This is a genomic window from Photobacterium rosenbergii (assembly GCF_033022775.1).
Taxonomy (GTDB): Bacteria; Pseudomonadota; Gammaproteobacteria; order Enterobacterales; family Vibrionaceae; genus Photobacterium; species Photobacterium rosenbergii_A.
Window position 1 is genome coordinate 1 of the sequence record NZ_JAWJZI010000024.1, and the last position, 46,271, is coordinate 46,271.

A 46,271-nucleotide genomic window follows, 5' to 3' on the forward strand; every position below is an offset into this window, starting at 1 on the left:
ACAGCACCACAGCACCACAGCACCACAGCACCACAGCACCACAGCACCACAGCACCACAGCACCACAGCACCGCTTTTTCAACCAACAAAAAACCCGCCGAAGCGGGTTTTTTTAGAAGTGATTTTCAGCGTGCGGTTACGCGGTCAGGGCAAGGATAGCACCCGGGATAGCGATGAATACCAGGCCAATGTAACCAGCCACTGCGGCTTTGCTCTTGGTACCGATTTCACCTAGGTAGAAAGCACCTTTTAGCGGTAGTTCACGTAGGAACGGTACACCGTAGATAAGTACCGTTGCCATTAGGTTGAATGCTAGGTGAACTAGGGCAATCTGCAGGGCGTAGACTGCGAACTCACCACCAACAGCCGTTGCTGCAAGTAGAGCCGTGATACATGTACCGATGTTAGCGCCAAGAGTGAACGGGTATACATCGCGCACTTTCAGTACACCTGTACCTACTAGCGGAACCATCAGGCTGGTTGTGGTCGAAGAAGACTGAACCAGAACCGTTACCACTGTACCTGATGCGATACCGTGGATTGGACCGCGGCCGATAGCGCTCTTTAGGATTTCACGTGCACGGCCAACCATTAGGCTACGCATCAGTTTACCCATCGCTGTGATAGAGATGAAAATCAAGCCGATGCCGATGGCAATCATGAATAGGCCACCCATAGTGCCAAAGCTAGACAGTGGGCCTTTGATTAGGTTAACACCTGGGCCTGTCACCGCTTTCATGAAGTTAATTCCACCCATATCCATGTTGGCAGTCCCCATCATTGGTGATACCAACCACGTCGAGATCTTTTCCAGCAGACCGAACATCATTTCCAACGGCAGGAAGATAGCTACAGCCAATAGGTTGAAGAAGTCATGGATGGTTGCGCTGGCAAATGCACGACGGAACTCTTCGTTGCAACGAGCGTGGCCAAGGCTAACCAGGGTATTGGTTAGGGTTGTACCCATGTTGGCACCCATAACCATTGGGATCGCGGTTTCAACTGGCAGGCCGCCAGCAACCAGACCTACAATGATAGAGGTCACTGTACTTGATGACTGGATTAGCGATGTCGCTACCAGACCGATCATCAGGCCAGCAATCGGATGCGAGGCAAACTCGAAGAGCGTTTTAGCTTGTTCACCAACAGACAGTTTAAAGCCGCTGCTCACAACCGACACAGCAACAAGTAGAACGTAAAGCATGAACGCTAGGTTAGCCCAGCGGACCCAGCGCATAGAGCTGTTCATTGGCTGTTCAGCAGTAGAGGCTTGGGTAGTCATAATCATTTCTCCATGACAGGAATATGTCGTTTTGGTTTCATGTTTTTGAAATCTGGGAGCGATGGTAGAGATCGAATATTTCAGAAATATGACAGTTATTGTCACAGAGTAAGTTTGTGCTCTTTTTGCGAGGTGATGCAGTGCTTTTCAGCGTAATGAAAAATTTACTTTGATTATATATTTATGAATTTAAATACTATTTTTTAATGACAAAGATTGATGCTGTTGTGAAAATTTTTTCTATTGTATTTGTGTCATTTTTAGAATTAATTAGTGATTGATGGCTTTTTGAATAGCTATAAATGGCGAATATGACAGTGTCAATTAGACAGTACGGTTATTGCTTGTGTTGAGGGTGTATTATTCGGTTTTACCGATGTTTATATTCTGAACAAACGATTTAACAGTTTAGTGCTGTGACGTCTAAACTAAATTTACATTTTTATTGTGACATTTGTTTCACGAAAAGGAGTTCCGGTCGATGACCGATGCGATTCGTAAATTCTTAAAACTAGAGTCTGCTGGTGGGATTATCCTGATCATCGCGGCGGCGTTGGCCATGATGATAGCGAACTCCCCACTGCAGGATCTGTATAACGGCACACTGCACACTTATGTTGCAGGCTTGTCTATTTCACACTGGATCAACGACGGCCTGATGGCTGTGTTTTTCTTGCTGATTGGTTTGGAAGTCAAGCGAGAGCTGATAGAAGGGGCGCTCAACACGAAAGAAAAAGCGATCTTCCCTGCTATTGCTGCCGTGGGGGGCATGATTGCTCCTGCGCTGGTTTATGTCCTGTTTAATTTTGCTGATCCAATGGCAGTGAAGGGGTGGGCGATCCCCGCAGCGACTGATATTGCTTTTGCATTGGGTATTATGGCGCTACTAGGCAGCCGTGTACCTGTTACCTTGAAAGTTTTTCTGTTGGCTCTGGCGATAATCGATGACCTGGGCGTGATCGTGATCATTGCCCTGTTCTACAGCAGCGATCTATCGACACTTGCGTTAGCGGTGGCATTTGCGGCAACTACAGCCTTGTTTGTCATGAACGCTAAAAACGTCACCAAAATTTCCTGGTACGTGGTTGTTGGTCTGATCCTTTGGGTCAGTGTATTGAAGTCGGGCGTCCATGCAACCTTGGCGGGCGTGGTACTGGGCTTTGCGATTCCGCTTTCCGGCGAAAACGGATTGTCAGACGAGCATTCACCGCTCAAGAAAATGGAACATGCCCTACATCCGTATGTGGCTTTCTTTATCTTGCCAGTGTTTGCCTTTGCCAATGCCGGGATCTCGCTAGAGGGGGTGTCATTAGGTGGCCTGACGTCTATGTTGCCATTGGGTATTGCCCTCGGTCTGATGATCGGTAAGCCTCTTGGCATTTTCACCGCGAGTTATCTGGCGATTAAAACCGGCTTGGCAAGCATGCCGGAAGGCATAGGGTTTAGACAGATTTTTGCGGTCTCAGTACTGTGTGGCATTGGTTTTACCATGTCTATCTTCATCTCGTCGCTGGCTTTTGTCGGCGCACCGGAGGAATTCAGTACTTACTCTCGATTGGGCATCCTGCTGGGATCGACGATTTCAGCGGTTATTGGCTATATGATGCTTAGCCGCTCGTTGCCAAGGAGCATTGCCAAGGAAAGTGGAGGTGTAATATGAAACGCGCAATGATGATTGTTGGGTTGATGGTGTCTGCGACGGCAATGGCAGTGCCAGATTACCAAAACTGTAATCAAGACAGCAGCTCAGATGTCTGTCAGGCTTACCTGGCAGGTTTGAACCACGCAAAATCGGCGGCAGAGACCACCGCGATGGTGGAAAATGACAGCCCGTTCCGTTCTCGAGCGCTTGAGCAGCGTGTCGGCGAGCGCTACCGGAAAATGTCTGCGATGGATCAAAAAACAGCTTCAACATCAGAGTGATAAACATTTAATCGATGTATGAAAACTGAATAAGTGTAATATTTCATTGGTGAATGAATGATTACGGTTGAAGCGCCCAGAAGCTCAGCGTAAGCTGGCTTCTGGGATTTTTATTTTTAGGCCCGTGTGATTTCCAATCAGCTGCACCGCAGTCTAAGTTGCTGGTTCAGAAGACCGATTACGTCATCAGCATTTTGTAACCCTGTTACTGTATACTCTTCTTGTACTCGGTAGTTCAACATCTATGTTGGCCCTTGCCCGCCCCGATTGGAATGACACTGCTTATGGAAAATGGTTGCTTAACATGTCTCACCTAAACTACAACCACCTTTATTACTTCTGGATGGTCTGCAAACAAGGCTCTGTTACCAAGGCTGCCGATGCGCTGTTTTTGGCTCCGCAGACGGTCACCGGGCAGATCCGGGCGCTGGAAGAGCGTTTAAAGGGTAAGCTGACTAAACGTGTTGGTCGCAATATTGAGCCCACAGAGTTGGGCCAGCTGGTTTTCAAGTATGCCGATAAGATGTTCGACCTCAGCTACGAGATGCTGGATATTGTCAATTACACCCAGCGCGAGAACCTGTTGCTGGAAGTTGGCGTGGCAGATGCGTTGTCAAAACGCCTGGTCAGCAAAGTGCTGATGGAGGGCCTGCCGGAAGACGAGCGCATTCACCTGCGCTGTTACGAGTCGACCCACGAAATGCTGCTCGAGCAGCTATCGCAGCATAAGCTGGATATGATCCTGTCTGATTGTCCGGTGGACTCCACTCAAAGCCCTGGCCTCTACAGCAAGAAGCTGGGCGAGTCGACCATGAGCTTTTTCTGCAACGAACCGGGCAAGCCACTGAACTTCCCTGCCTGCATTGAAGATTACAAGCTGCTGATACCGGGCCGGCGTACAGCGATGGGGCGTAAGCTTATCCATTGGTTCGATCAGATGGGTATTACACCGAATATCCTCGGTGAGTTTGATGATGCCGCCCTGATGAAAGCCTTTGGCTTGTATCAGCCGTCGATGTTTGTCGCGCCTTCTATCTATGCTGCCGAGCTGGAAGACACGACCCATAACATCCGAGAGGTGAAGCGGGTGAAAGAGATCAAGGAAGAGTACTATGTCATTTTCGCTGAGCGAATGATCATGCACCCGGCGGTAAAACGCATATGTGAGGCAGACTTTAGAAAACTGTTTAAATAGAGTTGCTGATTTTTGTTCGTTTGATTCAAATATCCATACTGTGTGCTAGAAAACCATGTTTAAATTAAGTACATTAGCGTTAACTTAATTGACAGGTGGTAGCAGTATGGAACTACAGCAAATGGAGCAGAATGCCCCTAAAGCCGTAGCTCTGCTAAAAGCAATGGCCAACGAACGGCGTCTATTCATCCTTTGTTACTTACTGGAGGAAGAAATGTCGGTTGGGATGATGAGTGAGCGGCTGGGGCTTAGCCAGTCGGCATTATCGCAGCATCTGGCATGGTTGCGGCGTGATGGCCTGGTAGAAACAAGGAAAGAGGCTCAGACGGTCTATTATCGCCTCAAGAGCGATGAGGTCAAAGCGATGATCCAGTTGTTACACAAGATGTATTGTGGGGCCTAGCAGCACAGAGATTGTTGAAAAGCAGATATAAAAAAACCGGCGAAAGCCGGTTTTTTTATCGAAATCAGAAACTCAGATTAAAGAGCTTTGATTTTAGCAGCTAGACGAGCTTTGTGACGTGCAGCTTTGTTTTTGTGGATCAGGCCTTTAGTAGCCATGCGATCCATAACAGGTTGCATTTCAGCGAAAGCTTGAGTAGCAGCTTCTTTGTTGCCCGCTTCGATAGCAGCAATAACTTTCTTGAAGAAAGTACGCATCATAGAACGACGGCTAGCGTTGTGCTGGCGACGTTTTTCTGAAGTGATCGCACGTTTCTTAGCAGATTTGATGTTAGCCAAGGGTATAACTCCAAAACTTGGTACGGTGACATTTTAAGGCCGAGGACTATGCCTGTTTAGCCAGAGATTGTCAAATGATTTGTGCAAATAACCGCCTAACCAATTGAATTGGCACTTGCGGATTAACACGGTTAATATGGCGGCAGATTTTACCAGCATTTGGCTACGGAAGTCACCTTTTGGGGCCATCTTTATGAGGTTTTTTTTGTGAGCAAGCGTCTTTTGCGCTCAGGACTGGTTGTCAGCACCATGACATTGGTCTCTCGAGTGCTTGGTTTGGTGCGCGATGTGGTGGTCGCCAACCTGATGGGGGCCGGGGCCGCGGCCGATGTTTTCTTTTTCGCCAACAAAATCCCTAATTTCCTGCGGCGGTTGTTTGCCGAAGGCGCATTCTCACAGGCTTTTGTCCCGGTACTGACGGAATATCATGCGTCCGGCGAGATGGACCGTACCCGCCAGTTGATTGCGAGGGCATCGGGTACCCTGGGTGTGATTGTGTCGATTGTTACCCTGCTGGGTATCCTCGGTTCGGGAGTGGTGACCGCCATGTTCGGCGCCGGCTGGTTTATCGACTGGCTGAATGACGGCCCGTCGGCGCCAAAATTCGAGCTGGCTAGCCTGCTGCTGAAAATCACGTTTCCTTACCTGTGGTTTATTACTTTTGTCGCCTTGTCGGGGGCGATCCTCAACACCTTGGGTAAGTTTGCGGTGTCTTCGTTTACGCCGGTATTCCTCAATGTGGCGATTATTGGCTGTGCATGGTTTGTCTCGCCGAACTTGAGCCAACCGGAAATAGGACTGGCACTCGGGGTCTTCCTTGGCGGTCTGATCCAGTTTTTGTTCCAGCTGCCGTTTCTGTATAAAGAAGGAATGCTGGTCAAACCCAAGTGGGGATGGAACGACCCGGGTGTGGTGAAGATCCGTACCTTGATGATCCCGGCGCTATTTGGCGTTTCGGTCAGTCAAATCAACCTGTTGTTTGATACCTTCATTGCCAGCTTCCTGGCCACCGGCTCTATCAGCTGGCTGTATTATTCAGACCGCTTGTTGGAGTTCCCGCTGGGCTTGTTCGGTATCGCCATTGCCACGGTGATCCTGCCTGCGCTGTCGCGCAAGCATGTGGATCAGAGCCCTGAGCAGTTTGCCCATACCATGGACTGGGGCGTGCGCATGGTACTGCTGCTGGGGATCCCTGCGATGCTGGGGTTGATGGTGCTGGCCAAGCCGATGCTGATGGTGCTGTTTATGCGTGGCGAGTTCAGCCCCAACGATGTACAGATGGCGTCCATGTCACTGCTGGCTTATGCCTCCGGCCTGCTTAACTTCATGTTGATCAAAGTACTGGCGCCGGGTTATTACGCAAGGCAGGATACCAAGACCCCGGTGAAGTTCGGTATCGTCGCGATGGTAACCAATATGTTCTTCAACGCCATCTTCGCTTATTTCTATGGCTATGTTGGTCTGGCAATGGCAACGGCGCTGTCGGCACTGGTTAACGCCGCCCTGCTTTACCGTGGCCTGCACATGACCGGTGTGTACAAGGTGACGGGGGAAACCTTGTGGTTTGTGATGCGCCTTGTTATCGCGGGTGGTGCTATGGTCGGCACTCTGTTGTGGCTTCTGCCGGAGATGGCGGTGTGGCTGGAGTGGACCTTGCTTGACCGTGTGCTATGGCTGGCTGGCCTGATCGGTGCTGGCGCTGGGGTATACTTGGTGGCTGTGATGCTGATGGGCGTTCGGCCTCGTCACTTGAAGGCCGCGAGTTAAACCGTATTGCGGGTGGTGATAAATTATCCGCAAAATCGCCTGAATATGATTCAGATTGGTATGATGGGTTCAGAGTAGTATATAATCCGTCAGTTTTTCACTCTGCGAAAATGAACTTGACGCATGGAATTGATCCGAGGAATACATAATATCCAGCCCGAGCACCATGGTTGTGTGCTGACGATTGGTAATTTTGATGGTGTTCACCTAGGTCACCAGGCAGTGCTTAGCAATGTCATGGCCAAGGCGAAGGCGCTTGGCTGTCCGGCGACAGTGATGAGCTTTGAACCCCAGCCTCAGGAGCTGTTTGCCGGCGATAAGGCACCTGCGCGATTAACTCGCTTCCGGGACAAATACTTACGCTTGAAAGAGCAAGGTTTGGAACGCTTCCTGTGCGTCAATTTCAATCGTCACTTTGCTAGCTTGTCGGCACAAGATTTTGTCCGCCGCTTGTTGGTTGAGCAATTGGGTGTTAAGTTTCTGGTAGTTGGCGACGATTTTCGCTTCGGTAAAGGTCGGAGCGGTGATTTCGCGATGCTAGAAGCTGCCGGTAAAGAATATGGCTTTACTGTGGTGAGTACCCAGAGCTTCTGTGTCTCCGAGCAGCGTGTCAGCAGCACGGCTATCCGTCAGGCATTGGCCGACGATCAGCTTGCGCTGGCAGCGTCCATGCTAGGGCGTCCGTTTAGTATTAGCGGGCGCGTCTCCCATGGTCGAAAATTAGGACGGACTATCGGTTTTCCGACAGCTAACGTCCCACTTAAACGCCGGGTCTCTCCGGTTTCTGGCGTTTATGCCGTCGAAGTCCACGGCGTGGCTGATACTCCGCTTGCCGGGGTGGCCAATGTTGGTCGTCGGCCGACGGTAAACGGTGTGCGCCGCCAATTGGAAGTACACTTATTTGATTTCCAGTCTGATCTCTACGGGGCCCAGATTGACGTCGTGCTCTGCCATAAGCTGCGCGACGAGATAAAATTTGAATCATTTGATGCGTTAAAAGCACAAATCGAGCGTGATGCGCAGTCAGCACGGGTGTGGCTGGCTGAGCGTAATAATGTCCAACTTCGCCCAAGTAACGGAATCGAGAATCAATGAGCGACTATAAAGATACCCTGAACCTGCCTGAAACAGGGTTTCCGATGCGAGGCAACCTAGCTCAGCGTGAGCCTGCAATGCTTAAGCGTTGGTACGATGAAGATCTTTACGGTGAAATTCGTAAAGCCAAGAAGGGTAAGAAATCCTTCGTACTACACGATGGCCCTCCATATGCCAACGGTGATATTCACATTGGTCACGCGCTAAACAAGATTCTTAAAGACATTATTATTAAGTCAAAGACTCTGTCAGGCTTTGATGCGCCATACATTCCTGGCTGGGACTGTCACGGTCTTCCTATCGAGCTAATGGTAGAAAAGAAAGTCGGCAAGCCGGGCCACAAGGTTACTGCTGCGGAATTCCGCGAGAAGTGCCGCACTTATGCCGCCGGTCAGGTTGAAGGCCAGAAAGAAAGCTTTATTCGCTTGGGTGTTCTGGGTCAGTGGGACAAGCCTTACCGCACCATGGATTTTGACACTGAAGCCAACATCATTCGCTCGCTGGGCAAGATTGCCGATCAGGGCCACCTGCTAAAAGGCTTCAAGCCTGTTCACTGGTGTACAGACTGTGGTTCTGCACTGGCAGAAGCGGAAGTGGAATACAAAGACAAAGTGTCTCCTTCTATCGATGTTCGCTTTAAAGCGGCTGACGAAGCAGCAACCGTTGCGAAGTTCCAGTGTGCTGACGGCCACACCGGCGAAGGCGATATCTCTATCGTGATCTGGACGACAACGCCTTGGACACTGCCTGCCAACCGCGCGGTTGCAGTACGTGATGACTTGGAATACGTGCTTATCCAGATTGAGGGCGAGAAGAAAGAACGTCTGATCGTTGCGTCTGAGCTAGCGAAAGATGTGCTGGACCGTGCTGGTATCGAGCACTTCCACAATCTTGGTTTCTGTAAAGGTGCCGATCTGGAATTGGTGCGTTTCAACCACCCATTCTACAGCTTCGACGTACCAGTGATCCTGGGCGATCACGTAACGACTGAATCAGGTACGGGTTGTGTACACACAGCACCGGGCCACGGTCAGGAAGACTTCGCGGTCGGCCAGAAGTACGGCCTAGAAGTGGCTAACCCAGTAGGCAGCAATGGTGTTTACCTGCCGGATACCGAGCTATTTGCCGGCCAGCACGTATTCAAGGCCAACGATGCGGTTGTTGAAACGTTGAAAGAGCACGGTGCGCTACTTCACCACCATGCATACGAGCACAGCTACCCACACTGCTGGCGCCACAAGACGCCAATCATCTTCCGTGCCACCCCTCAGTGGTTCATCTCGATGGATCAGGCGGGTCTTCGTGCCAAAGCGCTGGAAGAAATCAAAGCGGTTGAGTGGATGCCGGAGTGGGGCCAGAGCCGTATCGAAGGTATGGTTGAAGGCCGCCCTGAGTGGTGTATCTCTCGTCAGCGTACCTGGGGTGTGCCAATTGCCTTGTTTGTTCACAAAGAGACGCAGGAACTTCACCCGAACAGCGCAGAGCTGATCGAGAAGGTGGCGCAGCTTGTTGAGCAAAAAGGCATCCAGGCATGGTGGGATCTTGACCCGGCAGAAATCATGGGTGAAGAAGATGCTGCCAAATACGAAAAAGTGCTGGATACCCTGGACGTATGGTTCGACTCGGGTGTGACTCACTTTTCTGTGGTGGATAGCCGCGAAGAGTACAACGGCAACAGTGCGGATCTATACCTAGAAGGTTCTGATCAGCACCGTGGTTGGTTCCAGTCTTCATTGATTTCTTCTGTGGCGATGAAAGCCGAAGCACCTTACAAGCAAGTGCTGACTCACGGCTTCGTGGTTGACGGCCAGGGCCGTAAGATGTCGAAGTCTATCGGTAACGTTGTGGCACCGAAAGATGTGACCAACAAACTGGGTGCTGATATCCTGCGTCTATGGGTTGCGTCGACTGACTACACCGGTGAAGTGGCAGTATCTGATGAGATCCTTAAGCGTTCTGCTGATGCTTACCGTCGTATCCGTAATACCTCGCGCTTCTTCCTGGCTAACCTAAGCGGTTTCAACCCTGAAACTGACCTAGTTGCACCAGAAGAGATGGTGGCACTGGATCGCTGGGCTGTTGGCCGTGCAATGGCTGCGCAGGAAGAAATCATCAAAGCGTACGATGAGTACAACCTACACGCGGTGACTCAGCGTTTGATGCAGTTCTGCTCGGTTGAAATGGGGTCATTCTATCTGGATGTGATCAAAGACCGTCAGTACACCGCGAAGCGTGGTGGTCACGCCCAGCGTAGCTGCCAGACCGCACTATACTACATCGTAGAGGCACTGGTTCGCTGGATGGCACCTATCATGTCGTTCACTGCTGATGAGATCTGGAACGAGATGCCAGGCCAGCGCGACAAGTTCGTGTTCACCGGTGAGTGGTTCGAAGGTCTGTTTGGTCTAGCGGAAGGCGAAGAGCTGAACAACGAGTTCTGGGCTGAGATCCAAACTGTACGTGGCGCGGTGAACAAGCTGCTTGAAGGTGCACGTAAGGACAAAGTCATCGGTGGTGCGCTACAGGCTGAAGTAACGCTACACGCATCTGAAGCACTGGCTGCCAAGCTGAACAAGCTGGAAGATGAACTGCGCTTTGTTCTGCTAACCTCTAAGGCAGAAGTGGTTGTTACAGACAGCAAGCCAGAAGGCGCGCAGGATACCGACGTTGAAGGTTTGTTTGTAACAGTGAAAGCATCAGAAGCGGCGAAGTGTGACCGTTGTTGGCACCACGTTGCCGATGTAGGCACAATCGAAGGCCACGAAGAAGTGTGTGGCCGTTGTGTCAGCAATGTCGAAGGTGAAGGTGAAGAGCGTAAGTTTGCCTAATGAGTAAGTTATCGTCTGAAAACGGACTATCGCTGAAGCAATCTGGGGTTCGCTGGCTATGGCTAGCGGCTCTGGTGTTCATTGTTGATATCGGCAGCAAGCTGCTGGTGATGAACACCATGGAGTACGGTTGGCCAAACCGTATTGAACTGCTGCCATTCTTTAATTTGCTTTACGTCCACAATACCGGGGCGGCCTTTAGCTTTTTGAGTGATGCTGGCGGTTGGCAGCGTTGGCTGTTTGCGGCGATAGCCCTCGGGGTTTGTGCCATGCTGGTATTCTGGATGCGCAAGCTTCCGGCCAAGCAGAAACTGGCCAATGTCTCCTATGCCCTGATCATTGGTGGAGCACTGGGTAATTTGTTTGACCGCCTGTACCACGGCTTTGTGGTCGATTTCCTCGATTTTTATGTCGGGAGTTACCACTGGCCGGCCTTTAATATTGCCGACATGGGCATATGTATCGGTGCCGGCTTGATCATCCTCGACGGTTTCTTGTCTGATAAAGATAAGAAAAAGCAAGTCGTTAAGCACTAACCTCGATCTTGGCTTATATCCCTAAGCGCCGTCCGTTGATACGGGCGGCGCTTTGTTGTTAAATGGGCGGGGTATAACTATAGAGAAAGGATCCCTACATGTCGGTCATTACGGAAAGCAGTGAAGTTCTCATGCACTTTGCCATCAAGTTAGAAGATGGCTCGGTGGCAGATTCAACCCAGGCAATGGGCAAACCGGCAAAATTCAAAATGGGGGATGGCAGCCTGACAGACAATTTCGAAAAATGTCTGCTGGGCTTGGAACAAGGACAGAAGAGCAGCTTCGATCTTGAACCGGAAGATGCGTTTGGCTTGCCAAACCCTGATAACATCCACCATGTTGACCGTACCAAATTTGGTACTGATGCCCCGGCTGAGGTCGGCAATATTATCGCTTTTGCCGGTCCTGACGGCAGCGATATCCCGGGCATCATTACAGAAGTTCTCGGTGACTCTGTGACCGTTGATTTCAATCACCCGCTTGCAGGGCAGCGTGTGACTTTCGAAGTTGAAGTCGTTGCCATTGAAAACTAAGAGCAGTTAGCAATGAAAATCTTACTCGCGAACCCTCGGGGTTTCTGTGCCGGTGTAGACCGAGCCATCAGTATTGTTGAGCGTGCGCTGGAAATGTACCAGCCGCCGATTTATGTTCGCCATGAAGTGGTGCACAACCGCTTTGTGGTTGAGGGGCTGAAGCAGCGCGGTGCCATTTTTGTCGAAGAGCTGCACGAAGTGCCGGACGACAATATTGTGATTTTCTCCGCCCATGGGGTGTCGCAGGCAGTTCGCAACGAAGCCAAAGCCCGTCAGCTGACGGTGTTCGATGCCACCTGTCCGTTGGTGACCAAGGTCCATATGGAAGTGGCGCGTGCCAGTCGCCGCAATATGGAAGTGGTGTTGATCGGCCATGCCGGCCATCCTGAAGTCGAAGGCACCATGGGGCAGTATGCGAGTGAGGCCGGCGGCATGTATCTGGTCGAGAAACCAGAAGATGTTGAGACGCTAACTGTCAAAGACCCAAGTAATTTGCACTACGTCAGCCAGACGACGCTGTCAGTTGATGAGACGGCGGATGTAATCGACAAACTGCGTGAAGTGTTCCCTGAGATCCAGGGCCCACGTAAAGATGATATTTGCTACGCGACCCAAAACCGCCAGGATGCCGTGCGCGAAATGTCGACCGATGTCGATGTGATGATTGTCGTTGGCTCGAAGAACTCCTCAAACTCCAACCGCCTGCGCGAACTGGCCGAGAAGCTGGGTACGCCGGGCTACCTGACCGATTGCCCTGAAGATGTTGATCAGGTGTGGTTCGACGGGAAAACGAAAATCGGTGTTACCGCAGGTGCATCGGCACCGGAAGAGCTGGTGAACCAGATCATTGCGCGCATCCAGTCGCTGACGGATGCCAGTGTCGATGAGCTGACCGGCCGCGAAGAGAATATGTTCTTCGAAGTACCGCGTGAATTGCAAGTCAAGAACATCTAGTAACAAGCTACTTAAGGTTTGTTTGCTGTATTTATCAGCCCCAGCACCTGCTGGGGCTTTTTTTATCTTTCTCAACAGGCTACATTGGGGAGCATAGAGAACATAGAACCAGGGAGATGAAGCGCAATGGTAAGAATTGCGATTGCTGGCGCGGCAGGACGTATGGGCCGTCAGCTACTAAAAGCGACACATTTGTCCGAGCAGGCAGTATTGGGTGCAGCAACCGAGCGTCCTGAGTCGACATTGATTGGTGCCGATGCCGGTGAGTTGGCAGGTATTGGTCCGGTGTCGGTGATTATTGTCGAGGATTTGGTCAAGGCCGCTGATGACTTTGACGTGCTTATCGACTTTACAGCACCCGTTGCAACACTGGCGAATCTGGCATTCTGCCAGCAGCATGGCAAGAAAATCGTTATCGGCACCACGGGGTTCAGCGATGAAGAGCGTGCCCAGATCGATAAGGCTGCCGGATCAGTGCCTGTTGTGATGGCGCCAAACTACAGTGTCGGTGTCAACCTGGTGTTCAAATTATTGGAGAAAGCCGCCAAGGTGATGGGTGATTACTGCGATATCGAAGTGATCGAAGCCCACCACCGCCATAAAGTCGATGCTCCGTCTGGTACCGCGATCGGTATGGGTGAAGCAATTGCCGGGGCGATGGGTAACAAATTGAGCGATGTGGCAGTGTATGCCCGTGAAGGGATCACTGGCGAACGTAGCCGTGATGAGATCGGCTTTGCGACTATCCGTGCTGGCGACATTGTGGGTGAGCATACCGCAATGTTTGCCGATATCGGCGAGCGGGTGGAAATCACCCATAAAGCAACGGATCGAATGACCTTTGCTAATGGTGCTGTCCGCGCGGCAGCATGGCTCAATAGTAAGCCGGCGGGCTTCTATACCATGCATGATGTGCTAGGGCTCGATGAGCTGTAACGGATGTTAATCAACCGGCCAACTGGCCGGTTTTTTTATACCTATCCACGAGGCTGACCAGATAGTAATGACCCAAAATTGCAGGAAGCTAAGTGGGTAATGATATTCCAAAGGGGAATCTCCACCGGTGATTGTTGTGACCGTTATGCTTAGTGAGTGCATAATCAGCCACTTTGTTGCTGGTCACTGTTCGTTTTGTTAGCTAGTTCTAAAATTGACTGTGTTTTCCCGCTTTTAGTGTTTGTTTTATTGGCTTTGTTATTATTCCTGGGCCACCCGTCCAAAATAAACGGTAAAGTTGGCGTGTTTTCGAAGCAGGCGGATAGTTTTTTGTTTTTGTTTTTGGTTGAATTTAGGCAAACGATAAACTGGATCGCAGTAGAAAAAATAACCGTAAAAAGGTGGGGTTTTCTTTTGTTTTTGCCCGTCTTTGCTGGTTTTGATGGTGGGGAGGCTAAAAAATAAATTTATTTTTCGTGATCTGTTGACAGATTTCGATACCGTCTCTAGAATGCGCGCAATTTGTCAAAATTCGGCTTGACTCGCGTTTTGACTTTGTATGGAATGGGTAATTGCAACTTTATCTGTTTTAACTGCATTTTTATATTTTTGGAGGTTGTCTTGAGCAAATCAGCGCTGTTAGTCCTGGAAGATGGGACAGTGTTCCGCGGCGTGTCCATTGGGGCAGATGGTTCGGCCGTTGGTGAAGTTGTTTTTAATACCTCGATGACGGGGTATCAGGAAATTCTCACCGACCCTTCTTATTCTCAGCAGATTGTTACTCTTACTTATCCTCATATTGGCAATACCGGAACTAATTCCGAAGACGAAGAATCCTCCTCAATCCATGCGCAAGGCTTGGTAATTCGCGACCTCCCTCTTATCGCTTCTAACTTCCGTAATCAGCAGTCCCTTTCTGATTACCTGAAATCCCAGAACATCGTTGGCATCGCCGACATCGATACCCGTAAGTTAACTCGCCTACTGCGCGAGAAAGGTGCACAAAACGGTTGCATCGTAGCGGGTAACAACCTGGATGAAGCGCTAGCATTGGCGAAGGCGAAAGAGTTCCCTGGTCTGAAAGGTATGGATCTGGCTAAAGAGGTGACTACCTCTGAAGCTTACCAGTGGAAACAAGGTTCATGGACGCTGGAAGGCGGCCTGCCAGAAGCGAAAGATGACAGCGAGCTGCCATACCACGTAGTGGCTTACGATTTCGGTGCCAAGCGCAATATCCTGCGCATGCTGGTTGACCGTGGTTGCCGCCTGACTGTTGTTCCTGCCCAGACTTCAGCTGAAGAAGTACTGGCGCTGAACCCTGACGGTGTGTTCCTGTCAAACGGCCCTGGCGACCCAGAGCCATGTACTTATGCGATTGAAGCAACAAAAGTGTTCCTTGAAAAAGGCCTACCGATTTTCGGTATCTGCCTAGGCCACCAGATCCTTGCGCTGGCCTCAGGTGCACAAACGGTGAAAATGAAATTTGGTCACCATGGTGCTAACCACCCGGTTAAAGATCTTGACCGTGATGTGGTGATGATCACCTCACAGAACCACGGCTTTGCCGCTGATGAAGCAACGCTGCCTGAAAACCTTCGTGCGACCCACAAGTCACTGTTTGACGGTTCGCTACAGGGTATCCATCGTACTGACAAGCCAGCCTTCAGCTTCCAGGGTCACCCTGAAGCAAGCCCAGGCCCGCACGATGCCGCGCCACTATTTGATCACTTCATCGAACTAATTAAGCAGCACAGCGCCTAAGCCGGAGTAATTAAGCAATGCCAAAACGTACTGATATTCAAAGTGTTTTAATCCTAGGTGCTGGCCCGATTGTTATCGGCCAGGCATGTGAGTTTGACTACTCGGGTGCCCAGGCGTGTAAAGCCCTACGTGAAGAAGGCTACCGAGTTATCCTGGTGAACTCGAACCCAGCTACTATCATGACTGACCCAGAGATGGCCGATGCCACTTACATCGAGCCTATCCATTGGGAAGTCGTGCGCAAGATCATCGAAAAAGAGCGTCCGGATGCGGTACTACCGACCATGGGCGGCCAGACAGCACTGAACTGTGCGCTGGATCTTGAAAAGCACGGCGTACTGGAAGAGTTCGGCGTAGAGATGATCGGTGCGACAGCTGACGCTATCGACAAAGCGGAAGACCGCTCTCGCTTCGATGCGGCGATGAAATCAATCGGCCTTGAGTGTCCGCGTGCTGATACCGCGAAAACCATGGAAGAGGCTTACAAAGTCCTCGATATGGTTGGCTTCCCATGTATCATCCGTCCTTCATTTACTATGGGTGGTACCGGCGGTGGTATCGCTTATAACAAAGAAGAGTTCGAAGAAATCTGTCGCCGTGGTCTGGACTTGTCTCCTACCAACGAACTGCTTATCGACGAATCTCTGATTGGTTGGAAAGAGTACGAGATGGAAGTGGTTCGTGATAAGAACGACAACTGCATCATCGTATGTTCAATCGAAAACTTCGATGCCATGGGTATCCACACCGGTGACTCAATCACGGTTGCACCGGCTCAGACGCTAACGGATAAAGAATACCAGCTGATGCGTAACGCATCGCTAGCAGTACTGCGTGAAATCGGTGTTGAAACTGGTGGTTCAAACGTACAGTTTGGTATCAACCCGAAAGATGGCCGTATGGTTATCATCGAGATGAACCCACGTGTATCTCGCTCTTCGGCGCTGGCATCTAAAGCAACAGGTTTCCCAATCGCGAAAGTGGCGGCGAAACTGGCAATCGGCTTTACTCTTGACGAGCTGATGAACGACATTACAGGTGGCGCAACACCTGCCTCGTTCGAACCAACTATCGACTACGTTGTTACCAAGATCCCTCGCTTTAACTTCGAGAAATTCGCTGGTGCAAACGACCGTCTGACAACTCAGATGAAGTCGGTGGGTGAGGTCATGGCTATCGGCCGTAACCAGCAGGAATCTTTGCAAAAAGCACTTCGCGGCCTAGAAGTTGGCGCGAACGGCTTCGACGAAATGGTTGACCTAGATGCACCTGACGCACTGACGACTATCCGTCACGAGCTGAAAGATGCAGGTGCCGAGCGTATCTGGTACATCGCGGACGCATTCCGTGCCGGTCTGTCGGTAGACGGCGTGTTCAACCTAACGAACATCGACCGCTGGTTCCTGGTTCAAATCGAAGAGCTAGTGAAGCTTGAGAACGACGTGAAAGAAGGCGGTTTTGCTGGCCTGAACGCTGATGTTCTTCGTAAGCTGAAGCGAAAAGGTTTTGCCGATGCGCGTCTAGCCAAGCTACTAGGTGTGGCTGAGACTGAAATCCGTAAGCTGCGTGACCAGTACGATATCCACCCGGTATACAAGCGTGTGGATACCTGTGCGGCTGAGTTCTCTTCTGACACCGCTTACATGTACTCATCATACGATGAAGAATGTGAAGCACAGCCGACAGACAAAGACAAGATCATGGTATTGGGCGGTGGCCCGAACCGTATCGGTCAGGGTATCGAATTCGACTACTGCTGTGTTCACGCATCTCTGGCTCTACGCGAAGACGGTTACGAGACCATCATGGTTAACTGTAACCCAGAGACCGTATCGACCGACTACGATACGTCAGACCGCCTATACTTCGAGCCAGTTACACTGGAAGATGTACTGTCTATCGTACGCGTCGAGAAGCCAAAAGGCGTTATCGTTCAGTACGGTGGCCAGACGCCACTTAAACTAGCCCGAGCACTGGAAGCTGCAGGCGTGCCTATCATCGGTACTAGCCCAGATGCTATCGACCGCGCCGAAGACCGCGAGCGCTTCCAGGCTGCTGTTGAGCGCCTAGGCTTGCTACAGCCGGAAAACGCAACCGTAACGACAATGGAGCAAGCGGTTGAGAAGTCAAAAGAAATCGGCTTCCCACTGGTTGTTCGTCCATCTTACGTACTGGGTGGCCGAGCGATGGAAATCGTCTACGACGAAGCTGACCTGCGTCGTTACTTCAACGAAGCGGTTAGCGTGTCTAACGAGTCGCCGGTTCTGCTTGACCGTTTCCTCGACGATGCCACAGAAGTTGATATCGATGCTATCTGTGACGGCGAGCGTGTGGTTATCGGCGGTATCATGGAGCATATCGAGCAAGCCGGTGTTCACTCCGGTGACTCAGCATGTTCACTACCTGCTTACACCCTAAGCCAGGAAATCCAGGATGTGATGCGCCAGCAGGTTGAGAAGCTAGCCTTCGAACTTGGCGTACGCGGTCTGATGAACACCCAGTTCGCGGTGAAGGACAACGAAGTTTACCTTATCGAGGTGAACCCACGTGCTGCACGTACGGTACCGTTCGTATCGAAAGCCACGGGCGCACCACTGGCGAAAATCGCTGCACGAGTGATGGCCGGTCAGTCTCTTGAGTCGCAAGGCTTTACCAAAGAGATCATCCCACCTTACTACTCCGTGAAAGAAGTGGTACTGCCATTCAACAAGTTCCCAGGTGTTGACCCACTATTGGGCCCAGAAATGCGCTCTACCGGTGAGGTAATGGGTGTCGGTGATACGTTCGCTGAAGCGTTTGCCAAAGCTGAACTTGGTTGTGGCAAAGAGAAGCAAGCGAAAGGCCGCGCATTGTTGTCTGTTCGCGGTAACGACAAGCAGCGTGTGGTTGACCTGGCTTCCAAGCTGGTCAAGCAAGGCTACGAGTTGGATGCTACCCACGGAACTGCAGTTGTACTAGGTGAAGCGGGTATCAACCCTCGCCTAGTAAACAAGGTACACGAAGGTCGTCCTCACATTCTTGACCGTATCAAGAACAATGAGTACTCGTACATTGTGAACACGGCTGAAGGTCGTCAGGCTATCGAAGACTCGAAAGTTCTACGTCGCGGCGCATTGGCGGAGAAGGTGAACTACACCACGACGCTAAACGCAGCGTTCGCAACCTGCATGGCTTGGGCTGCTGATGACCGTAACAAGGTGACCTCAGTACAAGAGCTGCACGCTCGCATTAAAGACGCGTAATTACTGACGCATAATCACTGCTTTTACTAGCAGAAGAGAGTGCAAAAACGGCCTGTGGAAGCAGGCCGTTTTTTTATGTCTGTCCAAGGGCTGCAGGACTTTTGAACAAGCAGTTTTCACCATAATGTCATGGTGTTGAAGAACTGTGATGCCATTAATAATTTGTGCCAATTGCGGATGAAAATCTCCTTGAAACTGCAACTGAAGCGCGTACAATTAGCCGCGTCGCATATGCGATACTTATTTTTTGGAGACTTAGATGAACGATACCGACCATCCCCCGAGTATGAAGGTGGAAAATCAAACCTGCTAACGGTGTCGGTCTCCTATGATTCCGAACTGCCCCAGGTTCGGAATAGTCTGTTCTCTCTCATCTTTCGATGACCCTTTTCAAACATACTTTTCCTCGGTTTTCCCAAGCCATTATCTCAATATTGAATCTCGCCAATGTGTGGTGAATGACAGGCTTTTTGCTGTCTGCAGTTCAGCTTTATGTTAAGCGCTTGCAGATAGGGACTGGCACATTCATACCGTGTTATGGCGTGTTCTGGTGGTCGTTACCAAATGCCGAGTTTTTGCTCGGCACCGCTAATCGGGAGATTCGCCATGACGGTAATGAACTATGCAGCAGATGCTGCACTGGTAAATGAAGAACTGGCTCAGAACGATGTTCTGGCTGTACGCAACGCGTTTTTGAAATATGCCATTGATGAGCAGGCTAAACTGTTGGTCAAGATGCCTATTTCAGAAGCGATTGCGATTTTGAGTGAAATGCCATTGCGCCATGTGCAGACCCTGTTGGATCTGCTGGATGAAATGGACGAAGAAGTATGCATGCGCCATTTGGCGAACGGCCTTGGTCTGATCTGCTCGGAAGCAGAGCCTGCCGGCCACTACCTGCAAAACAGTGTGTTTAGCCATGTGCGCGAGCGTATTGGCTGGATTGTTGGCCTGGCATTACTGGGTATTGTTTCGGGTCTGATCATCTCGCACTACGAAGATACCCTGAGCCAGTTGGTTTTGCTGGCGGTATACATGCCGGTAATTGCGGCGGCAGGTGGTAACACCGGTTCGCAGGCCGCTACGCTGGTGGTCCGTGCGCTGGCCATGGAAGAAATACGGTGCCGGGACTGGGCCAAGGTGCTGTGGAAGGAATTCCGAGTTGCACTGATGATTGCCGGTGTCCTTGCCGTTGTGATCATGGGCCGGGTGATGATGTTCAGCGATGGCTCGTCGCTGCCAATCGGTATGGAGCTGATGGACATTGCCATGGCCATTGGTGTGGCTATCTCGCTGCAGGTCGTCCTGTCGACGACTGTTGGTGGCGTGTTGCCGATGATCGCCCGTGCGGCCAAGCTTGATCCGGCCGTTCTGGTCAGCCCGGTACTGGCCTCGGTGGTGGATATCACCGGTATGATCATCTATTTCAAGACGGTCAATGCCTTCCTTGGTCTTGCCTAGCAAACTAAAGATATCAACATGAAAAAAGCGAGTGGTGATGAGCCACTCGCTTTTTTGTCTACCTCATTTCGTTTATCAGTACTGCTGATACAAACCCTGGTAAAGCGCTCGCTCGAAGGTTTCGATCGGCGGGGAAATGACAGGCAGGCTCTCATCGCGCTCCGGCGGGAAGTAGTTACTTACCATCTGCACAAACAACAAGGTTTGGCCGGATTGGGTCTTGATTAGGCCTGCCAGGTTGTAGGTGCCATAGAGCGACCCGCTCTTGGCATGGATCTTACCTTGAAGCGGCTTGTGGCGAATACTCTGGCGGTAGCGCAGGGTACCGCTCTGGCCACTGACTGGCAGGGTCGCTAGCAGGTTGAGCGTGTCGTCATGGTTATAGAGGTAAGTGATCACTGTCATCATTTGGCTTGCGGTCATGCGGTTATTGCGAGAAAGACCCGAGCCATCAACAATTACCGCCTGATCCAAATCGATATTGGCCTTGTCTTTTAAAATAGCCTTGATGGCCTTGCTGCCATTGGCAAAGCTGCCCGGCTGTTTGAAGTATTTGGCACCAATGGTCTTGGCGATGTTGTCCGCATACAGATTGTCGGAGTCCTTGACCATGGTGTCGAGCAGCTCATGCAGCGGGGCAGAGCGATGGCTCGCAATGACCTTACCCTTGGCACTGTCGTCACGTGTGATACTTCCTTCCAGTTTGATACCGAGACGCTTCAGTTCGGCTTTTATCACTTGGCTGATGTAGGCTTTGGTATCCTGCACGGCAAAATTGAGTGGCAACGGTTTGTCACGTTTTACCAGACAGCCGCTGAGGTGGTAGTGGTTGCTGCCCTTGTCTGTCAGTTCAAGATCGCAATGGCTGGTTTTCTGCCGCTCTTTGGTCGTTACCCGTGCGTCAGTGGTGACTTTTAGTGGCTGGTGGCTTGGGATATTGACCCGGGTTGTATCACCGACATTACGGTTACTGTACAGCGCCCCCTGCACGCAGTTGTGCTCGAGGCTCAGGCTGCTCGAGGGCGCGCTGTAACATACGCCTAAAATATCCCACGGCCAGCCCGGCGCTTGCTCGTAGCCGCTGAACTGGCTGCCATTGAGCAGCAAATCCCCTTTAATGGTGGAGCCTGAGTGTGCCTTTAGCTTGCCAAGGAGCGAAGCGAGTTGTGTGCGAGATAAAGCCGGATCGCCGCTGAAGCGTAGGATGACATTGTTGCCCTGCTGCTCAAGCTGGGTGGTAAAGCGGTAATCCTTACCAAGATAAAGCTGTGCCGCTAGAGCGGTCACCATTTTCTGGGTGCTGGCTGGTGGTTGGAACTGTTCTTCCCGTTGTGAAAAGAGGATAGCCCCGCTTTGGGCATCCGCGATTAAGAGGGCGGTGTCGTGGCCGTAGGGCAGCGACTTGAAGCTGGGGTGATAAGTTGCAGGCTTAGTAGTGGCTGACGGTGGCTCTGCACTGTCTTGGCTTGAAAATGCCAAGTGGGGAAATACGGTTAGGCTTGCTGATACCAGCAAAAGACGAAATGGCAGACGCATCCTGAGAGCCTTCTATATAGTGAGAATATCTAAGTGTCATGATAACGAATATCAGACAGATAAAAAGTCAGAGATCGGCAAGCTTGCTGGAAGCGGGGATAGCGGTGCCAGAAAGCGAAAGGGTATGCGGGAGGAGAATAGGGATCAGAGATAAAAAAACACCGGCCAGAAGGCCGGTGTTTAGAAAAGGCGGTGTTAGAACTCTATATCCAAACAGGATTAGAAGTCGTAACGTGCACCAAGAACGAACTCGTCAGAAGCGCCTGCTTTACCAACATCCTTAGAGTCTAGGTTGTTGAACTTGTAAGACGCGTAAGTGCGGAAGTTCTTGTTGAAGTAGTGAGTAGCATCAACAGCGATTGAGTCTGCTACGTCTACGTTGTCAGTCTTGTCTTCAAGGTAGTTGTAAGTCGCTACGAATACAGTCTTGCCGTATGTGTAAGCGGCAGCGAATTCGTAACCACGTACTTTATCAGCAACTGTGTTGCGAGAGTCCTGGTATAGACCTGCAACGTAGAAGTCGCCGATGGTGTAAGAGATACCACCGAATGCGTTTTTCTGAGTTTCGTCAGTCGCGCCGTTGCCATCAAGAACGTCTTGCTCGCCGTAACCAGCACCGAACGCTAGGCCCATGTCTAGGGTAAAGATAGCACCCGCAGAGTAACCGTCGCCGTATTCAACGTTTGCGTCTTTAGCACCTTCGAACGCGTAGTTAGCTTTAACAACCAGGTTGTTACCGCCTAGGTCGAAATCACCTACGTAGGCAAGGTTGTTAGATGTACGGTCTGCAGCAGCAATTTTGCCACCCGCTTCGTTGCCGTGGTAAGACATGATATCTGTCATATCAGTGATCATGCCTAGAGAGCCGTCAGTCTTACCGTAAACTACTTGACCGAATTCGCCGCCGATACCTGCATTGATGTGACGGTTGTTAACGTTGCCGCTGTCAGCAGAAGTACCAGAGCTTGTGTACTCGCCTTCGTAGAAACCGATACCGTAGATAGTATCAGTGATATCAGTTTTACCCGCGATGTTCATACGAACACGAGACTTGTCTGAAACTTGGTTGTCGCCAGATGCATCTTCAGCCATTACTGCACGAGCTTCAAGACGGCCGCCTACTGCTAGGCTAGATGTTTCGTCAGAGTAAACTTCTGCTGCGTTTGCTACAGAAGAGATAGATGCTGCTGCTACTGCTAGAGCAATCAGTTTCTTGTTCATTGTCGAATCCTTTTGGAATTTTTTGTTGTATGCATATCTGTGCTAAATGCATGCTGTTCTTTTTACTGGTCTCTAGCCCGATCTGTTAGTAAAAAAAACTGAAAAATACTTTATTTCAATGATTTCCAAGTGAGCTGAGATGGTTAATGCATGAAATATCAGGTGGTTACTGGTGATCAAAAAAGTTCGCCGTTATGGGCGTTTTTTAGCTATTTTTAGGGTTCTCCTGTTGTACTTTTAGGTGGGATAAATTGTTTTATTGCGTGTTTTTGTGATCGTTGGCGCATAAATTTCAAACTGCATGCGCTAGGGCTATGGTTTGTGAAATTTTTATGATTTTCCGCTACTGTGATGGCGCTTGTAACCGAAAGTATGCCGTTGAATGAACAAGGGTGATCTCTTTGGCATCTTTGTTTAGAATGAAGTGTTCCCATTAGTAATCGCCTCGTCCGGCCAATCTGCCGGGCAGGCTTTGTTTTGCCTTTTATAGCAGTGGCTATACGGGCGTTGAGGTAATAAGAGTTATGGATAAGATTCCAATGACGGTACGCGGCGAGAAGCTGCTACGCGAAGAACTGGATGTATTGATGAAGCGTCGCCCGATCATTTCACAGGCCATTGGTGAAGCACGTGAGCTGGGTGACTTGAAAGAGAATGCGGAATACCACGCTGCCCGTGAAGAGCAGGGTATCTGTGAAGCGCAGATCCGTGATATCGAATACAAGCTGTCTGTCGCGCAGGTTATCGATGTGACTAAGATGCAAAATACTGGCAAGGTGATTTTCGGTACTACAGTGACGTTGATCGACGTGGATACTGATGATGAAGTGACCTACCAGATTGTTGGTGATGACGAAGCGGACATCAAAGCGGGCCGCATTTCAGTGAATTCACCGATTGCCCGTGGCCTTATTGGCAAAATGCAGGATGACGAAGTGACAATCACGACACCTGGTGGTGCTCGCGAGTTCGAAATTGCCGAAGTGGCTTACATTTAATCACACGAAATTGTTATTAAATGTATCAGTAAGGAATGGATCATGGCATTCCGTGCCATGATACAGACATAAAAAAGGCCGCAGCGGCGGCCTTTTTTATTTGCGCGGAAGCTCGATCTTGCGTTCTTCGCTCTGGCGGTACAGTACCAGTGTCTTACCGATAACCTGGACTTTCTCTGCCTTGGTTTCGCGAACAATTGCGTCAACGATCAAAACCTTGGTCTCGCGCTCTTCAGCAGCCACTTTAACCTTGATAAGCTCGTGGTGGTTAAGTGCCAGTTCAATCTCGGCAATCACGGCTTCAGTTAGGCCATTTGCGCCCATTAGGACAACTGGCTTTAGGTTGTGGGCAAGACCTTTAAGGTATTGCTTCTGCTTGGTGCTTAGATTCATGTCGGCTCTATTATTAAATTAGGGTTGAAAACCGCGTATTCTAACGCCATATAGTCTAGAAGACTAATTTGTTTAGTATACGCCATTTGTGGTGTTGCTGAGTATACTTGATAAGTACCCAAACTCATTAGGTAAATCATGAGTAAGAAAAAACATTCGGGCAGCTCTGGCCGATGGCTGAAAGAACATTTTGATGACAAGTATGTTCTAGAAGCGCAAAAAAAGGGCTACCGTTCCCGCGCGATTTTCAAAATCGAAGAAATCCAAAACAAAGACAAACTCCTGAAACCCGGTATGACGGTGGTTGACTTGGGAGCGGCTCCTGGAGGATGGTCTCAGTATGCTGCAGAGGTTGTTGGTGATGAGGGACAGGTGATTGCCTGTGACATCCTGCCAATGGACTCGCTGCCTGGTGTGAGCTTCCTGCAGGGAGATTTCCGTGAAGAAGCGGTGTTGGATGCACTGCTTGAGCGCATTCAGCCAGACATGGTTGATGTTGTTTTGTCGGACATGGCACCGAACATGAGTGGCAACTTGGCGTCAGATCAGCCTAGAGCTATGTATCTTGTTGAACTAGCATTAGATATGTGTAGGCAGGTACTTGCGCCCAATGGCAGCTTTGCGGTAAAAGTTTTCCAAGGTGAAGGCTTTGACCAATATCTGGCAGAAGTGCGTAGTATGTTTAAAGTGGTCAAAATTCGTAAGCCAGATTCGTCACGAGATCGTTCTCGTGAGGTATATATTGTAGCTACAGGTTACAAACTGTAGTACCCTAAATTCATCTATTAGTTATCGCGGGGTTAACACCTTGAGTGACATGGCAAAAAACTTGATTTTGTGGTTGGTCATCGCTGTGGTTCTGATGTCTGTATTCCAGAGCTTCGGTCCCGGTGATAGTGCTGGCCGTCAAGTCGACTATACAACCTTTGTCCGTGAAATCGGTCAGGATCAGATAAGGGAAGTGCGATTCAATGATCGTGAAATTACCGTATTCAAACGTGATAACACGCGATACGTCACTTATCTGCCTGTCGTTAACGACCAAAAGCTGTTAGACGATCTAATTAACGCTAACGTAAAGGTCATGGGTACTCCGCCTGAGGAGCCAAGCCTACTGGCCTCAATCTTTATCTCCTGGTTCCCGATGCTATTGCTCATCGGTGTCTGGATCTTCTTCATGCGCCAGATGCAGGGCGGCGGTGGCAAGGGTGCCATGTCGTTCGGTAAATCCAAGGCTCGCATGATGAGCGAAGACCAGATCAAAACAACCTTCGCTGATGTGGCCGGTTGTGATGAAGCCAAAGAAGACGTGAAAGAGCTGGTGGACTACCTGCGTGATCCAAGCCGCTTCCAGAAACTGGGCGGTAAGATCCCAACTGGTGTTCTAATGGTTGGTCCTCCTGGTACGGGTAAAACCCTATTGGCGAAAGCCATTGCTGGTGAAGCGAAAGTACCGTTCTTTACTATCTCAGGTTCTGATTTCGTCGAAATGTTCGTCGGTGTGGGTGCATCCCGTGTCCGTGACATGTTCGAGCAGGCAAAGAAAGCCGCGCCCTGTATCATCTTTATCGATGAGATCGATGCGGTAGGCCGTCAGCGTGGTGCTGGTGTCGGCGGTGGTCACGATGAGCGTGAGCAAACCTTGAACCAGATGCTGGTTGAGATGGATGGTTTCGAAGGCAACGAAGGTATTATCGTTATCGCCGCGACTAACCGTCCTGACGTACTGGATCCTGCGCTATTGCGCCCTGGTCGTTTCGACCGCCAGGTCGTGGTTGGCCTGCCAGACGTGCGTGGCCGTGAGCAAATCCTGAAAGTTCACATGCGCAAAGTGCCGCTAGACGGTGATGTGAGACCTGAGCTGATCGCTCGTGGTACGCCGGGCTTCTCTGGTGCTGATCTGGCGAACCTTGTTAACGAAGCGGCATTGTTTGCTGCCCGTGGCAACAAGCGCACTGTCTCTATGGTTGAGTTCGAACTGGCGAAAGACAAAATCATGATGGGCGCAGAGCGCAAATCGATGGTCATGACTGATGAGCAGAAAGAGTCAACCGCTTACCACGAAGCGGGACATGCGATTATCGGTCGCCTGGTACCGGATCACGATCCGGTGTACAAGGTATCGATTATTCCACGTGGCCGTGCGCTGGGTGTGACCATGTACCTGCCTGAGCAAGACCGTGTTAGCCACTCTCGTGAGTTCTTGGAGTCAATGATTTCAAGCCTGTACGGTGGTCGCTTGGCGGAAGAGCTGATCTACGGTATTAACAAAGTCTCTACCGGCGCATCCAACGATATCGAACGTGCGACAGATATCGCTCGTAAGATGGTGACCCAGTGGGGTTTCTCTGAGAAATTGGGCCCATTGCTGTACGCGGAAGATGAAGGCGAGGTTTTCCTTGGCCGTTCAGTAACGCAGAGCAAGCATATGTCTGACGATACGGCGAAGCTTATCGATAACGAAGTGCGTGCTATCATCGACCGCAACTACGAGCGTGCGCGTGAAATCCTTGAGCAAAACATGGATATCATGCATGCAATGAAAGATGCGCTAATGAAGTACGAAACGATCGACGCTGGCCAGATTGATGACTTGATGGAGCGCAAGACAGAGATCCGTGCACCGAAAGGCTGGGGTGACGAGAACGACACCCTGAAAGCGAGCGAAGCTGCAGCAGAGCAGCAGAGCGAGCAACAGGAAGCACCTGCTGAGCCAAAAGCAGAAACGCAACCTGAACAAGCGCCTGAAGCACAGCCTGTGCGGAACAAAGAAGACGACAAGCCGCAAGCTTAATCGTTAGAAGCTAATTAAAAACCCCGACCTTGTTCGGGGTTTTTTGCATCTATAACATCAATGGCAAACCACCAAACGTAAATTACCAAGCGCTATAACCTCCACAGATAGCCTAGGAGCAGGAAGTTGATCCTCAAGAGCAAATCAAAAACGCTAAATCTTTCCCGTCCCCACACCATGGGGATTTTGAACGTTACCCCGGACTCCTTTTCTGATGGTGGCCGCTTTAACCAAATGGATGCCGCCTTGCGCCATGCCGAGGAGATGCTGGCAGCTGGGACATCGATTCTGGATATCGGTGGCGAATCCACCCGCCCGGGAGCCGATGAAGTCTCACTCGAGCAAGAGCTTGACCGCGTGGTACCGGTTATCGAAGCCTTGCGCCAGCGTTTTGATTGCTGGATTTCGATTGATACCAGCAAAGCCAAAGTGATGACCGAGGCTGTCAGTGCTGGTGCTGATCTCATCAATGATATCCGTGCCCTGCAGGAGCCGGGCGCATTGCAGGCGGCAGCCGACGCCGGCGTGCCAATTTGTGTAATGCATATGCAAGGGCAACCGCGTACAATGCAGCATCAACCGTCATATCAAGATGTCATTGCCGATGTCGGTGACTTCTTGGCGGAACGAATTACTGCCTGTGAGCTAGTTGGGATCCCGCGTGAGCAGTTATTGCTCGATCCCGGCTATGGGTTTGGTAAGACCCTGGAGCACAATTACCAGTTGCTTGCTCACCTTGATGATTTCCATCGCTTCGGACTACCGCTGTTGGTTGGCATGTCGCGAAAGTCGATGGTATTCAAATTATTAAACAAACAACCAGCCGATTGCCTGGCTGGTAGCCTTGCCTGTGCCGCTATCGCAGCGATGAAAGGTGCCCAGATCATCCGGGTTCATGATGCGAAAGAGACGGTAGACGTCCTTAAGGTGTGCGAGATGACGCTGTCCCAGTCCCGGGATAAGTAACAGTTTCAGGCTAGGTCGAAATTAGAAAAGTTGCTAGGAGCAGAAAATGGCTGAGCGTAAGTACTTTGGTACCGACGGTATTCGTGGTTTGGTAGGTAAAGGCCCAATTACCCCGGATTTTGTATTGAAACTAGGTTGGGCTGCTGGTCGCGTGTTGTCCCAGCAGGGCACCAAAAAAGTGATCATTGGTAAAGATACCCGTATTTCCGGCTACATGCTGGAGTCGGCGTTGGAAGCAGGTTTGGCCGCTGCCGGCTTGCAGGCCGCATTCACTGGCCCGATGCCAACACCGGCAGTCGCGTACCTTACCCGTACTTTCCGCGCTGAAGCCGGTATCGTGATTTCGGCATCGCACAACCCGTATTATGACAATGGCATCAAGTTCTTCTCGTCGGAAGGGACCAAGCTGCCGGATGAGGTTGAACTGGCGATTGAAGCTGAACTGGACAAGCCGTTGACATGTGTCGAGTCGGCCATGCTGGGTAAGGCCTACCGTATCAATGATGCCGCCGGTCGTTACATTGAGTTCTGTAAGGGGACATTCCCGAGCAAGTATGACTTGGCGGGTTATAAGATCGTTGTCGACTGTGCCCACGGTGCGACCTACCACATTGCGCCTAGTGTGTTTAAAGAGCTCGGTGCTGAGGTGATCACTATCGGTTGTGAGCCGAATGGTACCAACATTAACGATAAAGTTGGTGCAACGGATGTGGCTGCCCTGCAGGCCAAAGTCCTGGAAGAGAAAGCAGACTTCGGTATTGCACTGGATGGTGATGGCGACCGCGTGATCATGGTCGATGAGGAAGGCAACAAAGTTGACGGCGACCAGATTGCCTATATTATTGCCCGCGATGCCTTGCGCCGTGGTGAGCTCAAAGGCGGTGTGGTTGGTACGCTGATGACCAACCTGGGCATGGAGAATGCCCTGAAAAACCTGGGTATCCCGTTTGTCCGCGCTAAAGTGGGTGACCGCTATGTGATGGAAGAGCTGAAGCAGCACGATTGGCTGATCGGTGCCGAGAACTCGGGCCACGTGATCCTGCTGGATAAAGTGACTACCGGCGACGGTATTGTGGCAGGCTTGCAGGTGATGGCATCGATAGTCGGTAGCAAGATGTCACTGAAAGAGTTGGCCGATGGTGTCACCATGTACCCGCAGGTACTGGAAAACGTCCGTTTTGCTGGTGAGTCTAACCCATTGGAATCAGACGCAGTTTTATCAGCAACCGCTGCTGTTGAAGCTAAACTTGGGGATAAGGGCCGTGTTTTGCTGCGTAAATCCGGCACTGAGCCTTTGATCCGCGTGATGGTTGAAGGTGAAGATGCTGCACTGGTCAAGGAGTCAGCCCTGCTGATTGCTGAAGCGGTGAAGGAAAGCTGCTGATTTTGTCCTAATTTCGACTAACCGGTGTCGGTTTTGCCTAAATCTTCGACAAGTAATTCAAGAAACAGAGTTTTCGAGGAAATTTTACTTGTCAGTGAAGATGGCTTTCGCTAGTATTCATTCCGCTCCTAATGGAAGGGGTGCGCTGGCACTGCTAAAGCAAAGCCGGCACAACAATTTAACCATAGGTGGAACCCATGTACGAAATTCTACTTGTGATTTATCTGTTGGCTGCGCTTGGTGTTATTGGCCTAGTTTTGGTTCAACAAGGTAAAGGCGCAGATATGGGAGCCTCATTTGGGGCTGGCGCATCAGGAACCCTGTTTGGCGCGAGCGGCTCTGGAAACTTCTTGACCCGAATGACCGCAATTTTTGCGACCATCTTTTTCGTTATCAGCTTGGTGCTTGGCAATATGAGCGCTAAAAAAGCAGGCGAAACCAGTGGTTGGGAAAACCTAAGCGCTCCGGCGACTGAGCAAGTTGTTGAGCCAACTCAGAATGCACCCGTTAACAGTGACATTCCTGAGTAAATAAAGAATTTAGCCGAGATGGTGAAATTGGTAGACACGCTAGCATGAGGTGCTAGTGCCGCAAGGTGTAGGGGTTCAAGTCCCCTTCTCGGCACCATTATTACTCGCTTGAAAGAGTGAGGTCTGGGCGATATAATCGCCGTCAGATTACGGACGCGGGGTGGAGCAGCTTGGTAGCTCGTCGGGCTCATAACCCGAAGGTCGTCGGTTCAAATCCGGCCCCCGCAACCACTTTCCGAAAAAACAGCTATTCTTAGTAAGGTTGTTTTTTCTATCACAGCGATATGCTGTGGTATCAGGGTCCAGTGATATTAAACCCCGTAATTCGGGGTTTTTTATTATCTGAAACATGACCATTCAGGTATCTACTGGGCTTTATAGCCCTTTTTTTGTTTCCGGGGGGTTGTCTTGACAGCTTTAGAGATGCAATTGACCGAACTGCTTGAGGCGCCGGTAACGGCGACAGGCTATGAACTTGTCGGTCTGGAATTTATCCGTGCAGGCGAACACTCAACACTGCGTGTATTTATCGATCACGAAAACGGTATCACCGTTGAAGATTGTGCCGAAGTTAGCCGCCAGGTAAGCGCGGTGATGGACGTTGAAGATCCAATCACTGTGGCCTACAACCTGGAGGTCTCTTCCCCTGGTCTAGAAAGGCCGCTATTTAAAGCCGCGCATTACCAGCAGTTTATTGGCCACGAGGTCAGCCTGGTGTTGAAAATGGCGATGGGCAACCGTCGCAAGTGGAAAGGTGATATCGTTGCCGTAGAAGGCGAGCTTGTCACATTAAATGTTGATGGCAATGAAGAAACATTTGCACTGAGCAATATTTCCAAGGCCAACCTGGTTCCAAAATTCTAACCGCTAAAATTGGGGCATTAGAAATGAACAAAGAAATCTTGGCTGTCGTTGAAGCGGTATCCAACGAAAAAGCTGTACCTCGTGAGCGCATCTTTGAAGCTCTAGAGATCGCATTGGCAACAGCGACGAAGAAAAAATACGAAGCGGAAATCGATGTACGTGTAGCTATCGACCGTAAAACTGGTGAATTCGAAACGTTCCGTCGTTGGAAGGCAGTAGAAGAAGTGACTCAGCCTACGCTTGAAATCACTTTGGAAGCGGCCAAGTTTGATGATGAAACTATCGAGCTTGACGGCTTCGTTGAAGACCAAATCGAATCAGTGACGTTTGACCGTATCACTACACAAACTGCGAAGCAGGTTATCGTTCAGAAAGTTCGTGAAGCCGAGCGTGCGCAGATCGTTGAGCAATTTATTGACAACGAAGGCGAGCTAATCACTGGCGTAGTGAAGAAAGTTAACCGCGATGCTGTTATCATTGACCTTGGTAACAATGCAGAAGCTGTTATCCAGCGTGACGACCAGTTGCCACGTGAAAACTTCCGCCCGGGTGACCGTGTACGTGGCCTGCTGTACAAAGTAGCGCCTGAAGCACGTGGTTTCCAATTGTTCATGACTCGCTCTAAGCCTGAAATGCTGTCAGAGCTGTTCCGCATCGAAGTGCCGGAAATCGGCGAAGAGATGATTGAACTGATGGGTGCGGCTCGTGATCCAGGTTCTCGTGCCAAGATTGCCGTTAAGACTAACGATAAGCGCATCGACCCTGTGGGTGCATGTGTTGGTATGCGTGGTGCACGTGTACAGGCCGTATCTGGCGAGCTAGGCGGTGAGCGTATCGATATTGTGCTGTGGGACGAAAACCCAGCTCAGTACGTGATCAACGCGATGGCACCGGCAGAAGTTAGCTCTATCATCGTTGATGAAGACAACCACACTATGGACATTGCTGTTGAGAAGGACAACCTTGCTCAGGCAATCGGCCGTAGTGGTCAGAACGTACGTCTAGCGTCTCAGCTAACTGGCTGGGAACTGAACGTAATGACTGTTGAAGATCTTCAGAAGAAGCACCAGGAAGAAGCCCAAGAGTCTATCGAAGTGTTCACTAAGCACCTAGATATCGACGAAGACTTCGCCACTGTATTGGTTGAAGAAGGTTTCACAACACTAGAAGAAATCGCCTACGTACCAGTAGCCGAGCTGATGGCTGTTGAAGGTCTGGATGAAGACACTGTTGAAGAGCTGCGTAACCGTGCGAAAGAAGCGCTAACCACGCTTGCCCTTGCTCAGGAAGAGTCTTTTGAAGGTGTTGAGCCTGCAGAAGACCTACTGGGTCTGGAAGGCTTGGAGCGTGAGCTTGCATTCAAACTGGCCGCTAAAGGCGTTGCAACGCTAGAAGATCTTGCTGACCAAGGTACTGACGATCTAATCGATATCGAAGGTATCGACGAAGCAAGAGCGGGTGAGCTGATCATGGCTGCTCGTAACATTTGCTGGTTCAGTGACGAAGCATAATATTTAATCGCAAGGGAGGAGCAGCATGTCAGAGGTTACAGTTAAAGCACTTGCCGAGGAAATCGGCACGCAGATTGACCGTTTGCTTCAACAGTTTGCCGATGCTGGTATCAGCAAGAAAGCTGAAGATAGCGTAAGCCAACAAGAAAAACAGAGTCTATTGGCCCACCTGAAGAAAGAACATGGTGGCGATAGCACATCTGGCGAGGCTCCTACACGCCTTACTTTGCAACGTAAGACCCGAAGCACCCTGAGTGTTTCGGGCTCTGGTGGCAAAAATAAAAGTGTTCAGGTAGAAGTGCGCAAAAAGCGCACCTACGTAAAGCGTTCTGCGCTTGAAGAAGAACAGCGTGCCGCGGAAGAAGCGAAGCGCCAGGCTGAAGAAGCAGCCCAGCGCGAAGCGGAACAAGCCGCTCAGCGAGCAGCCGAAGAAGCTGCCAAGCGTGAAGCAGAAGAGCTGGCAAAACGCGAGGCGGAAGAAGCTGCTAAGCGTGCTGCTGAAGAAAAGCGTTTAGCTGAAGAACAAGCTAAGCAAAATGCAGAACAGAATGCGGATCGCAATGCAGAGGAAAAGCAGCAGCGTGAAGCAGAGGAAAAGCGTTTGGCCGAAGAAAAAGCTAAACGCGCCGCCGCTGATGAACAGGCTAAGAAAGAAGCTGAGGCGCTACAACGTCGCCGGGAAGAGGAAGCCAAGCGTAAAGCCGAAGAAGAGAGTCAGCGTCAGCTAGAAGAGGCACGCAAAATGGCAGAAATGAATGAAAAGAACTGGTCAAAACCTGACCAGGAAAAAGGTAATATGGATAAAGCAGACTACCATACTACGACGTCTAGCTACGCTCGCGCAGCGGAAGACGAACAAGACCGTAAAGAAGAAGGCGGTCGCCGTCGCAAGAAGAAAAAAGCGGGTGCTAAGCAAGACGACCGCAATGCCAATGCTCGCGGTGGTCGTAACCAGCGTGGCCGCGGCAAGCAGCAGATGGCTAAGCCAACTTCTATGCAGCACGGCTTCGACAAAACAGCGACTGTTGCCAAGCAAGATGTTGTGATCGGCGAGACTATCGTTGTTTCTGAACTTGCTAACAAGATGTCTGTGAAAGGCGTTGAAGTTATCAAGGTGATGATGAAGATGGGTGCAATGGCAACCATCAACCAGGTTATCGACCAGGAAACTGCTGCGCTAGTAGCAGAAGAAATGGGTCACAAGGTTATCCTGCGTAAAGAAAACGAGCTGGAAGAAGCGGTACTGTCTGACCGTGACGAAAACCTAGCCGTTGTTCCTCGTGCGCCGGTGGTAACTATCATGGGTCACGTTGACCACGGTAAGACCTCTACCCTTGACTACATCCGTAAAGCACACGTTGCTTCTGGTGAAGCGGGCGGTATTACCCAGCACATCGGTGCATACCACGTTGAAACTGACAACGGTATGATCACCTTCCTAGATACTCCTGGACACGCCGCGTTTACCGCAATGCGTGCCCGTGGTGCTCAAGCGACAGATATCGTTGTTCTTGTTGTTGCTGCAGACGATGGCGTGATGCCACAGACTGTTGAGGCAATCCAGCACGCGAAAGCGGCAGGAGTTCCTCTGATCGTTGCTGTGAACAAGATCGATAAAGAAGATGCTAACCCAGATAACGTTAAGAATGAGCTAGCTCAGTACGACGTTATCCCTGAAGAGTGGGGCGGCGAGAACATCTTCGTTCACATCTCTGCGAAACAGGGTACCAATATCGATGGCCTACTTGAGTCTATCCTTCTACAGGCAGAAGTTCTTGAGCTGACTGCTGTTGCTGAAGGCATGGCGAAAGGTGTGGTTGTTGAATCTCGCCTAGACAAGGGCCGCGGTCCTGTTGCGACTGTTCTTGTTCAGGAAGGTACGCTACGCAAGGGCGACATCGTTCTTTGTGGCCTTGAGCACGGCCGTGTTCGTGCAATGCGCGATGAGGTTGGTAAAGAAATCGAGTCTGCCGGTCCTTCTATCCCAGTAGAGATCCTAGGTCTTTCTGGTGTGCCTTCTTCAGGTGACGAAGCGACTGTTGTTCGTGACGAGCGTAAAGCCCGTGAAGTAGCGCTTTACCGCCAAGGCAAGTTCCGTGATGTTAAACTGGCTCGCCAGCAGAAAGCGAAACTGGAAAACATGTTCTCTAACATGGCTGCCGGTGAAGTTGCTGAGCTGAACGTTGTACTGAAAGCTGACGTACAGGGCTCTGTTGAAGCGATTGCTGACTCACTACGCAAGCTGTCAACTGAAGAAGTTAAAGTTAACATCGTTGGTTCTGGTGTTGGTGGTATTACTGAAACTGACGCCGTACTTGCAGCAGCATCTAACGCTATCATCCTTGGCTTCAACGTTCGTGCTGATGCATCAGCTCGCCGTACTGTTGAGACTGAGAACCTTGACCTGCGCTACTACTCAATCATCTACCAGCTGATTGACGAAGTGAAAGCGGCGATGGGCGGTATGCTATCTCCTGAATTCAAGCAGGAAATCATTGGTCTGGCTGAAGTACGTGACGTGTTCAAGTCGCCTAAGATCGGTGCTATCGCCGGTTGTATGGTTACTGAAGGTACCATCAAGCGTAACAACCCAATCCGCGTACTGCGCGATAACGTTGTTATCTACGAAGGTGAGCTTGAGTCACTACGCCGCTTCAAAGACGACGTTCAAGAAGTTAAGAACGGCTACGAGTGTGGTATCGGCGTTAAGAACTACAACGATGTTCGTGTCGGCGACCAGATCGAAGTTTACGAAATCATCGAAGTTCAGCGTACCCTTGACTAATCATCAAGGTCTAACCTGCTCTAAGATATACATATAATCCATGGGGAGCTTCGGCTCCCCATTGTTTCAAGAGAGCTTTCTCTAAGAGAGGCAATGAATGTCTAAAGAATTTAGCCGCACCCAGCGTGTTGCGCAACAGCTTCAGAAGGAGCTGGCCGTGATCCTGCAGCGTGAGATCAAAGACTCGCGTATTGGCATGACCACCATTTCAAGTGTCGACGTTTCCCGCGATATGGGTTACGCGAAAGTATACGTAACGTTCCTGACTGTGGGCGAGCAGACGCCGGAAGGCAGCCTGGAAGCACTGCGCGAGATGGCACCTTACATCCGCTCACTGCTGGGCAAGCAGATCCGCCTGCGCGTTACCCCTGAGCTAAACTTCATCTTTGACAAGTCACTGACCGAAGGTATGCGTATCTCGACCCTAGTGTCTAAAGCAGTACGCGAAGATGAAGAGCGCCGTGGCGATGAGCCACAGGCAGAAGACGAGGAGTAATCCATGGCACGTCGTCGTAAGGGCCGTCCTATTGATGGTGTGATCCTGGTGGATAAGCCAACCGGGATCAGCTCGAATGATACGCTGCAGAAAGTAAAGCGCATCTTCTTTGCCCAGAAAGCCGGCCATACCGGTGCCTTGGATCCTTTAGCGACGGGCATGCTGCCGATTTGCTTTGGTGAAGCGACCAAGTTCTCCCAGTTCCTGCTGGATTCGGACAAGCGCTACCGGGTAATTGCCAAGCTGGGCGAGCGTACCGACACCTCGGACTCCGACGGTGAAGTGGTACAGACCCGCGAAGTCAAAGTCGACCGTGGTCAGCTCGAGCGCTGTATTGCCAAGTTCCGTGGTACCACCGACCAGATCCCGTCGATGTACTCGGCACTGAAGTACCAGGGCCGTAAGCTGTACGAATATGCCCGCGAGGGGATTGAAGTACCGCGTGAGTCACGCAAAATCACCGTTTACTCGGTCGAGTTGCTGCGCTTTAGCAACAACGAAGTGGAAATGGAACTGCATGTGTCGAAAGGCACCTACATCCGTACCATCGTTGATGATCTGGGTGAGATGCTAGGCTGCGGTGCCCACGTGACCTACCTGCGCCGTACCGGTGTTTCTAACTACCCGGTTGAGCGCATGGTAACCATCGAGCAGCTTGAAGCCTTGCTGGAGCAAGCCAAAGGGCAGGATATCGCGCCGTCTGAACTGCTTGACCCACTGCTATTGCCAATGGATACCGCCGTACAGGATCTGCCTGAGGTGAATATCATCCCGCAGATCGCCATCTATGTACGTAATGGCAACCCGGTCAATGCCGGCCGAGTTCCCGCCGAAGGGACCCAGGTGCGCATTACCGTCGGCGAGGAGCGTGAGTTCATCGGTGTCGGTGTCATCGACCGCGAAGGCATGCTGGCGCCAAAGCGAGTAGTGGTGAACGAGCAAGCTTAAAGAAGGCTAGTGGCTTGAGGCCATTGGCTCTTGGTTTAAGAAGAACAGGAGTACCTTTTTATGGTACTCCTGTTTTTGTTTGGGCTTATTAGATGTATTTTCTTGACTGAAGTTGGCGAGTCTCAAATCCTTGCATCGCCCATCGCCCATCGCCCATCGCCCATCGCCCATCGCCCATCGCCCATCGCCCATCGCCCATCGCCCATCGCCTTCTTTCCTACAAATTCTCTTGTAGTTATTTTGCGCTCCACGTATAATCCGCGGCTCGGGTGTCGGCTGAATCAGAGATTGGCTGGCACAAATTAGAAACATCTTTGTATTAGGAATGAGTTATGTCTCTGAATGCAGAAACTAAAGCAGCAATCGTTGCTGAATACGCGCAGTGCGAAAACGACACTGGTTCTCCTGAAGTTCAGGTTGCTTTGCTAACAGCACAGATCAACCACCTTCAAGGTCACTTTGCTAACCACAAACACGACCACCACAGCCGTCGCGGTCTACTACGCATGGTTTCTCGTCGTCGTAAGCTTCTAGACTACCTAAAAGGTAAGAACCTAGATCGCTACCAAGACCTAATCAAGCGTCTAGGCCTACGTCGCTAAGATTGCTTTGAGAAAGGAGCCTTATGGCTCCTTTCTTTTTATCACTGCACTTCATCGTTAATATCACGAGTCGTTTTCGTCGACCTTGAGGTCGCGGCTAATGACAGTTCTTCAAGTGTTGAGAATTATCATTAGTCGCGATACGTGAAATTGCGGTAAATTGCCCTTCATCACATGACGCTTTTCCTTGTGTCAGATATACTTAACGGCGCAAATAGAAAGCGGAATAATTTAAGGAAATTCACGTGAATCCTATCGTAAAGACTTTCCAGTACGGTAACCACACGGTTACCATCGAAACTGGTGTTATGGCGCGTCAGGCGACCGCTGCTGTTATGGTTAGCATGGACGATACATCTGTATTCGTTTCTGTGGTTGGTAAGAAAGAAGCTGTTGAAGGCCAAGACTTCTTCCCGCTAACGGTAAACTACCAAGAGCGTACTTACGCTGCAGGTAAAATCCCTGGTGGTTTCTTCAAGCGTGAAGGTCGTCCATCTGAAGGCGAAACACTGACAGCCCGTCTGATTGACCGTCCAATCCGTCCGCTATTCCCAGATGCATTCAAAAACGAAGTACAGGTTATCGCGACTGTGGTTTCTGTTAACCCAGACGTACAGCCAGACATCGTGACTATGATCGGTACTTCTGCTGCACTTGCTATCTCTGGTATCCCGTTCAACGGCCCAATCGGTGCAGCACGTGTTGGTTACATCAACGACCAGCTTGTACTGAACCCAAGCAACACTGAGCTTGAAGAAAGCAAGCTAGACCTAGTAGTTGCTGGTACTGAAAGCGCAGTACTGATGGTTGAGTCAGAAGCTGACCGCCTATCTGAAGAGCAGATGCTACAAGCTGTTGTTTACGGTCACGACCAGCAGCAAGTTGTTATCAACGCGATCAACGAGTTCGCTGCTGAAGTTGCCACTCCTGCATGGGAATGGGAAGCTCCAGCCGTTAACACTGAGCTGAAAGCACGTGTTGCTGAGCTTGCTGAAGCTCGTCTGACTGACGCTTACCAGATCACTGAAAAAATGGCGCGCTATGAGCAAGTAGGCGTTATCAAGAACGAAGCGGTTGAAGCGCTTCTAGCCCAAGACGAGACACTAGACGAGCGCGAAATCCGCGGCATGCTAGGTTCTCTAGAGAAGAACGTTGTACGTAGCCGCATCATCGCTGGCAACCCACGTATCGACGGCCGTGAGAAAGACATGGTTCGTGCGCTTGACGTACGTACTGGCGTACTTCCACGTACCCACGGTTCATCTCTGTTCACCCGTGGTGAAACTCAGGCTCTTGTCACTGCGACGCTAGGTACGCAGCGCGATGCTCAGATCATCGACGAGCTAACTGGTGAGCGTAAAGATCACTTCCTGCTACACTACAACTTCCCTCCATACTGTGTGGGTGAGACTGGCTTTGTAGGTTCACCTAAGCGTCGTGAAATCGGCCACGGTAAACTGGCTAAGCGTGGTATTGCTGCAGTCATGCCTTCTGTTGATGAGTTCCCATACACAGTACGTGTGGTATCGGAAATCACAGAATCTAACGGTTCTTCTTCAATGGCTTCTGTATGTGGTACGTCTCTTGCGCTTATGGACGCAGGTGTGCCAATCAAGGCATCTGTTGCGGGTATCGCAATGGGTCTTGTGAAAGAAGGCGATGACTTTGTTGTTCTTTCTGACATCCTGGGTGACGAAGACCACCTAGGTGACATGGACTTCAAAGTAGCGGGTACTGAAGACGGCATCACTGCACTGCAGATGGATATCAAGATCGAAGGTATCACCAAAGAAATCATGCAGATTGCACTGAACCAAGCAAAAGGCGCGCGTACGCATATCCTTAGCGTAATGGATGAAGCAATCAACGCACCTCGCGAAGAGATTTCTGAGTTCGCTCCTCGTATCCACACGCTGAAGATCAACCCAGAGAAGATCAAAGACGTGATCGGTAAAGGCGGTGCTGTTATCCGTGCACTGACTGAAGAAACGGGCACGACTATCGAAATCGAAGACGACGGTACAGTGAAGATCGCGGCGACCGAAGGTACAGCTGCGAAAGAAGCTATCCGCCGCATCGAAGAGATCACTGCTGACGTTGAAGTTGGCCGTATCTACACCGGTAAAGTAATGCGTATCGTTGACTTCGGTGCATTCGTTTCTGTGATTGGTGCGAAAGAAGGTCTTGTTCACATTTCTCAGATCTCTCAGGAGCGTATCGAGAAAGTGGCTGATCACCTAGAAATGGGTCAGGAAGTTAAGGTTAAGGTACTGGAAATCGACCGCCAGGGCCGTATCCGTCTGAGCATGAAAGAAGCACAGGCTGAACAGAACCCAGCACCGGCTGGCGAAGAGAAGCCAGAAGCATAAGGCTTTTTGCTAAAAGCATGATATAAAGGGGCTATTCAGCCCCTTTTTTTATTATATTGAGAGCTCACCGGAAAATCCCTCGCAATAATCGGCCCGGAGAACGCGGTGGCGTCTCTTATGGGCTACGATGGTATATGCTAGAGATAGACGTGTCTCACTCAGGGAGAACTGCATTGATTGCAAATAGGATAAAATTCGCGTGCCTGGCGCTGGTCTTGATATTGTCAGGCTGTTCAACACCCAAATCCCAATGGACCCAGCCGCCGATGGCTGTGCCGTTCCAGCCGACTATCCAGCAACAAATCCAGTTGGCGAGGATCGATCAACTGCTTCAGCGTGACGATCTGGATAACGAAACTTTAGCTCAGGTGTATTACGAGCGTGGCCTGCTGCACGATAGTCTTGGGTTGCGTGATCTGGCTCGCTTGGACTTCAACCAGTCGCTTTCTCTCAAACCAAACCAACCTGATGTCTTTAATATTCTTGGGGTTTACTTTACCCAGGGTGCCCATTTTGATGCGGCCTATGAAGCGTTTGATTCCACCCTTGAACTGAATGTCCGTCACCCATTTGCCCAGCGTAACCGTGGTATCGCCCTGTACTACGGCGGTCGCTACGATTTGGCGCTCGAAGATCTCAATGCCCACTACCAGCAGAACATTAATGATCCTTACCGGGTCATTTGGTTGTATCTGACCGAGCTTGAGCAAGACCCTGAGACAGCTGCCGAGAAACTACGTAACCGCTACAATGCGGCCACAGACAATAACGACTGGGGCTGGCAGATTGTCCGTTTGTACCTGGAAGATGTCAGCGAGTCTGAATTCCTGCGCCAGATTGCCACAGAAAGTGAAGATAACGATGTGTTGGCCGAGCGTTTGACCGAAGCGTATTTCTATTTGGGCAAGCGTTACCATCACAACAAGGATTTCTCGTCAGCCTTGATGCTCTACAAGCTGACGCTTTCCGGCAATGTGTATGAGTTTGTCGAGCACCGCTTTGCCCTGCTTGAGCTAAACCGTCTGATGGCTGAAGTCAGTATCAACCAGCCGATCACCCCTCCAGCCGAACCGGCGGAAGAAGTGTAAGCTCGCTGCATATTCGGACTCGCTTCATAACATTCGAAATAGATGAACACAAGCCGCGGTCATCCGCGGCTTTTCTCGTCTGGAGCTGTTATGGCATACAAATAACGGTTGGCTTACTCGATGTTGAGGCCCGCCAGGTTGTGCCAGTAGCCGTTGCAGTGGTGACCGCCTTCCAGCCGGTGCTGGTGCTCGCCATGTTGGTTGGCACGGAAGGTATCGACCAGTGAAAGGGTGTCGATACCGAGTGGGCTGAGGCGTACCACGTCTACCAAACCCGCCATTCCCGGCTGATCGTTGATCAGGTTGTAGCAGTAACCGGACTGGGTCTGAATGCCATTAAGGGTAAAGACTTTCTGCTCTTCCTGGCTGTTGACGGTGATCCCGGTTGGGTACTTGATACAGCAGGTTTCGCAGTCATCCTTGGCACGGTCTTCGGCACGGGCGGTAAAGCAGCGGGCCGAGTAGGCCAGAGGTAGGTAGCCGTAGCTGAAGACTTCGGTTTCGAACTTGTCGCGGATCCCCATTTGTTCACACTCGTTGGCGACGTTTTGCAGCCACTGGCGTGACAGTTCAACCGGCATACACCAGCGGATCATGCCCTTTTTCAAAAACAAGTTTAGGGTCTGGGCGTTGTAGCAGTTCACCGCCGGACCAACCACAAATGGCACCTTGTTCTCGTGCGCCAGCTGGATAGCTGAGACATCGTTGGCTTCAATCGCGAAATCGCCGTTATCAATGTACTTTTTCATCACATTGACTTCGCTAGGTGCTTCGAGCAGCGCCATGGTCGACAGTACCACCTGCTTGCCACTGGCCGACAACTCTTTGGCAATATCGAACCAATGGGCTGGTTTCATCTCGCGGCGCTTGGAGCAGACGGTTTCACCCAGGTAGATAATATCGGTGTTGGCGTCTTTGGCTTGCTGGTAGAACGCCTCGACATCCATTTTTGGCCAGAAGTACAGCAGGGGGCCAAGTGAGTATTTCATTGCTGGCTCCTTATTGCCATTTGCGGTGGTAGGCACCGAGGGTGGTTTGTTTGCCTTCCGATACGTTACCGAGGCAGGCATTCCAGGCTGGGTCTACGCTGTAGTTTTCCGGTGAGGCCTGGTAGCGGTCAATGGCTGCACGCCAGGTACGGGTAACCTGTTCGACATAGGCAGGGCTACGCTGGCGGCCTTCGATTTTCACTGAAGAAATATTGGCCTTGAACAGCTCAGGCAAGATTTCCAGCGTATTGAGGCTGGTTGGCTCTTCCAGAGCGTGGTAGCGACGATCTTCACCGTCGAGGTTAACGTCGAAACGGCCCTTGCACAGCGTCGGGTAACCGGCATTCTCACCATGGGCATAGCGGTCGATCAGCACCTCGTTGAGACGAGACTCCAAGCCGGTTGGTGTTTCCTGCCAGCGGACGAACTTGGCCGGCGAGCAGGCACCGACGGTATTCGGTGACTCACCTGTCATGTAAGACGACAAATAGCAGCGACCCTCCGACATAATGCACAAGCTGCCGAAGGCGAACACTTCCAGTTCGACATCGGTATTGCGAGCCAGCTGTTTGACCTGGTGGATAGACAATACCCGAGGCAGTACCACTCGCTTGACATTGAAGTTCTGGCGGTAGAAATCAATGGCGGCGGTATTGGTCGCCGAGGCCTGCACCGACAGGTGAAGCTCGAGATCCGGGTACTTGGTGGCGGCATATTCCAATACCGCGATGTCGGCAACAATCAGCGCATCGACACCCATGGCGGCGGCATTGTCGACTGCATTGCGCCAGCGGTCGAAGCCATCCGGGTGGGCAAAGGTATTGAGGGCAACATGCAGTTTACGGTCGTGGTCACGTACGTACTGCACGGCTTTTTCGAGTTTACGTCCTGTAAAGTTTAAACCTGCAAAGTGGCGCGCATTGGTATCGTCTTTGAAACCGATATAAACCGCGTCGGCGCCGTTATCAATGGCAGTCTTAAGCGCGGGTAAGTTGCCCGCGGGGCAGAGTAGCTCCATATTATTTTTATCTACCAGTGTGAAAATAAAGTCATAGAAGCAAATAGTAGGGGGCGGGCTGCCCCCGTGTTTTGATGTCAGGCAGGTTTTGTTGATTTAGGACAACTTATTTTCCACTTTTGTGTAGCTCTAGATTCATTATTGGTAGCGATTCACCTAATGGTGATTATGCTTGTGAAGCGTGGCTTCGAGCTCATTTTTCGGCAGTGGCTTGTAGAAGTGGAAGCCCTGTATCGCATTGCAATCGAGGTTGGACAGCAGGGTGGCTTGCTGGCGGGTTTCGACACCTTCGGCGACCACGCTCATGTTGAGCGACTTTCCTAGGTTGATGATGTTCTCTATCAAGGTCAGCTGCTTGGGAACCTCTTCGATATCCTTGATAAAGGCGCGGTCTATTTTGAGCTCGTCGAGCGGGAAGCGGGCGAGATAGGACAGTGACGAGTAGCCGGTACCGAAATCGTCGATGGAGAGCGAGAAACCGAGTTTCTTGATGGCGTTGAGCATCTGGATGGTATGTTCACCATCGCTCATTACCGCACTTTCGGTGAGCTCGAACGTAATATCGTTGGGGTTGACCCCGGTTGCTTTTCGCAGCTTATCGACAAACTGGATCAGGTTGGGATTACCAAACTGCTGTGGTGATAGGTTGATGGCGACCTTGCCGGGCAGCAGACCCTGGGTTTTCCAGTAACGGACCGTAGTAAAGACTTCACGCATGACGACCTGACCTAGTTGCTCGATCAGCCCGGATCGCTCGGCAACAGGAATAAACTGGGCCGGGCTGATATAGCCTTCGACTGGGTGTTTCCAGCGGACCAGTGCCTCGGCACCGTTGATGGAGAAGTCGCGGGCGCTGACTTTGGGTTGGTACCACACATCAAGCCCGTTGTTCTGCAACGCCTTTTGCAACTCGATTTCAAGCCACAGCTGCATCCGTGCTTCCTTGTTCATCTCTTCACTGAACTTGACGGCACGGTTGCGGCCACGGTTTTTGGCCTCATACATGGCGGTGTCGGCATTTTGCAGCAGGATACGGGCATCATTGCCGTCCCCGGGGTATTGCACCATACCGATTGAGCAGGCCAGGTGCTTGCTGAAATGGTGCAGGTCGAACGGTTGGTTGATCAGGGCTATGACCTGCTCTGCGATCAGGCTGCCTTGTTGTTCGTGCGCAGGGTTGGGCAGTAATATCGTGAACTCATCCCCGCTGAGGTGGCCGATAATGGCATCGTCAGGCAACAGTCGTCTCAAGCGCTGGGAGATCTCCTGCAGTACCTGATCACCGATATGGTGCCCCAATGAATCATTGATATTTTTAAAGTTATCAATATCGAGGTACAGCATCACCAAGGGAATTTGCTGATTGATCAATTGCTCCAGCTGGCGGCTGGTGCCGTGGCGGTTAAGAAGCCCGGTCAGCGGATCGATATGAATCGATGATTCGCTCTTCTGTGGTTTGGCGACCGTCGGTGAATAAGATTTGAGGATCACCAACTGGGCCGAAGCACCCAGTAACTCGATCGGCGAGGTGGAGAGCTGCAACGTTTGCTGCTGCGGGCAGTGGCGGCTGGTTTGGCATAACCAGGCTTCGCCTGGTTGATGTAAGGCCAGCTGGGCCCGGGTTACAGGTTGTTGCTGGTTATCGACGACCAGTTTGCTGAACGCCTTGCCTTTCAGATCGTTGGGATGCTCAAATCCAAGCAGCTGGGCGGCTTTGTCGTTGGCAGAAATCACCGTATCGTCCTCGACAATACAGCTGCCGTCGTGCATCAGTTTGTTGAGGGTTTGCAGGTGATTTTCATGCTCTTGGATGGCGTTGGTCAGAATCTGGCGCTCGGAGGTATCGACACAGTGCAGCACAATATGAGTGATCTTCTCGCCTTCGCTACGGAGCGGGGAGAGGCTGAAGTGCATGCTGGTATCATGGTGGTTGTCATCGAGGATGACTTCGCTCTCCAGCGTTTCACCTTTCAGGGCCCGTTCATAGAAGGGGCGCATCGAGTGATAGAAGGATTTGCCAAGGGTGTCGACATCACTGAGGCCGATCAGCTCGTCACGGCTCAGGCCGCTGAGTTCGCAGTATCGGTTGTTAACCATTAAATATTTGTGTTGATGATCCAAGACAGCAAATAAAAACGGGCTGTGATCAGTCAGGAGGGGAAACCAATGGTTAAGTTGCTCTGTCGGCATGATCTTGGGTTACTTTTCCGTAAGTTACTGCCATCCAGCTGCGAGGAGGCAGGTGGGTTTGCAATCACTATATCTAGGTCATTGTCACAATACCAAACTTTAGCTGAACAAAGCTGTATTTTTTGACTCAAGGCATAAAAATACTGCCTAGTCTTGCCATACAATCACTAATTATATGCGACCGACTACAGGAAAATTTATTCAGTGATTGCTCAACTTAGAAAACAACTGGTACAGAATGGCCCGGCCCTATTGCGTGTTCCTGCCAAACTGGCGCCTTTTCCTTTGCAAAAGAAAGTGATGCTTGATGGTTTGGCCATGGTATTCAAGGAAGCACTGGAAGATGGCGACTTTGAGTTTTTGGAAGATCGCTGGCTGAAAGTGGAAGTGCGTGATTTGGATCTACGCTGGTATATCAGTTACCAGAATGAGCAATTGGTGGTGGCAGAGCACGTTGAGCAGGAAGATGTTAGCTTCAGCGGTGAGTGTAACGATCTGGTATTAATTGCCGCTCGCAAGGAAGATCCTGATACACTGTTCTTCCAACGTCGTCTTCGTATCGAAGGGGATACCGAACTTGGCTTGGAAGTGAAGAACCTGATGGACAGCATCGATTTGGACTCACTTCCAGCGCCAGTTAAATTTGTACTGCACCAGTCGGCGGACTTCATCCACAAGGGTATGCAGTCTGCATCTGGGCAAGAAGAGGTCATGAATGCTCATTAGATCTGAGGCTCCGGCCGATATTATCCCGATCGACAACCTGCTGAAGACGGTGTTTGACACCGAGGCCGAAGCCGAGTTGGTCATGCGGTTGCGGGAAAATGGTAAGCGCACCCTATCGCTGGTCGCATGCAATGATGAGGGTGAGCTGGTTGGCCACTTGTTTTTCAGTCCGGTGATGCTCGATGGTGAGGATCATAACTGGCAGGGATTGGCACCGATGGCAATCAAGCCGGAGTATCAGCGTCAGGGTATTGGCCTTGCCATGCTGGAAGAAGCCAAGCAGACTCTGGCAGAGCTTGGTTATCCGGTCATCGTGGTGCTGGGCCACCCTGAGTATTACCCGAAAGTGGGTTTTGCGCCTGCGGCCCCTCAAGGGATCCAATGTTCGTGGCCGGCACCGGAAGACGCTTTCATGGTATTGGAGGTCGTTCCCGGTGCGATCGGTGAAAAGAGCGGCATGATCAGCTATAGCGAAGAGTTCAACGCGCTGTAAATAGTCGTCTAAAACGAGTTTCATTAAAATACCACCGCAAGGTTAACACCGATCAGTTAAGCCATTGATCAGTTGAATGATCCTACGGTTGAGTGAAAATACCCTCAGACATTAAG

The 46,271-nt window shown here is 50.8% G+C and carries 38 protein-coding genes and 2 tRNA genes; 32 read left to right on the top strand and 8 right to left on the bottom strand.

Features of this window, described 5'->3' with window-relative positions:
• Window positions 1–136: 136 nt before the first annotated feature.
• Window positions 137–1,282 (bottom strand): Na/Pi symporter, encoded by a 1,146-nt coding sequence (locus R2X38_RS24575; RefSeq protein ID WP_317524977.1) that lies wholly within the window; start codon window positions 1,280–1,282, stop codon window positions 137–139.
• A gap of 481 nt (window positions 1,283–1,763) precedes the next feature.
• On the opposite strand from R2X38_RS24575, the gene nhaA reads away from it, so the two are divergent.
• The 4 genes from nhaA (at window position 1,764) to R2X38_RS24595 (ending at window position 4,803) form a co-directional block, all read left to right on the top strand.
• Window positions 1,764–2,942, top strand: coding sequence for a Na+/H+ antiporter NhaA (gene nhaA / locus R2X38_RS24580; RefSeq protein WP_317524978.1), 1,179 nt, complete (start codon window positions 1,764–1,766; stop codon window positions 2,940–2,942).
• On the top strand, window positions 2,939–3,205 hold the full coding sequence (locus R2X38_RS24585) for a hypothetical protein (RefSeq protein ID WP_317524979.1): 267 nt from the start codon (window positions 2,939–2,941) through the stop codon (window positions 3,203–3,205). The genes nhaA and R2X38_RS24585 overlap by 4 nt, the downstream gene beginning before the upstream one ends.
• Window positions 3,206–3,509: 304 nt before the next feature.
• Window positions 3,510–4,400, top strand: a complete 891-nt coding sequence (gene nhaR / locus R2X38_RS24590) for a transcriptional activator NhaR (protein WP_317524980.1) — start codon at window positions 3,510–3,512, stop codon at window positions 4,398–4,400.
• Between the two features lie 106 nt (window positions 4,401–4,506).
• Window positions 4,507–4,803 carry a metalloregulator ArsR/SmtB family transcription factor gene (locus tag R2X38_RS24595; protein WP_317524981.1) on the top strand — a complete coding sequence of 99 codons (297 nt, stop codon included), beginning with the start codon at window positions 4,507–4,509 and terminating at the stop codon, window positions 4,801–4,803.
• Window positions 4,804–4,880: 77 nt separating this feature from the next.
• Here the strand turns inward: R2X38_RS24595 and rpsT are convergent, their stop codons facing one another.
• On the bottom strand, window positions 4,881–5,141 hold the full coding sequence (gene rpsT, locus R2X38_RS24600; RefSeq protein ID WP_036799376.1) for a 30S ribosomal protein S20: 261 nt from the start codon (window positions 5,139–5,141) through the stop codon (window positions 4,881–4,883).
• 207 nt (window positions 5,142–5,348) lie between these two features.
• Here rpsT and murJ point away from each other — a divergent pair, with 207 nt between their 5' ends.
• The 10 genes from murJ to R2X38_RS24650 all read left to right on the top strand — a co-directional run bounded on the left by murJ (window position 5,349) and on the right by R2X38_RS24650 (window position 20,254).
• On the top strand, window positions 5,349–6,908 hold the full coding sequence (gene murJ, locus R2X38_RS24605) for a murein biosynthesis integral membrane protein MurJ (RefSeq protein WP_317524982.1): 1,560 nt from the start codon (window positions 5,349–5,351) through the stop codon (window positions 6,906–6,908).
• A 123-nt stretch (window positions 6,909–7,031) separates the two neighbouring features.
• On the top strand, window positions 7,032–8,003 hold the full coding sequence (gene ribF, locus R2X38_RS24610) for a bifunctional riboflavin kinase/FAD synthetase (protein ID WP_317524983.1): 972 nt from the start codon (window positions 7,032–7,034) through the stop codon (window positions 8,001–8,003).
• A complete protein-coding gene (ileS, locus tag R2X38_RS24615; RefSeq protein ID WP_317524984.1) occupies window positions 8,000–10,831 on the top strand; it encodes an isoleucine--tRNA ligase in 2,832 nt (943 codons plus the stop codon). The genes ribF and ileS overlap by 4 nt, the downstream gene beginning before the upstream one ends.
• A complete protein-coding gene (gene lspA / locus R2X38_RS24620) occupies window positions 10,831–11,367 on the top strand; it encodes a signal peptidase II (RefSeq protein ID WP_317524985.1) in 537 nt (178 codons plus the stop codon). The genes ileS and lspA overlap by 1 nt, the downstream gene beginning before the upstream one ends.
• Before the next feature lie 98 nt (window positions 11,368–11,465).
• On the top strand, window positions 11,466–11,900 hold the full coding sequence (gene fkpB, locus R2X38_RS24625) for an FKBP-type peptidyl-prolyl cis-trans isomerase (RefSeq protein WP_317524986.1): 435 nt from the start codon (window positions 11,466–11,468) through the stop codon (window positions 11,898–11,900).
• Between the two features lie 12 nt (window positions 11,901–11,912).
• Window positions 11,913–12,854, top strand: a complete 942-nt coding sequence (gene ispH, locus R2X38_RS24630; protein ID WP_317524987.1) for a 4-hydroxy-3-methylbut-2-enyl diphosphate reductase — start codon at window positions 11,913–11,915, stop codon at window positions 12,852–12,854.
• 126 nt (window positions 12,855–12,980) lie between these two features.
• Window positions 12,981–13,790: a 4-hydroxy-tetrahydrodipicolinate reductase gene (gene dapB / locus R2X38_RS24635; protein ID WP_317524988.1), complete on the top strand. Its 810-nt coding sequence runs from the start codon at window positions 12,981–12,983 to the stop codon at window positions 13,788–13,790.
• Between the two features lie 621 nt (window positions 13,791–14,411).
• A complete protein-coding gene (carA, locus tag R2X38_RS24640) occupies window positions 14,412–15,551 on the top strand; it encodes a glutamine-hydrolyzing carbamoyl-phosphate synthase small subunit (protein WP_317524989.1) in 1,140 nt (379 codons plus the stop codon).
• A gap of 17 nt (window positions 15,552–15,568) precedes the next feature.
• Window positions 15,569–18,793 carry a carbamoyl-phosphate synthase large subunit gene (gene carB, locus R2X38_RS24645; RefSeq protein WP_317524990.1) on the top strand — a complete coding sequence of 1,075 codons (3,225 nt, stop codon included), beginning with the start codon at window positions 15,569–15,571 and terminating at the stop codon, window positions 18,791–18,793.
• Between the two features lie 606 nt (window positions 18,794–19,399).
• Complete coding sequence (locus R2X38_RS24650; protein WP_317524991.1) at window positions 19,400–20,254, top strand: magnesium transporter; 855 nt, start codon at window positions 19,400–19,402, stop codon at window positions 20,252–20,254.
• Between the two features lie 75 nt (window positions 20,255–20,329).
• On the opposite strand, the gene dacB is transcribed toward R2X38_RS24650, so the two are convergent.
• Both dacB and R2X38_RS24660 read right to left on the bottom strand, forming a co-directional pair.
• Window positions 20,330–21,790, bottom strand: a complete 1,461-nt coding sequence (dacB, locus tag R2X38_RS24655) for a serine-type D-Ala-D-Ala carboxypeptidase (protein WP_317524992.1) — start codon at window positions 21,788–21,790, stop codon at window positions 20,330–20,332.
• 219 nt (window positions 21,791–22,009) lie between these two features.
• Window positions 22,010–23,011, bottom strand: a complete 1,002-nt coding sequence (locus tag R2X38_RS24660; protein WP_317524993.1) for a porin — start codon at window positions 23,009–23,011, stop codon at window positions 22,010–22,012.
• Between the two features lie 524 nt (window positions 23,012–23,535).
• Here R2X38_RS24660 and greA point away from each other — a divergent pair.
• Window positions 23,536–24,009, top strand: a complete 474-nt coding sequence (greA, locus tag R2X38_RS24665; RefSeq protein WP_317524994.1) for a transcription elongation factor GreA — start codon at window positions 23,536–23,538, stop codon at window positions 24,007–24,009.
• A 96-nt stretch (window positions 24,010–24,105) separates the two neighbouring features.
• On the opposite strand, the gene yhbY is transcribed toward greA, so the two are convergent.
• Window positions 24,106–24,402, bottom strand: a complete 297-nt coding sequence (yhbY, locus tag R2X38_RS24670) for a ribosome assembly RNA-binding protein YhbY (RefSeq protein ID WP_107300350.1) — start codon at window positions 24,400–24,402, stop codon at window positions 24,106–24,108.
• 138 nt (window positions 24,403–24,540) lie between these two features.
• Between yhbY and rlmE the strand changes: the two genes are divergently transcribed.
• From rlmE to nlpI, 15 genes are all read left to right on the top strand, one after another.
• On the top strand, window positions 24,541–25,170 hold the full coding sequence (rlmE, locus tag R2X38_RS24675) for a 23S rRNA (uridine(2552)-2'-O)-methyltransferase RlmE (RefSeq protein WP_039469641.1): 630 nt from the start codon (window positions 24,541–24,543) through the stop codon (window positions 25,168–25,170).
• Window positions 25,171–25,219: 49 nt separating this feature from the next.
• Window positions 25,220–27,196, top strand: a complete 1,977-nt coding sequence (gene ftsH / locus R2X38_RS24680; protein ID WP_317524995.1) for an ATP-dependent zinc metalloprotease FtsH — start codon at window positions 25,220–25,222, stop codon at window positions 27,194–27,196.
• A gap of 126 nt (window positions 27,197–27,322) precedes the next feature.
• Window positions 27,323–28,162, top strand: a complete 840-nt coding sequence (gene folP, locus R2X38_RS24685) for a dihydropteroate synthase (RefSeq protein ID WP_317524996.1) — start codon at window positions 27,323–27,325, stop codon at window positions 28,160–28,162.
• Window positions 28,163–28,208: 46 nt separating this feature from the next.
• Window positions 28,209–29,546 carry a phosphoglucosamine mutase gene (glmM, locus tag R2X38_RS24690; protein ID WP_317524997.1) on the top strand — a complete coding sequence of 446 codons (1,338 nt, stop codon included), beginning with the start codon at window positions 28,209–28,211 and terminating at the stop codon, window positions 29,544–29,546.
• A gap of 197 nt (window positions 29,547–29,743) precedes the next feature.
• Entirely contained in the window at window positions 29,744–30,076 is a 333-nt protein-coding gene (secG, locus tag R2X38_RS24695; RefSeq protein ID WP_317524998.1) for a preprotein translocase subunit SecG, read from the top strand.
• A gap of 12 nt (window positions 30,077–30,088) precedes the next feature.
• Window positions 30,089–30,173: transfer RNA gene (locus R2X38_RS24700), tRNA-Leu, on the top strand.
• A 57-nt stretch (window positions 30,174–30,230) separates the two neighbouring features.
• Window positions 30,231–30,307: transfer RNA gene (locus R2X38_RS24705), tRNA-Met, on the top strand.
• Between the two features lie 177 nt (window positions 30,308–30,484).
• A complete protein-coding gene (gene rimP, locus R2X38_RS24710) occupies window positions 30,485–30,940 on the top strand; it encodes a ribosome maturation factor RimP (RefSeq protein WP_317524999.1) in 456 nt (151 codons plus the stop codon).
• Between the two features lie 23 nt (window positions 30,941–30,963).
• Entirely contained in the window at window positions 30,964–32,451 is a 1,488-nt protein-coding gene (nusA, locus tag R2X38_RS24715) for a transcription termination factor NusA (RefSeq protein ID WP_317525000.1), read from the top strand.
• A 25-nt stretch (window positions 32,452–32,476) separates the two neighbouring features.
• Entirely contained in the window at window positions 32,477–35,236 is a 2,760-nt protein-coding gene (gene infB, locus R2X38_RS24720) for a translation initiation factor IF-2 (RefSeq protein WP_317525001.1), read from the top strand.
• A 97-nt stretch (window positions 35,237–35,333) separates the two neighbouring features.
• A complete protein-coding gene (gene rbfA / locus R2X38_RS24725; protein ID WP_039469658.1) occupies window positions 35,334–35,732 on the top strand; it encodes a 30S ribosome-binding factor RbfA in 399 nt (132 codons plus the stop codon).
• Window positions 35,733–35,735: 3 nt separating this feature from the next.
• Complete coding sequence (truB, locus tag R2X38_RS24730; RefSeq protein ID WP_317525002.1) at window positions 35,736–36,680, top strand: tRNA pseudouridine(55) synthase TruB; 945 nt, start codon at window positions 35,736–35,738, stop codon at window positions 36,678–36,680.
• A gap of 332 nt (window positions 36,681–37,012) precedes the next feature.
• Window positions 37,013–37,282 carry a 30S ribosomal protein S15 gene (gene rpsO / locus R2X38_RS24735; RefSeq protein ID WP_005369538.1) on the top strand — a complete coding sequence of 90 codons (270 nt, stop codon included), beginning with the start codon at window positions 37,013–37,015 and terminating at the stop codon, window positions 37,280–37,282.
• 245 nt (window positions 37,283–37,527) lie between these two features.
• Window positions 37,528–39,651: a polyribonucleotide nucleotidyltransferase gene (gene pnp / locus R2X38_RS24740; RefSeq protein WP_317525003.1), complete on the top strand. Its 2,124-nt coding sequence runs from the start codon at window positions 37,528–37,530 to the stop codon at window positions 39,649–39,651.
• A gap of 173 nt (window positions 39,652–39,824) precedes the next feature.
• Complete coding sequence (gene nlpI / locus R2X38_RS24745) at window positions 39,825–40,739, top strand: lipoprotein NlpI (protein WP_317525004.1); 915 nt, start codon at window positions 39,825–39,827, stop codon at window positions 40,737–40,739.
• 113 nt (window positions 40,740–40,852) lie between these two features.
• On the opposite strand, the gene R2X38_RS24750 is transcribed toward nlpI, so the two are convergent.
• The 3 genes from R2X38_RS24750 to R2X38_RS24760 form a co-directional block, all read right to left on the bottom strand.
• The gene (locus R2X38_RS24750; protein WP_317525005.1) at window positions 40,853–41,728 is read right to left on the bottom strand and encodes a U32 family peptidase; all 876 of its coding nucleotides are present in this window, start codon (window positions 41,726–41,728) and stop codon (window positions 40,853–40,855) included.
• Between the two features lie 10 nt (window positions 41,729–41,738).
• Window positions 41,739–42,746, bottom strand: coding sequence for a peptidase U32 family protein (locus tag R2X38_RS24755; RefSeq protein WP_317525006.1), 1,008 nt, complete (start codon window positions 42,744–42,746; stop codon window positions 41,739–41,741).
• A 156-nt stretch (window positions 42,747–42,902) separates the two neighbouring features.
• Window positions 42,903–44,936 carry an EAL domain-containing protein gene (locus R2X38_RS24760; RefSeq protein ID WP_317525007.1) on the bottom strand — a complete coding sequence of 678 codons (2,034 nt, stop codon included), beginning with the start codon at window positions 44,934–44,936 and terminating at the stop codon, window positions 42,903–42,905.
• A gap of 204 nt (window positions 44,937–45,140) precedes the next feature.
• On the opposite strand from R2X38_RS24760, the gene R2X38_RS24765 reads away from it, so the two are divergent.
• Window positions 45,141–45,662 (top strand): SCP2 domain-containing protein, encoded by a 522-nt coding sequence (locus R2X38_RS24765; protein WP_317525008.1) that lies wholly within the window; start codon window positions 45,141–45,143, stop codon window positions 45,660–45,662.
• On the top strand, window positions 45,652–46,155 hold the full coding sequence (locus R2X38_RS24770; protein ID WP_317525009.1) for an N-acetyltransferase: 504 nt from the start codon (window positions 45,652–45,654) through the stop codon (window positions 46,153–46,155). Before R2X38_RS24765 ends, R2X38_RS24770 begins: the two co-directional genes overlap by 11 nt.
• Window positions 46,156–46,271 lie beyond the last annotated feature (116 nt).

What these genes read in the sequence shown, in the direction of transcription:
- R2X38_RS24575 (WP_317524977.1), bottom strand. Translation starts at nt 1,282, where the DNA reads ATGACTACCCAAGCCTCTACTGCTGAACAGCCAATGAACAGCTCTATG.
- nhaA (WP_317524978.1), top strand. Translation starts at nt 1,764, where the DNA reads ATGACCGATGCGATTCGTAAATTCTTAAAACTAGAGTCTGCTGGTGGG.
- R2X38_RS24585 (WP_317524979.1), top strand. Translation starts at nt 2,939, where the DNA reads ATGAAACGCGCAATGATGATTGTTGGGTTGATGGTGTCTGCGACGGCA.
- nhaR (WP_317524980.1), top strand. Translation starts at nt 3,510, where the DNA reads ATGTCTCACCTAAACTACAACCACCTTTATTACTTCTGGATGGTCTGC.
- R2X38_RS24595 (WP_317524981.1), top strand. Translation starts at nt 4,507, where the DNA reads ATGGAACTACAGCAAATGGAGCAGAATGCCCCTAAAGCCGTAGCTCTG.
- ribF (WP_317524983.1), top strand. Translation starts at nt 7,032, where the DNA reads ATGGAATTGATCCGAGGAATACATAATATCCAGCCCGAGCACCATGGT.
- ileS (WP_317524984.1), top strand. Translation starts at nt 8,000, where the DNA reads ATGAGCGACTATAAAGATACCCTGAACCTGCCTGAAACAGGGTTTCCG.
- lspA (WP_317524985.1), top strand. Translation starts at nt 10,831, where the DNA reads ATGAGTAAGTTATCGTCTGAAAACGGACTATCGCTGAAGCAATCTGGG.
- fkpB (WP_317524986.1), top strand. Translation starts at nt 11,466, where the DNA reads ATGTCGGTCATTACGGAAAGCAGTGAAGTTCTCATGCACTTTGCCATC.
- ispH (WP_317524987.1), top strand. Translation starts at nt 11,913, where the DNA reads ATGAAAATCTTACTCGCGAACCCTCGGGGTTTCTGTGCCGGTGTAGAC.
- dapB (WP_317524988.1), top strand. Translation starts at nt 12,981, where the DNA reads ATGGTAAGAATTGCGATTGCTGGCGCGGCAGGACGTATGGGCCGTCAG.
- carB (WP_317524990.1), top strand. Translation starts at nt 15,569, where the DNA reads ATGCCAAAACGTACTGATATTCAAAGTGTTTTAATCCTAGGTGCTGGC.
- R2X38_RS24650 (WP_317524991.1), top strand. Translation starts at nt 19,400, where the DNA reads ATGACGGTAATGAACTATGCAGCAGATGCTGCACTGGTAAATGAAGAA.
- dacB (WP_317524992.1), bottom strand. Translation starts at nt 21,790, where the DNA reads ATGCGTCTGCCATTTCGTCTTTTGCTGGTATCAGCAAGCCTAACCGTA.
- R2X38_RS24660 (WP_317524993.1), bottom strand. Translation starts at nt 23,011, where the DNA reads ATGAACAAGAAACTGATTGCTCTAGCAGTAGCAGCAGCATCTATCTCT.
- greA (WP_317524994.1), top strand. Translation starts at nt 23,536, where the DNA reads ATGGATAAGATTCCAATGACGGTACGCGGCGAGAAGCTGCTACGCGAA.
- yhbY (WP_107300350.1), bottom strand. Translation starts at nt 24,402, where the DNA reads ATGAATCTAAGCACCAAGCAGAAGCAATACCTTAAAGGTCTTGCCCAC.
- rlmE (WP_039469641.1), top strand. Translation starts at nt 24,541, where the DNA reads ATGAGTAAGAAAAAACATTCGGGCAGCTCTGGCCGATGGCTGAAAGAA.
- ftsH (WP_317524995.1), top strand. Translation starts at nt 25,220, where the DNA reads ATGGCAAAAAACTTGATTTTGTGGTTGGTCATCGCTGTGGTTCTGATG.
- glmM (WP_317524997.1), top strand. Translation starts at nt 28,209, where the DNA reads ATGGCTGAGCGTAAGTACTTTGGTACCGACGGTATTCGTGGTTTGGTA.
- secG (WP_317524998.1), top strand. Translation starts at nt 29,744, where the DNA reads ATGTACGAAATTCTACTTGTGATTTATCTGTTGGCTGCGCTTGGTGTT.
- nusA (WP_317525000.1), top strand. Translation starts at nt 30,964, where the DNA reads ATGAACAAAGAAATCTTGGCTGTCGTTGAAGCGGTATCCAACGAAAAA.
- infB (WP_317525001.1), top strand. Translation starts at nt 32,477, where the DNA reads ATGTCAGAGGTTACAGTTAAAGCACTTGCCGAGGAAATCGGCACGCAG.
- rbfA (WP_039469658.1), top strand. Translation starts at nt 35,334, where the DNA reads ATGTCTAAAGAATTTAGCCGCACCCAGCGTGTTGCGCAACAGCTTCAG.
- truB (WP_317525002.1), top strand. Translation starts at nt 35,736, where the DNA reads ATGGCACGTCGTCGTAAGGGCCGTCCTATTGATGGTGTGATCCTGGTG.
- rpsO (WP_005369538.1), top strand. Translation starts at nt 37,013, where the DNA reads ATGTCTCTGAATGCAGAAACTAAAGCAGCAATCGTTGCTGAATACGCG.
- R2X38_RS24750 (WP_317525005.1), bottom strand. Translation starts at nt 41,728, where the DNA reads ATGAAATACTCACTTGGCCCCCTGCTGTACTTCTGGCCAAAAATGGAT.
- R2X38_RS24755 (WP_317525006.1), bottom strand. Translation starts at nt 42,746, where the DNA reads ATGGAGCTACTCTGCCCCGCGGGCAACTTACCCGCGCTTAAGACTGCC.
- R2X38_RS24760 (WP_317525007.1), bottom strand. Translation starts at nt 44,936, where the DNA reads ATGCCGACAGAGCAACTTAACCATTGGTTTCCCCTCCTGACTGATCAC.
- R2X38_RS24770 (WP_317525009.1), top strand. Translation starts at nt 45,652, where the DNA reads ATGCTCATTAGATCTGAGGCTCCGGCCGATATTATCCCGATCGACAAC.